Consider the following 56858-nt stretch of genomic DNA (forward strand, 5'->3'; position numbering starts at 1 on the left):
TTGCGCACCGAGGGAACCGGCAAAGCCGGGTCGACGATCAGTATGTGGTCGAGCGCCTTGTTCTGGAAATCGGTGAAATCAGCCTCTTCCGCCGGATGCGAGACCTTCAGGACAAATTCGCCCTCGCCTTCCGTCTGGATGTGAAAATTGTGGTCGCGTTCGCCTGGCAGCGTGCGCGCGCTGCCAGTGAGCCCATAGTGCCGACGCAACAGGGCAAGCGCCTCGGCGATCGAGACGTCGGGCGCATCGTCCGCGAGCGTCTCGCCGAAAGCATCCGATGCGGCCGCGTTCATGGCCTGACCTCGGCATCGATGGGTTCGAGGCCGCACCAGTCGGCGATGAAGAGCGCAATGGTCTGGGTGACCTTGCGCACGGAATCGAGATCGACAGCCTCGTCATAGCCATGCGGCATGCGGCAGATCGGGCCGTAGACGATTGCCGGCGTGTCGGCATAAAGGCCGAAGAAGCGCGCATCGGTGGTGGCCGAGGTGACATGTTCCGTCAACGGCTCACCCCACACGGCGGTGTGGCTGCGGCGCAGCACGGCTTCCATCTCGTCGGCGCCTTCCAGCACATAGCCCTCGGCCATGAAGCCGTTATAGGTCATCCTGGGCGGGCGATTGGCGAGGAACGGATCGGCGCGGGCGGCATCGGCGATGCAGGCCTCGAGTTCGGCCCTGGCGTCCTCGAGCTTCTGGCCGGGATAGGTCGCGACCCGCATCTCGAAGACGCAGCGGGCGGGAACGCTCGATGTCCATTCGCCGCCTTCGATCTTGCCGAGGTTGAATCGGATCGGGTGCGGGTGATTACAGAAATGCCTGTCGTCAACCTTTCTGGCATTCCAGACGATTTCGAGTTGCTTCAGCGCCTGGATGATGAGAAACGCCTTCTCGATGGCATTGGCGCCGGCGGAAAAGGCGCCCGACGCGTGCTGCGGATCGCCGTCGACCTCGACCCTGAACCAGATCGGCCCAACCTGCGCCCGCATCAGTCTTGGTTCCAGCGGTTCGGGAATGAAGGCGGCGTCGGCGCGATAACCGCGCTGCAGGCAAGCAAGCGCGCCATTGCCGGTGCACTCCTCCTCGACCACCGACTGCAGGAACACTTTCGCCGCCGGCTGATAGCCGAGGCCGCGCAAGGCGGCCAGCGCATAGAGACAGGCCGACAGGCCGGCCTTCATGTCGCCGGCGCCGCGGCCATGCATCCAGCCATCCTCGATCGCCGGATCGTAGGGATCTCGCACCCAGCGGTCGAGCGGTCCGGTCGGCACCACATCGATATGGCCGTTGAGGATCAGCGAGCGACCGGTGACGTTTTTCGGCGTGTGGGTGGCGACGACGTTGAACGCGTCATCGTAGGAAACCGCTACGGGCGAGAATCCAGGCAGGTCGCGGATCGCATCGACATCGACACGCCACATATCGACCGCATAGCCATTGGCTTCATAGGCGGCCGCCATGAAGGATTGCGCGGCGTGTTCCTCACCACGCTGCGAGGGAAAGCGTACGAGGTCCGCCAAGAAGGCGAGCTGGCGGTCGAAGCCATCGTCGACCGCCCGCAAGATGGCCTCGTCCGTTATTCGTTCAGGCATGATATTCCGCTTCTCCATGGATGGTGTATCATATCTCATATGCCGTTCTCCGAAAAGGCAAGGCGACAGGCGGGTCAAAATCATGGCCCACCTCTGGAGCCACTTGGCAGGCGGCCGCAGAGTTGGCATCAGCTTCTTGACATGCCGGCCAGGCTGCGCGGCGGAAGACCGAGGACAGATGCAAGTCACTGAAGGCTCATTGCCGGATGAAACCACCGATCTCGTCCCGGGCTACCGGCGCGTGCCGGCAGGCAAAATCATCAATGCGGTGACGTGGATGGAGGCGCGTGCCCCGGTGCCCGGTCTCGCGCATCCGCTAGCTATGACCCGCGTCACCAAGCCCGATCCCGCCGTCTACCGCGCAGTCTTCCTCGAGATCGGCGCTCCCTGGCTCTGGGACCGCGCCGCCGAAATGTCGGACGCCGACATCGCGGCGCATTTCGCCGACCGACGTCAGCATCTCTACTACGGCCATGATGAGAGTGGGCGGCATGTCGGCATGGTCGAATTCTCGGTCGCCGGCAGCAACGAGATCGAGATTACCTATTTCGGCCTGTTTCCCTCCTTGACTGGCCAAGGCTTCGGCAAACGGCTGATGGCGGGCGCGCTCGACCAGGCATGGCGCCTAGGCCCCATCCGCATCTGGCTGCACACCAGCAGCTTCGATCATCACAGCGTTATCGGTTTCTACCGGGCTTGCGGATTTGAACCCTATGCAACCGGTTTCGAAATCACCGATGATCCCAGGATCAAGGGCACCCTGCCGCGCGATTGCGCGCCGCAAATTCCGCTGATCGAAACGGAATGGGTGCCCGGCGCCAGATGAGACCGTCGTCGCAACCCGCCAGCCCGGCATCGCCTCACCATCGCCGGTGGGTACGGCGCGAGAGCATCTTGTCGAGGCTGGAGCGGCATGTCGACACGCGCATCGTGCTGTTCGCCGCGCCCGCCGGCTTCGGCAAATCGACGACGATGGCGCAATGGGCGGCCGAAGTCGCGCGCCACGGCCGGCTGACGGCCTGGCTGTCCTGCGAGGCGACGGACAATGACGAAGGCGCCTTCCTGTCGCATCTGGTGGGGGCGTTGCGCCATCTTGTCCAGAACCCGGCCGAGCTCGACCTCGCCTTCCAGTCGAGCCCCATCCCGCAGCTCGACGTGGTGCTTGCGGCACTCGTGTCGGGTTTGGCGGCACGCCACGCCGACATCACCCTGTTCTTCGACGACTATCACGCCATCGATGCACCGGCGGTGAAGCGGTTCATGGAACGGCTGACCCGGCAGGCACCAACCAATGTCGTCTTCGTCATCGGTTCGCGCAACCTGCCCGAGCTGCAGCTCGGCAAGCTCAGGGTGCTCGGCGATATCTTTGAAATCGGCCCGGACGATCTGCGTTTCGCCTCGTCGGAAGCCGAAGCCTTCTTCAACGACAAGCTTGGCCTCTCTGTCAGCAGCGGCACGGTGGAAACACTGTGCTCGCGCACCGAAGGCTGGGCCGCCGGCCTGCAGCTCGCCTCGCTGTCGCTCGGTGCGGCCCATGCGCCCGAAACAGTCATCGGCAATTTCACCGGCGCCAACCGCAACGTCGCCGACTTCCTGATGGGAGAAGTGTTCCTGGAACTGCCGCCGGCGCTGGCGAAGTTCCTGCTCTATTCCTCGATTTTCGAGCGCTTCAGCGCCGAGGCTTGCCGGGCGGTGATGCGGGCGGCGGACGCCGAGGTTGCCATCACCGAGATCGAGACCCGCAACCTGTTCCTGGTGCCGCTCGACGAGGAACGGCGCTGGTTCCGCTATCATCACCTTTTCCACGACTTCCTCAGCCGTGAAATGGAACGGCGCGAGCCGGAGATGATCGCACCGCTGCACCTGGCGGCTTCGGAATGGTTCGGTGAACGCAAGATGCTGACCGAGGCCATCGGCCATGCGCTCGCCGCCGGCGACGAAGCCCGCGCCGCGGTGTTCATCGAGAACAACGCGCTCGAACTCATCGCCCAATGCCAGCTTCTCTATGTGCGCCAGCTGCTGGCGCTGCTGCCAAGGAAACTGATCGACCAGCGCATCCGGCTGCAACTCGTCGTGCTGTGGCTTGCGGTGCACAGCAGCCAGCCCGAGATTGCCCAGCAGACCCTCGCCAATGCGCGCCAGCTCGTCGAAACCGGGCCGACCGATAGCAAGGATCCGGGCACGCTGACCGGCACGACCATCGAGGCGGAACTCGAGGTCCTTGCAGCGGCCGTGCACAGCACGCTGGAACAGTTCGAGGACGCGCGCGACACCGCACTGGCGGCCCTGCGCATCATAGCCCCCGATGCGTGGTTCATGGAAGGCGCGACGGCAAACGTCATCGGCTACAATCTATACGCGCTGGGCGACCTTGAGGGGGCACGCGCTGCTGTGGATGCGGCGCGCAAGGCCCATGAGCGAAGCGGCAGCCTGCTCGGCGTCACCATCGCCAACTGCTACATGGCCGTCATCGAGCGGTCGGCCGGCCGCCTGCCCGCGGCCGAACGGCTGCTGCGCAACGCGATCATCGAGGCCAGGACGCGGATCGGCGCCAACTCCTATGCCGAGGCCCTCGCCGGAACGCTGCTTGCCGAACTCGCCTATGAGACCAACGCATCCGGCGAAGCACTGGCGCTGGTCGAGAATCTCGGGCCGCTGATCGAGGGCGCAGCGGTCATTGTCTATCCCCTGGCCAGCGTGCCGACCTATGCCCGGGTGCTGCAGCTGACCGGTCGCGGCCAAGCCGCCCTCGACATGCTGGAGCGCGTCTACCAGCGCGTGCGCGGCTCCGTCTACCGCCGCCTCGCTTCGGTGCTGGTGCACGATCGCATCCGGCTGCTTCTTGACCAGAACCGCACCCCGGAAGCCCGCGCGCTGCTCGACGAGCATCGCCGCGAAAGCGCTGAAACCGCCTCTACCGTCGCCAATGAATTCGAGTTCTTCGCCGAAGGCCGGCTGCTTACGGCGGAAAAATCCTACGCGGCGGCGGCGGCGATTTTCGACGCGCTGCTGGAGCGAACGAAAAGCAGCGGGCGCATGCGCCGGCACATACTGGCGCTGATCCTGCGCGCCAAGAGCGCCGGCCATGACCAGCGGGAAGCAGACCGCCATCTGCACGAAGCATTGCGCCTTGCGCAACCCTCGGGCTTCATCCGCTCCTTCGTCGACGAAGGCAAGTCTGTCGTCGAGGGTTTGATGCGGCTCCGGGCGGCCCAGGCAAAGGCCGACCCGTCACTGTCGGCCTATGCGACGCGCATCATCGATGCCGCGCAGACGATGCCCGTGACGACGCGCAAAACAGCCGCCCCGACGGTCGAGAAAGAACAGCTCACCCAGCGCGAGTCCGAGCTGCTGCACTTTCTGTCGGAAGGCATGTCAAATCGCGATATCGCCGTTGCACTGTCGGTAAGCGAAACGACGGTGAAGTGGCATTTGAAAAACATCTTCGGCAAGCTCTCGGTATCGAACCGCGTCCAGGCAGTGCGCGCCGCGCAGGTCGCCGCAAACCTCCGCACCCCTCCGAAAGGAGGGGCATAGATGACTGACATGGCCCCTCTTTAGGGTCGGGCCGGGCGATTGTTAGCCTGCTAGCGTCTGGTTTTTAGAGGATGCCGCGGATGGCGACAGGCTACGTTTTTCACGAACAGCTGATGTGGCATGATACCGGCTCCAGCGCCGACATGATGCCTCCCGGCCGTTTCGTGGAACCTGGACGCCACCTGGAATCGCCTGGATCCAAACGACGGCTCAACAATCTCATCCAGGTCAGTGGCCTGGCACGCCATCTGGTTCCGATCATTGCCGAACCGGTAACGGTGGAAGACCTGCTGCGCGTCCACACGCAACGCCACGTCGATGATATCAGGATGCTGAGCGAAGGCGGATCCGGTTTCGCCGGGCCTCAGGCACCGATCGGCCTCAACAGTTTCGACATCGCGCTGTTGTCCGCCGGCACCACCTATGCCGCGATGCGTGCGGTGCTGACCGGCCGCGTCGACAACGCCTATGCGCTGGCGCGGCCGCCCGGGCACCACGCCGAACCCGACCAGGCCATGGGCAATTGCCTGTTCTCCAACATCGGCGTCGCCGTGCGGCGGCTGCAGCACGAGGGCCTGCTCGGCCGTGCCGCCGTGGTGGACTGGGACGTGCATCACGGCAATGGCACCGAGACGGTGTTTTATTCCGATCCGTCGGTGCTGACGATTTCGCTCCATCAGGACAATCTATACCCGACCGGACGCGGCGCGCTCGTCGACAACGGCAAGGGACCCGGCGAAGGCTATAACATCAACGTCCCGCTGCCGGCCGGCAGCGGCACAGGCGCCTATGAAGCCACGTTCGACCGCGTCATCGGTCCTGCCTTGCGCGCGTTCAAGCCCGACCTCGTCATCGTCGCTTCCGGTTTCGACGCGTCCGGCTTCGATCCGCTCGGCCGCATGATGCTCAACAGCGAATGTTTTCGCCGCCTTGCCGCGCGCATGGTGGCGTTTGCGGCCGAAGTCTCGAACGGACGGCTGATGATGAGCCATGAAGGCGGCTATTCCGAGGGCTATGTGCCATTCTGCGGCCACGCCGTCATCGAGACGCTGGCCAATCACCGCACCGAGGTGGTCGACCCGCTGTCGGACCATATCGACGAGTGGGCGGGGCAGGACCTGCAGCCGCATCAGGCGGCGGTGATCGATGCCGCTGAAGGCCTGCTCGCGGGCTTGCGCCAACGCCTCGCCAGCGCGGCCTGAAGCGATGGATTTCGCCATCACGACATTGCTCAATGCGCTGACGCTGATCAGCATCCTGATGCTGGTCGGGCTCGGGCTCGCCATCAGCTTCGGCCTGATGAACGTGACCAATCTGGCGCATGGCGAGTTCGTCACCGTCGGCGCCTTCGCGGTATACTTCATCCAGAGTATGGGCGGCTCGTTCTGGCTGGGCCTGGCTGCGGCGCCGATCGCCGGCGCCGTGGTCGGCTGCATCCTGGAATTCGCCGTCATTCGCCACCTCTATTCGCGGCCGGTGTCGACGGTGCTTGCCACCTGGGGCGTCAGCCTCATCCTGCAGCAAGGGCTGGAATTGACCTTTGGCCTCGGCGCCAAGCCGGTGACGCCGCCGGTCGAGGGCACGCTCGACCTCTTCTTCACCGTCTATCCGGCCTACCGGCTGATCCTGATTGCCATCGCCATGCTGACCCTGCTCGGCGTCATCCTGCTGATCAGCCGGACGTCGTTCGGGCTCGACATCCGCACCGTCATCCAGAACCGCGAAATGGCGGAGGGCGTCGGTATCAACACGCGCCGCACTTACGCCATTGCCTTCACCTTCGGCGCGGCAATCGCGGGGCTGGCTGGGGGACTGGTCGCGCCCCTGGCGATCGTGCTGCCGCAGATGGGGGTGAACTATCTCGCCAACGCCTTCTTCGTCGTCATCGTCGGCGGGGTCGGCTCGATTGGCGGCCTCGTCGCCGGCAGCGTCTTCGTCGGCGGGCTGACCAGCATCCTCAACTACCAGATCTCGCCATCGCTGGCGCAGGCGGTCGTGCTGCTGGCGGCCATCGTCGCCGTGCGGGTGCGGCCCAACGGCCTGTTCAACGGGGCGTCGCGATGATCGCCCGCGACCGCAACTGGCTGCTGATCTTCGCCGTCTGCGTGGCGCTCGCGATCCTCTATCCCTTCCTCGCCGACGGCTACCAACTGACGGTGATCCGCGACGCGCTGATCTTCGGCCTGTTCGCGGCGAGCCTCGACTTCTTCTGGGGCCGCACCGGAATCCTGTGTTTCGGCCACGCCGCCTTCTTTGGCATCGGCGGCTACATCATGGCATTGGTCACGCTCAATGACGCGATTCCTTTCGGCAGCCTGCTCGGCATCGTGGGCGCCATTGCGGGGGCTGCCTTCGTCGCCGCCATCATCGGTTACTTCCTGTTCTTCGGCGGCATCCGCGGCAGCTACTTCACCATCGTCACGCTGGCCATGGGCGTCATCTGCCAGCAGGCGGCCATCTCCTGGAGTTCGGTCACCGGCGGCGATAGCGGCCTGATCGGGATCCCGCCGATCGAATTCGATTTTGGCGGCCGGCATGTCGATCTCAGCCAGGACCTGTCGAGCTATATGTTCGTCGCAGCCATCGTGGCGGTGGCCGTTTTGTCGCTGTGGTCGATCAGCCGTGGCCGCTGGGGCACGGTGCTGACCGCGATTCAGGACAATGAGGTCCGGGCGGCGGCACTCGGCCACAATGCGCCGTTACGGCTGCTCGTCACCTTCATCCTTTCGGCAGCCATCGCCGGGCTTGCTGGCGCGCTCTATGTCTGCATGGCCGGGCTGGTTGCCCCCGATCTGTCCGGACTGCTTCTGTCGACGGAGGTCATTGTCTGGGTGGCGGTCGGCGGGCGCGGCACGCTGCTTGGCCCAGTGCTGGGCGCAATTTTCATCCAGCGCGCACAGCAGACGATCAGCAGCTTCAATCCGAGCCTGTGGCCGCTGCTGCTGGGCTGCGTCTTCGTCATCATCGTCTTTGTCCTGCCGGACGGCATCCTGTCGATCTATGCGCGGCTGAAGAGCCTGTTCAAAGGCAGGAGCCAGGCCTGATGAGCGACGTTCTGCTCCAAGCCGAAAATGTCGGCATCCGCTTCGGAGGGTTGCAGGCCCTCGAAGGATTGAACCTGACGGTCCGCGACAAGGCGCTCTGCTGCATCATCGGACCGAACGGCGCCGGCAAGAGTACCTTCCTCAACGTGCTGACCGGCACGTTGCGCCCGACCAGCGGCAGCGTCCATTTCCTCGGCCGCGACATTGCCGGCCTGCCGCTGCATCGCATCGCCCGGCTCGGCATTGCCCGCAAGTTCCAGATCCCGTCGGTCTTCCCGAGCCTCTCGGTTGAGGACAACCTCAAGGTCGCACGATGGGGTGCCCCCTCCCCGGCGCGGCCAATCGGTGAATTGATGGAACTGGTCGCGCTGACCAATCGTGCTGCCACATTGGCCGGCGAACTGGCGCACGGCCAGAAGCAATGGCTGGAGATCGGCATGGCGCTGGCCATCGAGCCACGGCTGCTTTTGCTCGACGAGCCAACCGCCGGCATGACGCCGCAGGAGACGCTGGCGACGGCCGAAATGCTGCTGCGGCTGAAGGGCGAGTTCTCGATCGTCGCCGTCGAGCACGACATACGCTTCGTGCGGGCGCTGAATTGCGAAACGCTGGTGCTGCACCAGGGTCGCCGGCTTCGCAGCGGTCCCTTCCACGACATCGAGGCCGACGAGATGGTCCGCGACGTCTATCTGGGGAGGCGCTGACCATGCTGCGGACACTTGCCGTGTCGGCCGGCTACGGCCTGCTCCCGGTGCTGAACGGCATCGACATCAGCGTGGCATCAGGCGAGGTCATCGGCCTGCTTGGTCGCAACGGCGCCGGCAAGACAACGCTGCTGCGCGTCATCGCTGGCGGCGTGAAGGCGAGCGGCGGTGCGGTGGTTCTCGGCGACCAGGATCTCACCAACGCCCCGGCCTTCCGCCGCGCGCGGGCGGGCATCGCCCATGTGCCGCAGGGCCGCGGTATCTTCAACCAGCTGACGGTGCGGCAGAACCTGGAAGTCGGCACGCGCGCCGCCAAGGATCGTGGCGACGGCGACATTCCAGCCGACATCTTTGGCTATTTTCCCATCCTTCGCGAGCGCGAGGCGCAGACCGCCGGTACGCTCTCGGGGGGCCAGCAGCAGATGCTGGCGATAGGCCGCGCACTGTGCGGCCTGCCGTCGGTGCTGCTGCTCGACGAGCCTTCGGAAGGCATCCAGCCGAACATCGTGCAGTCGATCGCCGAGCTGGTGCCGCGCATCGCGCGCGAGCGCGGCATCGCCATCGTCCTGGTCGAGCAGAATCTCGATCTCGTCCTTAAGGCGGCGGACCGCTGCCTGGTGATGGAGAAGGGCAGGATCGTGCATGAGGGCACGCCGGAAGCATTCGCCGACGAGACCCTGCTGAAGGACCTCTTGGCTTTGTAAGGCGTGCATGGGGCGCGCCTGGACTGGAAGGGAACACAACAATGATAAACAGAAGAACTGTTCTGAAATCCGGCGGCGCCGCGGCCGCCTTCGCAATGGTCGGCGCGCCGGGAATCCTGCGCGCCGCAGACACGGTCAAGGTCGGGCTGTCGATCCCGATCACCGGGCTGCAGGCGATCCTCGGCGAGACGCTGCTCAACTGCTACAAGCTCGCCGCCGCCGAACTCAACGCCGCCAACGGCATTGGCGGGCGCCAGGTGGAGCTCTTCATCGAGGACAACCAGACCACGACCAAGGGCTCCATCGACAAGGCGCGCAAGCTCCTCAACGAGGACAAGGTCGACGTGATCATGGGAACGATCATTTCGCCCGAGCGCAGCGCCACGCTTTCCGTCACCTCGAAGGCCAAGAAGCTGTTCTTCTACCCGACCAATTTCGAGGGCGGCGAATGCAATCGCTACTTCGTCGCCACCGGACCTATCCCGATGCAGCAGGTAGACCCGATGATGCCGTGGGTGGCCGAAAACCTCGGCAAGACCATCTACATCATGGCGTCCGACTATGCCTGGCCGCAGAAAATGACCGAGGCGATCACAGCCGCCTATGAAAAGCCCGGCGGCAAGATTGTCGGCGCCGACTATTATCCGTTCGGCACCACGGATTTCGGCCCGGCCTTCCAGAAGATCAAGTCGCTGAAGCCCGACGTCGTGTGGTCGATGGTGGTCGGCAACGACGCCGTCACGCAGCTCAAGCAGTATCGCAGCTTCGACATCAAGCAGCCTCTGATCGCACCGCTCGACGAGGTCTTCAACAAGGACGCGCTGCCGCCTGGCGTCGCCGCCGGCACCTACGCGCCGCAGCCCTACTGGATGGCGCTCGACAACCCGGTCAACAAGAAGTTCATCGCGAACTTCCGCGAAAAATTCGGCCAGGAGAAGATGGTCAATGGCATCGGCGAGGCCGGCTATAACGGCCTGCATCTCTACGCGCTGGCGGCGGAGAAGGCCGGCTCGCTGAAGGACGACGATGTGCTCAAGGCGCTGCCGACGATCGAGTTCGATGCGCCACAAGGCAAGATCCGGGTCGATGCCAGCAACAACCACACGCTCTGCCATTCCTATGTCGGCAAGGCGGCGGCGGACGGCATCGGCTACGAGATCGTCAAGGATTTCGGCACGATCGCGCCGGTAACGCCTTACTGCAAGCTGTAGGCATCAACCGATCCTGACGGCGGCTTTGCCGCTGCCGTCAGGGTGCCTTTGGCGCCGGCAGTCGCTCTCGCAATTCGTCGACGAGCACCCTGGTGTTTTCGGAATAGTCGATGGGCACCACGACGAGATGCACGCCGCCGCCGGCGAAGGCCTGTTCCAACGCCGGTTGCAGGTCGGCTATCGCGCCAACCCTGGTGCCCCTGGCGCCATAGGCTTCGGCGTATTTGACGAAGTCGGGATTGCCGAAGGTCATGCCGAAATCCGGGAATTCGTCGACAGCCTGCTTCCAGCGTATCATGCCATAAGCGTGGTCTTCCAGCAGCAGGATGACGAGGTTGAGCTTGAGCCGAACAGCAGTCTCCAGTTCCTGGCTGTTCATCATGAAACCCCCATCGCCAGCGATAGCCATGACACGACGCTGGGGATAGAGCAGTGCCGCCATCATCGCCGACGGCAGGCCGGCACCCATGGTGGCCAGCGCATTGTCGAGCAGCAGCGTGTTGGCCATGCGCGTGCGGTAGTTGCGCGCGAACCAGATCTTGTACATGCCGTTGTCCAGCGCGAGGATCCCATCCGCCGGCATCACGGCGCGCACATCATGTACGATGCGCTGCGGCGTGAAACGGTCTTCGGTGGCGCGCGCGGCGATGCGGCTCAAAATGCCTTCGCGCAGCGGCAGCAGGGCCTGCGCGTTGGGAATCCTGCCCTCGATGCGGTCCGCCAGCAGCGCCAGCGACGGGCCGAGGTCGCCGACGATCTCGGCTTGCGGGAAATAGACCTGCTCGACATCAGCCGTCTGGTAGCCGACATGAATAACCTTCGGTCCTTTCGCCCCCATGATGAAGGGCGGCTTCTCGACCGTGTCGTGGCCGATGGTGATGATCAGATCGGCCTGTTCGATGGCCTCGTGCACGTAGTCGCGTTCCGAAAGAGCCGCCGTTCCCATGTAGAGCTCGGTGCCGCCGGGCACCGTGCCCTTGCCCATCTGCGTGGTGAAATAGGGAATCTGCGTTCGCAGCACGAACTGGGCGACATCGGGAGTCACGCGCGGCCGTGACGCCGCGGCGCCGAACATCAGCAGCGGACGCTTGGCCTCAATGATCATGCGGGCGGCGCGATCGAGCGCGCCAGCGCTGGCCAGGGGCAATTCGACCGGATGCGTCGGCACCAGCGCGATCGGCTCGCATTCCGCCGCCGCGATGTCTTCCGGCAGTTCGAGGTGCACGGGGCCGGGGCGCTCTTCCTGGGCGACGCGGAAGGCTTCGCGCACCAGCGACGGGATCATCCTAGGCGAGACGATCTGGCGCGACAGCTTGGTCAGCGGCTTCATCGCCGCGACGATGTCGACGATCTGGAAGCGCGCCTGCCGGGACGACAGGATGCCCTTCTGGCCGGTGATCATGATCATCGGCATCGCGCCGAGCAGCGCATAGGCAGAGCCGGTGGTCAAATTGAGCGCGCCGGGGCCAAGTGTTGTGATGCACACACCCGGCTTGCCGGTGAGCCTGCCATAGGTGGCGGCCATGAAGGCCGCCGCCTGCTCGTGGCGCGTCAGGATCAGCTGGATCGACGAGCGGCGGATGGATTCGACGATGTCGAGATTTTCTTCGCCCGGAATGCCGAAAATTCGTTCGACCCCTTCATTTTCGAGGGCCGCCACGAACAGATCCGAACCCTTGGTCATCAACCGTCTCTCCTGCGATGCGCACACCCATCAGCCACCTTCATATGGCACCGGAACGTCACGCCTCAAAGAGCGCAAGCCGTCTGTTGGCGATCACGCCATCATTTTCGGCAAGGCGGCCGCCAATGCGTCGACGGCCAGCCGGACCTTGAGCGACAGATGCGGCGTCCGAAGCCAGAGCGCATGGCAATCGTAGGGATAGCGCGGCTGGTCCGGCAACAGCTCGACCAGCGTGCCGGCCTGGATGCGCTCGCGAGCCAGCCAGTAAGGCAACCACGCCAGCCCCATGCCGTCGACGGCGGCATCGGCGATGGCATCCAGATCGTCGAGCCGCAGCCGGCCGTTTGGGGTTACCTCGAGCGCAGTCTGCCCCTCGCGCGGAAATAGCCACGGCTGAACGATCATGCCGAGCCGGCGGTAGACAATCGCCTGGTGATCGGCGAGGTCCTCGATCCGCCGTGGCTCGCCATGAATTTCAAGATAGGAAGGCGCGGCACAGACGACCATGTCCTGGCGTGCAAGGCGACGCGCGATCACGCCAGCCTTGTCGTTCAGACCGCCGGTCCGGATGGCGAGGTCAAAACCGTCCTCGGCGAGATCGGCGAAGCGGTCGCTGAGCGACAGGTCGAGTTGCAGCATTGGATATTGCCCTGCCAGCTTCAGCAGCACGGGGGTGACGCAATGGCGCCCGAAATGCGCCGGCATGGTGACGCGCAGTTTTCCGCGCGGTTCCGCGAGCTGGTCGGCGGCGAGCGCATCGGCCGCTTCGGCCTCGGCCAGCACCAGGCGGCACCGCTCATAATAGGCGCGGCCAAAATCGGTCAGGCTCTGGCGGCGCGTGGTCCGGTTAATCAGACGCATGCCAAGCCGCTCCTCGAGAAACCGGACATGCTTGCCGACCATCGGTCCGGATAGATCGAGCGCGGTGGCCGCCGCCGCGAACGAGCCAAGATCGACCGCCCTGACGAACACGGCCATGCTCTCGAGCCTATCCATATTCGAAACTCCTGGTTTCTACTGAACAATCCAAACAGCCGTTTATCGCACAAAGCTTTCGCGTCATAGCTCATTCAGTGTCAAATATTTTGGAGTGAGCCAAATGGCCCGTATCATTCGCTTCCACCAGCATGGCGGTCCCGAGGTCCTGCGCATCGAGGAGGTCGACCTTCCGCCACCAGGCCCGGGCGAGGTTCAGATCCGCGTCAAGGCGCTCGGCCTCAACCGCGCCGAGGCGCTGCTGCGCGCGGGCAGCTACATTGAGACACCCGTCCTGCCCTCCGGGCTTGGGCTGGAAGCGGCGGGCGTCATCGAGGCAATTGGCGAAGGCGTGATGGGGCTGGCACATGGTGACGCCGTGAGCGTCATCCCGCCGCAATCGATGGTTCGCTGGCCGGCTTACGGTGAGCTTGTCACCTTTCCCGCGGGGCTCATCGTCAAGCATCCGGCGTCCCTCGACTGGCAAACCGCGGCGGCGGTCTGGATGCCGTACCTCACCGCCTACGGCGCCCTGATCGACATCGCCAGGCTGCGCCGCGAAGAGGTCGTCGTCATCACGGCGGCTTCGAGCAGCGTCGGGCTTGCAGCGATCCAGATCGCCAACAGCGTTGGTGCGATAGCAATCGCGGTGACGCGGACATCGGTGAAGAGGCAGGCTCTGCTCGACGCCGGCGCGGCGCATGTCGTGGTCCTTGAGGAAGAGGAACTTGCCGACAGACTGAGCCAGATCGCCGGGCCGCAAGGCGTGCGCGTGGTGCTGGATGCGATCGGCGGGCCGATCTTCGAGCCGCTGACTGCGGCGATGTCGCGAGGCGGCATTCTGATCGAATATGGCGGCCTCAGCAGCCAGCCGACGCCGTTCCCGTTGCCTGCGGTACTGGGCAAGACACTGACGTTGCGCGGCTATCTCGTGCATGAGATCACCGGCAACCCGGAGAAGTTGGAGCCGGCCAAGGCATTCATCCTCGAAGGCCTCGCGGACGGCGCGCTCAGGCCGATCATCGACAGGATCTTTCCCTTCGACCGGATCGTCGAGGCGCATCGCTATCTCGAATCGAACGGGCAGTTCGGCAAGATCGTGGTGACTGTTTGAGCAGCAAATCGCTCTCACCGGCAACATTGCCCCTTGAAGGCTTCGTCCCGCATTCCTAACTCCCGTGTGCGGGCCGGGCCCCTCTGACTGTCGCTTTGGCGACCGTGATGTCGGACCGCTTCAACGGGCCCGTTTCCATTCCTTTCGGTTAAGTGGGCTCATTACTTTCTGGTTAGGAGCCCCACATGACATCTTCCCTCCTCGGCATGGTTTGCCCCTCCTGCCGCGTCGCCCTCGTGATGAGCGAACGCCAGGGGATCGAGATCGACTACTGTCCGCAGTGCCGCGGCGTCTGGCTCGATCGTGGCGAACTCGACAAGATCATCGAACGGTCCACCAGGGACGCGTCTCCCGCGCCGCAGCCACAGCCGGCGCCATTTGCCCAGCCGCAACACAGCCGGGACCGCGATGGCGACTATTCCCGCTCGCATGGCCACCGCTATCCGAAGCGGAAGAAATCATTTTTCGAAGAGCTGTTCGATTGACCATGAGGCCGGTCTTTCCAAGGCCGGCCCTTTGCCGAAAACGCCCGAAACCACAGCGATAAAGGTCACCCCGATGATTTCCCGCACAAGCCGATTTGTCACCCTCTTTGCCGGCCTGTTCCTTGCATTCTCCATGGTCGCGATCGATCATGCCGAGGCGCGGCGCGGCGGCAGTTTCGGCAGCCGCGGCACACGCACGTTCCAATCGGCACCGCCGACCCGGACCGCGCCGGCGCCGACCGCTCCGGTCGAGCGTTCGATGACACCCAACGCCGGCGTCAACAATGCTGCCCGGCAACCACAGACCGGCCTGCAGAGGCCCGGCTTCATGAGCGGCTTCGGTGGAACGATGATGCGCGGCCTGCTGATCGGCGGCCTGATCGGACTGCTCCTTGGCCAAGGTTTCGGCGGCCTCGCCGGCATGTTCGGATTCCTGCTCCAGGCCCTGCTCATCGGTGGCGCGATCATGCTGGCCATCAGGTTCTTCCGGTCGCAATCCGCGCGTGGCCCCGCGCCCGCGCTCGCCGGCATGGGCGATGCCCAAGCTTCACGGTTCGAGAACCGCGCAACGGCACAGCAGAACACGAGCAGCGCTGGCTCCTTCACAATTCCCGGGTTTGGCGGCGGATCGGGCGGAGGCTACGAGACCACCCGATCCGAAGAGATCACGCTGGCCCAGGCCGACCTTGACGCGTTCCAGCAGCTGTTGACCGATGTCCAGGAAGCGTTCGGGCGCGAAGACCATGCGGCATTGCGCCGGTCGGTCACGCCCGAGATGGTATCCTATCTCTCGGAAGAGCTGGCCGACAATGCCCGGAAAGGTCTCAGGAACGAAGTGTCCGACGTCACCCTGCTGCAGGCCGACATCGCGGAAAGCTGGCGCGAGGATGACCGCGACTACGCCACCGCGGCGTTGCGCTACGAGTCTCGCGACGTGATGCGCGAACGGGCGAGCGGCAAGGTCGTCGAGGGCGACGAAGAACATCCGACAGAGACGACCGAGTTGTGGACGTTCACGCGCCAGAATGGCTCGACCTGGAAGCTCTCGGCCATCCAAGAGGCTTGAGCCCGGCTAGTCTGCTGGCCGGCGGTCACGCGACGATCTTGACACACATCGGCGTGCCGATCTCGATGCTGCGCCCGGTGTCGGTCAGCATGCCGTTGCCGGCGTCGCGGACGAAGATCGAAATGCGGTCGGCACCCGGAGGGAGCGCGGTCTCTGCGATATCATTCGTCTCGGCCAGCTTTCTTGTTTCCAGCGTTTCCTCGTCGAAGCCGTAGACACCAAGGCCGACGCCTCGCGCACCCTGAAAATAAGGCGCTTCGCGGTTCAGGCTGCCGACGAAGACCAGACAGGCTTTGCGCATGTTTTCCCTCCCTGCCCGCCGGTGCTCAGTACCGTGGGACCGCCAAAATTTCGCTTGTCCTCGCTTGCAACGCAACCCCATATGTGAAAATAGTATTTACAAAAGAAGATTGACGGGAGGAGACGTCGTGCACCCAGGCGCTTTGAAGCGTGCTCGAATGGCTGGATGGGCGCTCTCGCGAGCCCGGTGGACTACGCCATGAGCGATTTCGCGCCAACCGTTGGCGTTGTCTCGACGCATCCCAGGAATATGCCCGCCGATCATGCCGCCCTCCCGGTGTGGAACGCCGAGAACTGGTTCTATGAGGACTGGCCGGTCGGCCAGAAAATCCGCTCGCTGCGTCGCACCATGGCCGAGGGCGACAGTCACCTTTTCAACGCACTGGTGCTCGACATCCATCCTTACGTGCAGGACCAGATGTTTGCCGAGAGCGAGGGCATTTTCGGCAAGCGGCTGATTGCCGGCGCGTTCGTCTTCTCGGCGGGCCTCGGGCTGGTCGCCACCAACTGCGTCAACGCTTTTTCCTATGGCTATGACAAGCTACGATTCATAAAGCCTGTCTTCATCGGCGACACGATCTATTCGATCCGTTCCAACCTCGACAAACACTCCCGCTACAAGGAGATGGGGCTGATCCGCGCCAGCTACGAGGTGTTCAAGGGCGAAGGCGAGCTCGTTCTTTATTGCGAGCATCTGCAGACGGTGAAGTACCGCAACCCTGCCGATTTCGTCGGCAAGACGGAGAAGTAGAAATGCCGGCAGCAGCCGAATTGCCGCTTGCCGGTCTCGTCGTCGTCGACATGAGCCAGTTCCTGTCTGGACCCTACTGCTCGCTCAGGCTGCTCGATCTCGGCGCCCGCGTCATCAAGATAGAGCGTCCTGACGGCGGCGACCTGTCGCGCCGGCTCTATCTCAGCGACACCGAGATCGGCGGCGATTCCACCATCTTCCATGCCATCAACCGGGCCAAGGAAAGCCTCGCCATCGATCTGAAGAACGAGGCGGACCTCAATACATTGCGCGGGCTGCTGGCCAAGACCGATGTGCTGATCCAGAATTTCCGACCGGGCGTCATCGAGCGCCTTGGGCTCGACTACGAGACCGTCCGCCAGATCAATCCGCGCCTGGTCTATGCCTCGATCAGCGGCTATGGCGAGGATGGCCCGTGGGTGAAGCGCCCGGGCCAGGATCTGCTGGCGCAGTCGCGCTCCGGCGTGATGTGGCTGAACGGCGACGAAGACCAGGGACCGGTGCCGTTCGGCCTCGCCATCGGCGACATGCTGGCGGGTGCGGCCTGCGCGCAAGGCATCCTGGCCGCACTGGTGCGGCGCGGCATCACTGGCCAGGGCAGCCATATCGAGACCAGCCTTCTGGAAGCGCTGGTCGACTTCCAGTTCGAGGTGCTGACCACGCATCTCAATGACGGGCGCCGCCTGCCCAGGCGCTCGAGCTTCCGCAGCGCGCATGCCTATCTCTCGGCGCCTTATGGCGTCTATCCGGCCAAGGATGGTTACCTCGCCATCGCCATGACGCCGATCCCCAAGCTGGCCGACCTTTTGTCGCTCGATGAACTGGCTCCCTATCGCGACAAGCCGGCATCCTGGTTCACCGCGCGCGACGATATCAAGGCGATCATCGCCCAGAGAATCGCGACCAAGACCATCGACGATTGGCTGGCCATTCTCGAACCCGCCGACATCTGGTGCGCCAAGGTGCTGACCTGGCCGGAGATGCTGGCAAGCGAGGGTTTTCAGGCCCTCGACATGCTGCAGACGGTGACGCGCGAGGACGACGTCTCGATCCTCACCACCAGTTCGCCGCTGAGGGTCGACGGTATCAGGGCCAAGGTCGACCGCGCGGCACCCCGTATCGGCGAGCACAGCGCAAAAATCCGCGAGGAGTTCGACCTGTGAGCCTCAAGCTTAGGGGTATGACCTGGAGCCATCCGCGTGGCTATGATCCCATGGTTGCCTGCTCGGCGCTATGGCGCGAGCGGACGGGAGTTGCCATCGAATGGGACAAGCGTTCGCTGCAGGATTTCGAGTCCTTCCCGGTCGAGGAGTTGGCGCGCGCCTACGACCTCATCGTCATCGACCATCCGCATGTCGGCCAGATCACCGCGGAGCGCTGCCTCGAGCCTCTCGACGTCGCCGGCCGCGAGGCGGAACGCGCCGCGCTTGCGTCGGGGAGCGTTGGCCAGTCCTATCCGAGTTACACATGGCAAGACCGGCAATGGGCGTTTCCGATCGATGCGGCCAGCCAAGTGCAGGCCTGGCGGCCGGACGCGCTCGATGCGCCGGCAGCGACGTGGAGCGAAGTGCTCGATCTCGCCCGGCAAGGCCGCGTGCTGCTGCCGCTGCGACCGCCGCATTGCCTGATGACCTTCTACACGCTGGCCGGTAATCTCGGGCATCCCTGCGCGACCGATCCGTCGGGCGATCTCATCGCTGTCGAGACGGGCTGCGAAGTCTTCGAGACGATGCGTGAGATCGCCGCGCTGGTCGACCCGACGTGCTTCGACATGGACCCGATCGCCGTTTCGGAACGCATGGCCGAGGCTGGTTCCCGCATTGTCTGCGCGCCGCTGATCTATGGCTACGTCTCTTATGCGGCGCCGGGTTTTCGCGCCAACAGGTTGGCTTTTGCCGACATCCCGGTGGTCGGTTCCAATGGTCCGATCGGCTCGGCGCTCGGCGGCACAGGCATAGCGGTATCAGCCTTCTCCAAGGCTAAAGAGGCAGCGATCGATTTTGCCTATTGGGTCGCCAGCGGCGATGTCCAGCGTGGCATCTATGCCGCCGCCGGCGGCCAGCCGGGCCATGCGGCTGCCTGGGAAGACCAGACTATCAATGAAGTGGTCGGCAACTTCTATCGAGGCACGCGCGCGACGCTGGAGGGCGCCTGGGTGCGGCCGCGCCATGACGGCTACATGGCGTTCCAGCAGGCGGCGTCAGACCGCATCAATTCCGGCCTGACCTCCGGCCATCCTGCCGGCCGGGTCGTCGCCGATCTCATCAGCCTGTTCCGGGCCAGTTCCCCCTCGCCTGGCGAGAGCTGAGCGAGGTCGCTATTTCAACCGCCAAAGCTTGCGGGCATTGCCCGACAACAGCCTGTCACGCTCCGAAACGCTGCAACCCGAGAGCAGCGCATGGGTCGCCGCCACCCAGGTCGAGAGACCGCCACCGAGCGTGCAGACCGGCCAGTCGCTGCCCCAGACGACACGGTCCCAGCCGAACGAATTGATGGTGTGTTCGACGTAGGGCCGCAGCGTATCGACGGTCCAATTGGCGGCGTCGGCATAGGCGACCACGCCGGAAATCTTGGCCATCACGTTCGGGCGCCGTGCGATCTCGCTCATGTGTTCGCGCCAGGGATGCTCGGCTCCGCCCTTGATGTCGGGAACGCCGCAATGGTCGAGGACGAACTGGACGTCGGGCGCCAGTTCGGCGAGCGCGATCGCCTTGGGAATCTGATGCGGCAGCACGACGAGGTCGAAGGTCAGGCCGGTGCCGCCAAGCCGCTTGATGTTGTCACGGAACAGTGCGCCCTCCGAAAGATCGTCCGGGACGACGTGAAGGACGCGGCGGAAACCCTTGACGAAGGGGTTTGTCCGCTGGCGCTCGAGATAAGCGGCAAAGTCAGCGTCTTCGGGACGGCAGGATGCTATCGCCCCAGAGAGCATGCTGCCCGCTTGCCGCGAGAGGCCCTCGACACGGGCGGTTTCCGCCTCGATGTCGGCCGGGTCGACATCGACTTCCATGTGCAGCACGCGCCCGACACCGACCCGCCGCGCCTCCGCCGCGTACTCCTCGTAAGAGAAATCGCGGTTCAGTGCCGGTACGCCGGCAAGCCAGGGGTAGCGAAGCGCCGAGCGATCGATGAGATGCAAATGGGTGTCGATGATCATGGCGGGCTCCTCCCCTATATTTTTCACATCATCTCACGGAGGAATTCTTTATTCAAATAAGAATTATGTCGATGAGCCGACGGCCGACCCGGCCAAACGCGAAAGCTTCTCACACGTTGCCAGCAGCAGCTCGATGGTGCGCGTTATGTCCGGCGCGGACGGAGCGTTGACGACGGTGATGTAAGGAATTGAAAGCGCCGCGATGGCCTTGCCGTCGGAACTGCGCACCGGTGCCGACAGATTGTAGACGCCGGCGGTCTGCATCGAGGCCATCATCTCATATCCCCGTTCCCTGATCTGGTCGAGGCGGGCAAAGAACTCGGGCGGCTGCGCCGTATTGTCGGTGCTGCGGACATGTTCGGAGATCATCATCTGGCGCTCCTCCTGCGAACGGAAGGCGAGCAGCACATGTCCCGAACCGGTGTCGAACAGGCTGATATGGGAGCCGACCCGGATCGAAATCCCCCAGTAGTTTGGCGCTTCCTGCTGGCCTATCACCACAGCGGAACCACGATCAAAAACAACGAGTTGATTGGCCTGCTGCGAGGTCTCGGCCAGCTCCCGCATCAGCGGCGTCGCATAGGAAACCAGCCGCCGCACCGGCGCGTGCAATTGTGCCAGGCCAAACAGCTTGAGCGTCAGCGAATAGCGGTCGCCATCGAGCCGCGTGACGTAGCCGCGCCGCACCAGCCGGTCCAGCATGCGGTAGAATTCATTGGGGCTGCGGTCGAGCTTCTTGGCGATTTCCGCCTGGGTCAGGCCACCGTCCACGCCCGCTAGAAGCTCAAGGATGTCGAGCCCCTTGTCGAGCGCCGGCGCGCGATAACGTTCGTCTTCGCTGTCGTCCATGGCTCATCCCTCCAGTGAATTCAACTCTTCATATACGCAGGAACGCGGCCAGGCGGAAACAAATTTCGCCTTGACGTACGGATGAATGTTTTGTTTGTATATGAATGTAGCATTTCTTGTCACGTGACGAGTTGCGGGCGCCACCGAGGCGCACCCAGGGAGGATACCAATGAACAGACTGCTTTCCGGCGTATGCGCCGGCGCATTGATGCTTGCGTCAAGCGCAGGCACCGCCGTTGCCGGCGACCTGCCCGGCAAGTTCGACGGCGTGACCGTCGACGTGAAGCTGATCGGCGGCCAGCAATATGAAAAGCTCTACGAGCGCATTCCCGAATGGGAGAAGGCGACCGGCGCCAAGGTCAACATCCTGACCAAAAAAAACGGCTTCGACATCGACAAGGAATTGAAGTCCGACATCGCCTCGGGCAGCACCAACTGGTGCGTCGGCTGGAATCATTCCTCCTTCGCGCCGCAATACACCGGCCTCTACACCGACCTCAGCAAGCTCCTGCCGAAGTCGGAGATCGACGCCTTCGTGCCGTCGACGATCAAGGCGGCAACCATCGACGGCAAGCTGGAAATGCTGCCGCGTGCGCAGTTCGACGTCTCGGCGCTTTACTACCAGAAGAGCCTGTACGAGAACGCCGACAACAAGACCAAGTTCAAGGCCAAATACGGCTATGATCTGGTGCCGCCGGACACCTGGAAGGAAGTCACCGACCAGGCTGAGTTCTTCGCCAACCCGCCGAATTTCTACGGCACGCAGTTTGCCGGCAAGGAAGAGGCGATCAATGGCCGCTTCTACGAAATGGTCGTCGCCGAGGGCGGCGAATATCTCGACAAGGACGGCAAGCCGGTCTTCAATTCCGAAGCCGGCATCCGGGCGCTCGACTGGTTCGTCAACCTCTACAAGGCCAAGGCCGTGCCGGCCGGAACCACCAACTACCTCTGGGACGATCTCGGCCAGGGCTTTGCCTCGGGCACCGTCGCCATCAATCTGGACTGGCCGGGCTGGGCCGGCTTCTTCAACGATCCGAAATCGTCGAAAGTCGCGGGCAATGTCGGCGTCAAGGTCGCGCCGAAAGGCTCCGCCGGGGTGCGCACCGGCTGGTCGGGCTTCCATGGCTTCTCGGTGACCGAGAACTGCCCGAACAAGGAGGCAGCGGCATCGCTCGTATGGTGGCTGACCAACGAGGACAGCCAGAAGCTCGAGGCCACCGCCGGCCCGCTGCCAACGCGCACCGCGGTCTGGGATTGGGACCTGCAGCAAGCCGCCAACGACCCTTACAAGAAGGAGGTTCTGTCGGCTTTCCAGGAAGAAGCCAAGCACGCCTTCGCCGTGCCGCAGACGCCTGAGTGGATCGAGATCTCGAACGCCGTCTATCCCGAGTTGCAGGCCGCGATCCTCGGCGACAAGACCTCCAAGCAGGCACTGGACGAAGCCGCCGACAAGGCGACGCAGATCCTGCAAGACGCAGGCAAACTGTAAGCATTGCTCACAAGATTGCCTCCCTCATCCTCAATGGGGGAGGTAATCGCCTTTTGCCGGCGTTGTCCGTTTCATCATATCGGGCCTCGGGCCAAAATCTGAATGCCAGACACCAGAGGAGCCCGATGAAGGGCCTCAAGCCACCCGCGCCGTTCCTGTTGCTGCTTCCGGCCATCGTCGTTCTGGCGGCGGTCGTCGTGGTGCCGCTGCTTCTGTCGCTCTATTCAAGCTTCACGCCGTTCCGCCTGACCAAGCCCGAGACGTTCTTCGTCTTCATCGGCCTCAGGAATTACCTGTCGATCCTGGCCAACACCGATTTCTGGTGGGCATTCGGCCGTACCGTTCTGTTGCTGACGATCGCGCTCAATCTTGAAATGCTGCTTGGCCTTGGTCTCGCCATGCTGGTTGAGAAGGCGACGCGCGGCCAGCGCATCCTGCGCACGCTGATGATGTTTCCGATGATGTTCTCGCCGATCCTCGTCGGCTTCCAGTTCAAGTTCATGTTCAACGACAATATCGGCCTGGTGAACAATGCGCTGCAGTCGCTTGGCATCACCAGGGACGCCATCCCGTGGCTGATCGAGGGTCACCTCGCCTTCATCGCCATCTCGGTTGCCGAGATCTGGTCGTCGACGGCGATCTTCGCCATCCTGATCCTCGCCGGGCTGCTCGCCATGCCCAAAGAGCCGATCGAGGCGGCGCGCGTCGATGGCTGCACGCCGTGGCAGACCTTCCGTTATGTGACCTGGCCGTTCGTCATGCCCTTCGCCTACATCGCCATGACCATCCGCTCGCTCGACGTGGCGCGTGCCTATGACATCGTCAAGATCATGACCGATGGCGGTCCGGCCGGCCGCACGGAGCTTTTGTGGACTCTGGTCGCACGCACCGCCTACAGCGACGGGCGCATGGGCATGGCCAACGCCATGGCCTATTTCTCGATCCTGCTGTCGATCGCCTTCACCGTCTATTTCTTCAACAAGCTCGCCGCGGCGCGCACGCAAATCGGCGCGGAGTGGTGAAGATGGACGAGAATTCTTCCGCCCGCCTTAAGCGCAGGCTGCTTGATATCGTCTATCGCATCGGCCTGTTCCTGGCGATGCTGACCATCTGCCTGCCGGGCCTGTGGATCGTGCTGTCGTCGCTGCGGCCGACGGTCGAGATCATGGCCAAGCCGCCGGTGTGGATCCCGCAGGATATTTCGTTCGACGCCTATGTCGCGATGTTCTCAGGCATCGGCAAGGGCGGCATCCCTGTCATCGAATATTTCCGCAACTCGCTGATCATATCGGTGACTTCGACGGTGATCGCGGTCGCCATCGGCATGGCGGGCGGCTATGCCTTCGCGCGCTATCGCTTTCGCGGTAAATCGAGCGTCTTCCTCGGCCTGATGCTGACACGCACGGTGCCCGGTATCGCGCTGTCGCTGCCGCTGTTCTTCCTCTATGTGCGGCTCGGTATCATCGACACGCATTTCGGGCTGATCCTTGCCTATGTCGCGCTCAACGTGCCTTTCACCATCTGGCTGATCGACGGCTTCTTTCGCCAGGTGCCGAAGGATCTCGCCGAGGCAGCACAAATCGACGGCTGCACGCGCTGGCAGGCCTTTTGGCAGGTCGAGTTCCCGCTCGCCGGACCAGGCATCGCATCGGCCGCGATCTTCGCCTTCCTGACCTGCTGGAACGAGTTCGCGCTGGCCTCCCAACTGACCCGCTCGGTCAGCGCCAAGACGCTGCCGGTCGGCCTGCTCGACTACACGGCCGAGTTCACCATCGACTGGCGAGGCATGTGCGCGCTCGCCGTGGTGATGATCATTCCGGCGCTCACCCTCACTTTCATCGTCCAGAAGCACCTTGTCGGCGGCCTGACCTCCGGCGCGGTGAAAGGCTGATCTCATGGCAACGGTTTCCCTCAAAAAGCTGACCAAGCGCTACGGCAATATCGAGATCGTGCATGGCATCGACCTCGACATCACCGACCGCGAATTCATCGCGCTGGTCGGTCCTTCCGGCTGCGGCAAGTCGACGACGCTGCGTATGATCGCCGGGCTGGAAGAGATCAGCGCCGGTTCGATCGAGATTGGCGGGCGCGTCGTCAACGATTTGCCGCCGCGTTCGCGCAACATCTCGATGGTGTTCCAGTCCTATGCGCTCTACCCGCACATGACGGTGCGCGAAAACCTCGGCTTCTCCTTGAAGATCGCCGGCGCCGCCAAGGACGACATGGATCGCCGCGTCGCCGAGGCCTCGGCCATCCTGGGGCTCGATGCTTTGCTCGACCGTCGGCCATCGCAACTGTCCGGCGGCCAGCGCCAGCGCGTCGCCATGGGCCGCGCCATCGTGCGTGACCCCGACGTCTTCCTGTTCGACGAGCCGCTTTCCAATCTCGATGCCAAGCTCAGAACGCAGATGCGCACCGAGATCAAGAAGCTGCACGCCAAGGTGCAATCGACGGTGATCTACGTCACCCACGACCAGGTCGAGGCGATGACGCTTGCCGATCGTATCGTTATCATGCGCGACGGACATATCGAACAGGTTGGCACCCCAGATGAAGTGTTCCGCCGGCCAGCCACGCGCTTCGTTGCCGGCTTCATCGGCTCACCGCCGATGAATTTGCACGAGGCGACGGTCGACGACGGCCAGCTGGTTTTCGCCAGCGGCGCCAAGCTGCCCCTGCCCGGTCAGTTCAAGGCCAACGTCGCTGGCGGCGCCAAGGTCGTGTTCGGGTTGCGGCCAGACGACATCTATCCGACCGGCCATGGTATCAGCTCCGGCGGCGCGGCCGACGTGCATCAGATCGAACTGCCGATCACCGTCACCGAGCCGCTCGGCAACGAGACGTTGGTGTTCGTCGAGTTCAACGGCAGTGACTGGGTGTCTCGCATGCTGAACCCCAGGCCGCTGAAGCCAGGCGAGCGCGTCGCCATGAGCCTCGACCTGTCGCAGGCGCATCTGTTTGCCGCTGAGACCGGAAAGACATTGCGGAGCTGACCGACATGGCCAAGATCGAAAAGATAGAATTGCGCATGGTCGACCTTGTGCCCAAGGTCAAACGCACCGACGCGATCCAGAGCTTCGTCAGCCAAGAGACGCCAATCGTCACCATCACCGATTCCGACGGCGCGGTCGGAACCGGTTACAGCTACACGATCGGCACCGGCGGCTCGTCGGTGATGCGGCTTCTGTCCGACCACCTGGCGCCGCGCCTGATCGGCCGCGATCCTGATATGATCGAAGCGATCTGGCACGATCTCGAATTCGCCACCCACGCCACCACGATCGGCGCCATCACGGCAATCGCCATCGCGGCGATCGACACAGCGCTCTGGGACCTCAGGGCGAAGAAACAGGGCCTGCCGCTATGGAAGCTCGCTGGCGGCGCCAAGGACCGCTGCCCGCTTTACACGACAGAAGGCGGCTGGCTGCACATCGAGACGCAGGCGCTGGTCGACGATGCGGTGGCCGCCAAGGCCAAGGGGTTTCGCGGCTCGAAAGTGAAGATCGGCAGGCCGCATGGCTCCGAGGATCTCGCGCGGCTGTCGGCGGTGCGCAAGGCGGTGGGCGACGGCTACGAGATCATGACCGACGCCAATCAGGGTTTCTCCGTCGACGAGGCGATCCGGCGTGCGGCGAGGCTTCGAGAACTCGATCTCGCCTGGATCGAGGAGCCGCTGCCGGCCGACGACATGGACGGGCATATCAGGCTGTCGAATTCGACGCCGACGCCGATCGCCATCGGCGAGTCGCTCTATTCCGTCAGGCACTTCCGCGAATACATGCAGAAAGGCGCCTGCTCGATCGTGCAGGTCGATGTCGGCCGCATCGGCGGCATCACGCCCTGGCTCAAGATCGCCCATGCGGCGGAGGCCTTCGACATTCCAGTCTGCCCGCATTTCCTGATGGAATTGCATGTCAGCCTGACCTGCGCTGTTCAGAACGGCAGGTATGTCGAGTACATTCCGCAACTCGACCAGTTGACCGGCAAGCACATGCGCATCGAGGATGGGCATGCGCTGGCGCCCGACGAGCCCGGTATCGGCATCGATTGGGACTGGGACGCGGTCAAGGCCATGAGCATCGCCGAATTCACCACGGCGATTACGAGATAAGGAGCTGATATGCAGCGGATGGGATTTGTGCTTGGGCTGAAGCCGGAGAAGGTCGAGGACTATGTTCGCCTCCATGCCGCCGTCTGGCCGGACGTGCTGACCATGATTTCGGCATGCAACATCAAGAACTATTCCATTTACCTGAAGCGGCCGGAGAACCTGCTGTTCAGCACCTTCGAATACCACGGCATCGACTACGAGGCCGACATGGCCAAGATGGCGGCCGATCCGAGGACGCAGGAATGGTGGGCCGTCTGCATACCTTGCCAGGAGCCGCTTGCGACCCGCAAGGAGGGTGAATGGTGGGCTTCGATGGACGAGGTCTTCCACCATGACTGAGGCCGGTTTCGACCCTGCCTCACTCGTCCAGGCCTGGGCCAAACCCTCACGACCCCGACCGATCGTCACTTTTGGTGCAGGGTCGATTGTCGGCGACGCGCATTTCCCGGCCTACCGAAAAGCGGGGTTTCCGATCGCCGGTCTTTACGATCCGGACCAGGCCAAGGCGCAGGCCCTGGCCGATAAATGGGACGTGACGGCGTTCCGTTCGGTGCAAGAAGCCGCTGGAGTTAAGGACGCGATCTTCGATCTGGCAACCCCACCGGGGCGGCACGCCGATATCCTGAAGGCGCTGCCCGGCGGTGCGGTCGCCCTGATCCAGAAGCCGATGGGCAATTACCTCGGGGAGGCAAGCGAAATCCTCGAAATCTGCCGCGCCAAGAAGCTCAAGGCGGCTGTGAATTTCCAGCTCCGCTTCGCGCCGATGATGCTGGCGCTGAAGGACGCCATCGCCAAGGGCTGGCTCGGCGAGGTCGTCGATTTCGACGCCTGGCTGGCGCTGGCGACGCCGTGGCAGTTGTGGGAATTCCTGCTCAAGGCGCCGCGCGTCGAGATCGCCATGCACTCGATCCACTATCTCGACCTGATCCGGCAGTTGCTCGGTGACCCCAAGGGCGTGCATGCCAAGACGCTGGGCCATCCCAATCATTCCGTGGCGCAGACGCGCACCAGCGCCATTCTCGACTATGGCGACACCGTGCGCTGCGCGCTATCGATCAACCACGACCACAAGTTCGGGCGCCGGCATCAAGCCTGCGAATTTCGCGTCTGCGGCACCGAGGGTGCCGCCTATCTCAAGCTCGGTCTCAATCTCGATTATCCCCGGGGCGAGCCGGATATTCTGGAAATCTATCCGAAGGGCGGATCGGACTGGATCGCGGTGCCCTTGGCCGGCGAGTGGTTTCCCGACGCCTTTGTCGGGCGCATGGCAAATGTCCAGCGCTTTGCATCCGGCGAAGACGCCGAACTGATCAGTTCGGTCGAGGACGCATGGAACACAATGGCGCTGGTGGAAGCCGCCTATCGTTCGAGCGCGGCGCCGGCGACGCCGATCGCGGAAAGGCCCTGATGGAACAGATCCAGTATTTCGAGGAGTACGAGATCGGCTCGACGCGGCTGACCAGCGGCCGCACGATTACCGAGACCGACTTCATCGTCCATGCCGGTCACACCGGCGATTTCTTCCCGCACCACGTGGACGCCGAGTTCATGAAGACAACGCCGTTCGGCCAGCGCATCGCGCATGGCACGCTGGTGTTCTCGGTCGGCATCGGGCTGACGGCAACGGTCATCAATCCCGTCGCTTTTTCCTATGGCTACGACCGGCTGCGCTTCATCAAGCCCGTGTTCATCGGCGACACGATCCGCACACGCACCACCATCGCGGCCAAGGAGAACGACCCCAAGCGACCGGGTTCCGGACGCGTGATCGAGCGCTGCGAAGTGATCAACCAGCGCGGCGAGGTGGTGCTGGCGGCCGACCACATCTACATCGTCGAACGCCAGCCGGCCTGAGGCAATGTCCGCTATGCGCCGGTAGCGCGCTTGGTGATGCGCTCCAGACCGAGCAGCAAGACCAGCGTTGCCGCCACCAGGATCATGGTGAGCGCCGCCCCGGCAAAGATGTCGCCGCGATCGGTCAGTGAGAAAATCGACACCGGCAGCGTCACCCAGCCTGGCGGATAGACCATCACGGTCGCGCCAAGCTCGCCCATGGACAGCGCGAAGCTCAGCCCGAAGGCCGCGACCAGATAAGGTGCGAGCAAGGGTAGCGTGACGTGCCGGAGCCGATAGGCAGGGCGTGCGCCAAGGCTCGACGCGACCTGCTCGAAGTCGGGCGACAGCCGCGCAAGCCCGGCCGAGACATTGCCGAAGGTGAAAGCCGAGATCAGCACGAAATGCGCGATCATGACGATTGCGATCGTGCCGTTGAGCAGCAGTGGCGGATGGCTGAAGGCAACCAGCAGGCCAAGACCGACGGACACAGAAGGCACCGCGCTCGGGATGAAGAACAGGAGGCCGAGTGCCCTCGCCAGCGTGGCGCCCTGGATGCGCAGCGCAAGTGCTGCCCAGGTGCCGCTGACCAGCGCCAGCGCGCTTGCCGCGAAGCCGGTGACGAGGCTCGCTTTGACCGCGTTCCAGGCCGCGCCCTTGGCGACATCCGCGTAGTGCTCCGTGGTCAAGCCATTGGGCAGCACGCCGTTCCACTGGTCGGCGAGGCTGGACAGCAGGATCACCGCCAGCGGCGCCAGGAACAGCACGCCGAAGATCAGCGCGAAGATCACCCAGATGACGAAGCGACCGGAACGCGACCAGACCAGCATCGCTAGACTCCCAACCGGCCGGCAGCGAACCGGTAGAGACCGAACAGGCCGAGCGACAGGGCTATGTTGACCACGGCGATGATGCAGGCGACCTGGTAGGCCGATTCCTGGATCGCCTTGCCATAGATCAGCAGCGGCAGCGTGATGACGCCCTTGGCGCCGATGAACAGGACGATGCCGAATTCGTTGACGGTGAGGAGCAGGCAGAGGCTGCCGCCGGCGATGAGCGCGGGCACCGCCGCCGGCAGAATGACCTGGTGGACAATGCGGAACGGTCGCGCGCCAAGCACGCTTGCCGCTTCGATCTGACCGCGATCGACCAGCGAAAAGGCGGCAAGCAGCGGCCGCAGGATGAAGGGCGTGTAGACCGTGACCTCGGCCAGCACGACGCCCCATGTCGAATAAAGGAAGTCGACCGGCGGCAGCGGCAGCGAGAAGGCTTCCATCAGCCCGGAGTTGAGCATGCCGGCGGAGCCGTAAAGGAAGGTGAAGGCCAGCGTCACCAGGAAGGTCGGCAGGGCGATGAAAGTGTCGATCAGCCTGGCGATGAAGCCGCTGCCGGGAAACGGCACGAAGGCGAGGATCAGCGCCAGCACCAGGCCGACGACCAGGCATCCGGCCGTCGCCGTGACCGAGATCGTCACCGTGTTGACCAGCGCGTTGAGGAAGAAGCGCGAATGCAGGACGCGGACGATCTCCGCGACATTGGCGACGCCGCTGTCGTCGAGGAAGGCCTGGCGTACAATCAACGCCAGCGGATAAAAGAACAGCAGTGCCAGCAGGGCCGCCGGCGGCACGATCCACAGCCGGCCCGGCTCTCGCTTTCTGGCCGTCGGCATACCAATGGCGAGCGCTTCAGACACCGGCGTCTTCCGGGAGAAGCGACGTATCGGCCGGCGCAAAGAACAGCGGCACCTCTGTGCCGGGTTCCGGCAAGGCCATCGGCAGTTTCGTTGCCGAGACGCGCACCGGCGTGCCGTCGACATCGAGCACCAGATGCGTGAGTTCACCCTGCCAGTGCACTTCCCTGAGCGTGCCGACAATGCGGTTGGTGTGCTCGCTGTCGGCCGTCAGGCTCAGATGCTGCGGCCTGATGCAAAGCAGGCTCTTGTCGCCAACCTTCTCGCCGCGACCGGCACCGGCGAGCACGGCATCGCCATGCCTGGCCATGGCAAAGCCTTTCGGGCCGGCAGCATCGGCAACCGTCACCGGCAGAAGGTTGGCACGACCGAGAAACTCGGCGGTGAAGCGGTTTGGCGGACGGCGATAGAGTTCGGTCGTCGGTCCATGCGAACAGACCCTGCCGTCGCGCATGATGGCGATCTTGTCGGCAAGCGTCAGCGCCTCGGTCTGGTCGTGGGTGACGTAGAGGATGGTCAGGCCCGGCAGGCTGCGGTGCAGACGGGCGATCTCCTCGACCATGTTGCGGCGGATCTGCGCGTCGAGCGCCGAAAGCGGTTCGTCAAGCAGCAGCACGCGCGGCCGCACGGCAAGCGCCCGCGCAATCGCGACGCGCTGCTGCTGGCCGCCCGAAAGCTCGCGCGGATAACGCCGGGCAAACGTCGCCATGCCGACGGTGGCGAGCGCATCCTTCACCCGCTCGCCGATCAGCGCCTTGTCGGCGCCTTGTGCCCTGAGGCCAAAGGCGACGTTGTCCTCGACCCGCATATGCGGGAACAGCGCGTAGTTCTGCACCACCATACCGAGCCCACGCTCATAGGGCGGCAGATCGGTGACGTCGGTGGCGCCGATGCGGATGCGGCCGCTTGCCGGCCGCACGAAGCCGGCAACGGCGCGCAGAGCGGTCGTCTTGCCGGAGCCGGACGGGCCTATCATCGCCAGGATTTCGCCAGGCGCGATATCGAGGGTCAGCGGATGCAGGACGACATGGGCGCCATAGGCGACAACGACCTTGTCGAAGTGGACGTTCGAGCCGGCGCCGCGAACCTTCGCGGCGTCGATGTCCGTGACACTAGGGCCCGTGAAGGCGGCGGCCGACATGGCATTGTTCTCCGGATTGCTTCCCGTGCGGATCAACTTCCGGTCGCTTCGTTCCACTTCTTGACGTAGTCGGGAAGCTTGCTCAGCGCCTCGTCCCAGTTCGGCGACCAGATGGTCAGGCCTTTCATCGCCTCCTGCAGCTTGGCGAAATTGGCGTCGGACGGCGTCACGTCCTTGCGGGCCGGCATGCCGAGGGCAACGGAACTTACAGTCGCCTGTGCCTCCTTGGACAGCAGGAAGTCGATCAACTTCTTGCCGTTGTCGCTATTTGGCGCACCGGTGACCAGGCCGATTTCATAGGGCAGCGCAAAGGTGGAGCGGGTGCCATCGGGGCCAGCGGGCCAGAACACCTTGATGTTGGGATTGTCTGCCATCTGCGACATGTTCATCTGCAGGTCGCCATTGGCCACATGCAGCTCGCCCTTGTTGACCAGCGCGGTCAGCTTGCCGGTCGAGGCGGACGGGCCGACATTGTTGTCCTGCAGCTTCTTCATGAATTCGAAGCCGGCATCCTCGCCGCCAAAGGCATGGATGATCTGCAGCATGACGGCCGTCCCGTCGCCAGCCTGGCCGGGGGTCGAGTACTGGATCTTGCCCTTGAACTTCGGATCGAGCAGATCGTTATAGCTCTTCGGCGCTTCGGACAGCACGGCGCTGTTGTAGATGAAATTCATGTAGTTATTGACCAGCGGCCGATACTTGTCGGTGCCGCCGTCGATCTGGGATGCGGCTTCGGGTTTGTAATCCTGCAGCAGACCGTCCGCGGCGGCGCGCTGGATGAAGGGCGGCAAGGTCACCAGCACGTCGGCCTGCGGGTTCGACTTTTCCTTGGCGACGCGCTCGACGACGCCGCCCGAGCCCGCCTCGATATACTGAACGGTGATGCCGGTGGCCTTGGTGAAGGCTGCGAATTCGGTCTCGTACCAGCTGCCATTGCCATCATGCAGCCCATCGGCGGAGTAGACGGTGACGACGCCGTCGGCAAGTGCCGGCCCAATGAGAGCCGCCGACGCGAGCAATGCGGCGAAGGCCCCGACCATGGTTGCGTTTCTTGATTTCATAACCAGTTCCCCTTTGATTGAAGGCACATTCTGCGATGCACTAGGACCAACCGGCCTTTGGGTCTCTGGCGGACGTTGAGCCGGTTGGATGTCTTCGTTGTGACAATTCTGGGGATTGGGCATCGATAAGTAAAATCTATTTATTTTATGAGAGCCAAACTTTCTCTGATATTTTTCATGGAACTGTCGCATCGATGTCGTGGATACAAATATGCTGCGCCGATGGCGGCTATCCGTTTGAAAATATAGGTTATCGGCCGAACACAATGCCTGCGGTCTGCGCCCGCAATCGCGGATCATGCGAGCGGATGGTCACTGGCCGGCCTTCGAGAACTTCGAAACAACGCGCGAGCGTGTCGTCTTCCAGCCGGCGCATCGCCTCGTAGGTGAAGAAGGTAAGATGCGGAAACAGGATCACATTGTCGCGACCGAACAATGCGCTCATCGGATGGCCAGACCTCGCCAGCGGCTCGACCGAATAGACATCGAGCCCGGCACCACCGATGCGACCGGCAACGATCGCCTCGACGAGCGCCGCCTCATCGATCAGCGCACCGCGCGAGACATTGATGATGATGGCCGACGGTTTGAGGCAGGCGAGCTCATGCTTGCTGATCAGGCCGCGTGTCTCGTCGTTCAGCACGCAATGCAACGAAACGAAATCACAGGCACGCAACATGGCGTGCAGGTCGTCGGCCTTCTCGATGCCCGCGGCGCGCATCGTCGCGGCATCGACACCGGGATCAAAACCAACGACGCGCACGCGAAACCCCTGGCCGGCCATGCGCGCCATGCTGCGGCCGATCTTGCCGCAGCCGACCAGCCCAAGCGTGGCGCCTGATATATCGCGTCCCAGCCAGCGCTGTTCGGGCCAGATCCAGCCGTCTCGCGTCATCGCCGCGGCAATGGCGGGTAGCCGCTTGGCCAGCGCGATCATCAGCGCAAAAGCGCCTTCGGCGACGGTTTCCTCGGCATATTCGGGCACGTTCACGACGGGGATACCGCGCCGCATGGCGGCAGGGATATCGATGGCGTCGATGCCGACGCCATATTTGACGATGCCCTTCAACCTGGGCGCCGCGTCGATCACCCCCGCAGTGATTGGCGTGTAGCACATCAAGAGCAGATCGGTGTCGGCGATCGCGGCTTTGAGCTCCGCCTCGGGGATGCCATCCGGCAGCGTTACCAGCTCGACGCCCCTTGCCCGCAAGCCGGCATCGATGCCTGGGCATTCGAGCTCGCGGTCGGTGCGGACCGCTTTCACGGTCAGGCCGTCAACACGGCGCGTTCGACGATGTCGAGCGCACGGTCGAGATCGGCTTTCGAAATCACCAGCGGCGGCGACAGCGTCAGCACGTTGCCGTGGCTGACCTTGAAGCTCAGCCCCTGTTCGAGGCAGGCATAGAAGACGCGTTCGGCAAGATCGCGCGCGGGCTGGCGCGAGGCCCGGTCCTCGACGAGTTCGACGCCAACCATCAATCCCCTGCCCCTGACGTCGCCGACATGGGGCGAGCGCCCCATCAGATCCTGCATGCGTCCCAGCATATGCCGGCCAAGCTCGGCCGCACGTTCGACCAGTCCTTCTTCCAGGATGATGTCGATGGTCGTCAGCGCCGCACGCGTCGTCACGGGGTTTTTCTCATGGGTGTAGTGACCGATGGCAAAGCCGCCGGTGACGTCGAGGTCGCGGCGGGCGATGACGGCGGCGATCGGCAGGATGCCGCCGCCGAGTGATTTGCCGAGGACAACGATGTCGGGCGTTACGCCGTCATGCTCATGGGCGAAAAATTTTCCGGTCTTGCCGAGGCCGGTCGGAATCTCGTCGAAGATCAGCAGCGTGCCGTGCCTGTCGCAGGCCTCGCGCACGCGCTTCCAGAAGCCAGGCGGAGGTGGATTGGGCGTCGCGCGCATCGGCTCGGCAACGACAGCCGCCACGTCCTGCTCGCGGCCGAGAACGTAGGCGATCATGTTGGCGCAAGCGAGCCCGGACGCTTCCAGCGTGTCGTGGCCATAGGGGCAACGATAGCCATCCCAGGGCGCGACATGCTCGGTGCCGGTCATCATTGGGCCTGATATATGCGAGCGGAACGTCGCCTCGCCGCCGACGCTGGCCGCGCCGAAGCCGGCGCCATGGAAAGCATCCCAGAACGACACCGTCTTGAAACGGCCGGTGGCCGCCCGCGCGATCTTCAACGCGACCTCGATGGCATCGGAGCCGCCGGTGGTGAACAACACCTTGCCGAGATCGCCGGGAGCCAGCGCGGCCAGTTTTTCGGCCAGCTCGACGGCGGGCTCGCAGGTGAAACGGCGCGGCGCGAAGCAGAGGTCGTCGAGCTGCTTCTTGATCGCCGCCACCAGTTTTGGGTGGCCGTAGCCGAGGTGATGCACGCTGTTGCCGTGGAAATCCATGAAGCGGCGGCCGGCGGTATCCTCGATCCAGATGCCTTCCGCCCTAGCGATCGTCGAAAGACAGGGGCTGGACAGGCTCTGGTGCATGAAGGCGGCGGCGTCGCGATCGAGCAGGCCGCGAATGCGGGGATCGTCCTGGCCGGTATCCCAGCGGCCGCGCGCCGCCGTCGTGTTGGAATCGCCTTCGGTATGCACAAGCTCTGATATCGCGGCCATCATTGTCTCCGAAATGCGAATGAGGGAGCGTGGGACGCTCCCTCGGTTTGTTCCGCCAGCTTATGTGATCCGGTCAGGACCAAGGCAGCGAAAATGTCTTCACATTGGTGTAGCTCTTCATCGCCTCGATGACGCCTTCCTTGTAGCCATTGCCGCTGTCCTTGATGCCGCCGAAGGGCGACATCTCGATGCGGTAGCCCGGCACTTCCCAGATGTTCACCGTGCCGACCTGCAGGCCGGCGATGTATTTTTGCATGCGGGGAAACGAATTGGTGCAGACGCCCGACGACAGGCCGAAGGCGGTCGAGTTGGACAACGCGATCAGTGCTTCATCGTCATCCGGCGCGCGCACGATCGGGATGATCGGCCCGAACGTTTCTTCCATCACCAGTTCGGATGTGTGCGGCACGCGGTCGACGACGATTGGCGGCAGCAGCGCACCCTGACGACCCGGGTTGTAGAGGATCTCTGCCCCCTGCTCGGCCGCCATGTGGACGCGCGCTTCGAACAACGCCGCCGCCTTCTCATGCACGACGGTGCCGAGATCGGTCGAGCGGTCCATCGGATCGCCGAAGCGGATCTTCTTGGCCCGCTCCAGCACCAGCGGCACGAAGCGGTCGGCGACGCTTTCCTGGACGAGGATGCGCTTGACCGCCGTGCAGCGCTGGCCGGAGTTTTTGGTCGCACCGGCGACCGCGAGATCGGCGGCCTTGGCCAGATCGTCATCGGAGAGATCGTTGAGGATGATCAGCGGATCGTTGCCGCCGAGTTCCAGCACCTGGCGCCTGTAACCGGCGCTGCGGGCGATCATCTTGCCGACCGGCACGCCGCCGGTGAAGGTGATCAAGTCGATATTCTCGTTGGTGATCATCTCGTTGCCGATGTCGACCGGCCAGCCGGTCACCACCGAAAGCATTTCCGGCGGCAGGCCGGCTTCATAAAGAATGTCGGCCAGCACCAACGCCGTCATCGGCGTCAGTTCGGTCGGCTTCACCACCACGCAATTGTTGGTGGCGATGGCCGGCGCCACCTTGTGCGAGACCATGTTGAGCGGATGGTTGAATGGCGTGATCGCCGAGATAGCCTTCAGCGGCTCGCGCGTGGTGAAGATCTTGCGCGCCTTGCCGTGCGGGGTGAGGTCGCAGGAGAAGATCTGGCCATCGTCCTGGATGCACATCTGCGCCGACAGCGTGAACACATCATAGGCGCGGCCGACTTCGTAGAGCGAGTCGGCCTTGGAGATACCGAGCTCGAGCGTGATCAGATCGGATATTTCTTCCCGGCGCGACGCCAGTGCTTCCGCCGTGCGGAACAGGATCTGCTGGCGCTCGTAGCGCGTCAGCTTCGACTTGTAGCCTGCAGCGATCTCGAACGCCTGGCGGGCGTGTTCGGCGCGGCCGGCGGGGACGGTGCCGATGACGGTGTCGTTCCAGGGGTAACGCACCTCGACAACACCACCGGCATCGACCTTCTTGCCGGCAATGCGCATCGGCTCGTGGCGAACTTTGATGGCAGGGTCAAGCTTGGTCATGTGCTCTGCTCCGGCAGATTCTTGGGTACGTCGCGGCGAGGGGTCGACCAGCGCCATCATGGAGGCGACACCTACCGGCACCCGACCCATCCGTCACGCGAGCGCCGCGGCAAGCGTGGCGTAGTAGAAGGCGTCGAAGTTCCTCAGCGCCGGCTCATTGGGCATATCCGGCAGCACGCGGTTGACGATGAACGGCACTTCCTGCTCGGTCAGCCCGCCATGCGAGCGCAGCGGCTCGTTCAGCGCCGCCAGATCATGGCGATGTTCCGATGTGCCGATCGTCTTGTTCTCGGTCGAGACCAGCACGATGTCGCCGATGCGGTCAGCCGGCAGTTCGAAGCGCTCACAGGCCGTCCTGCTATCGACGACCAGCATGATGCCGTCAACCTTGGCCAGCCGCGCCATGATGCCCGCCTGGTCCGCGCCATCAGGCAAATAGGCGGTGGCGAAAGAGCCCAGCGCGCCATGGTGCACGACATAGGGGTCGGTGATCGGCAGGATGACGCGGGCGGCATCCTTGCCCAGCCATTCGTCAAGCAGGTCCTGGACGTAGACGACGTCGGGCGCACCGCCGGCCTTGTGCTTGGGCTTCATGCCATGGTCGGCGGTGACAACGATCGCGGCGCCCAGCGCATCAAGTTCGGTCAGGTACTTGTCGAACATCTCGTAGAAGGCGTTGGCCTGCGGCACGCCCGGTGCGTATTTGTGCTGCACGTAGTCCGTCGTCGTCAGGTACATGATGTCGGGGCGGAATTCCCGCAGCAACTGGACGCCGGCGGCGAAGACGAATTCCGACAGTTCGGCCGAATAGACTTCCGGCACAGGCAGGCCGAAATGCTTCGAGGCATTGTCGATGCCGTGCTCGCCAACCGTGGTTGTATCGGACTTCTCCGCCGAAAAGCACAGCGCGCGCCCTTCGTCGAAAGACAGACCCTTGCCGAGCAGCGCACGCAGTTTGTCTTTGGCGGTGACAACGGCAACCTTGGCGCCCGCATCATAGAAGGCCTGAAAAATGGTCGGCGCGCGCAGGAAGCGCGGGTCGTTCATCATCACTTCCTTGCCGGTCTCGCGCTCGTAGAGATAGTTGCCGCAAATACCGTGCACCGAGGGCGGGCGACCGGTGGCGATCGACAAATTGTTGGGATTGGTAAAGCTCGGAATGACCGAGTGTGCGAAACGCACCGTGCCCTTCTCCTTGATCCTGACCAGGGCCGGCATCAGCCCGGCCTTGATCGCTTCATCGAGATAGGCCGGCTCGCAGCCGTCGAGGCAGATGGCGATCGCCGGCACGCGCGGCCAGGCGTAGGTGCGGCCGTTGACCGCGACGTTGATGGGAGACATCTGGTTCATCAAAAATCCTCGAAATCGGCCGCTTCAGGCGGCGAGTTTGGCGCGCTCGGCGATTGCCGCGGCGGGTGGAGCGGCGGTGTCGACGCCCATTTCATCAAGCGACTGCGCCGCCGCCTCGACGACGCGACGCATGACATATTCGTCCATCTGGCCGATGCAGCCGACACGGAAGGAGTCCACGACCGTCAGCTTGCCGGGGTAAATGATAAAGCCCTTGTCCTTCATCAGTTCGTAGAAGCGATCGAAGGCGAAGTTGGCGTGGGCCGGGTTGAAGAAGGTGACGATGATCGGCGACAGCCAGCGGTCCTTGAGCAATGTCTCGAAGCCGAGTTCGCGCATGCCCGACACCATGACGTCGCGGTTCCTGGTGTAGCGGGCACCACGGCCGGCGACGCCGCCTTCAGCCTCATGCTGGCGCAGCGCCTCCAGGAAAGCGGCGACGACATGCGTCGGCGGCGTGTAGCGCCACTGGCCGGTCTTGTTCATGTGCGCCCACTGCGCGTGGACGTCGAGCGACAGGGAATGGCTGCGCCCCTTGGCTGCCTCGAGTTCGCTCTTGCGGGCGATGATGAAGCCGAAGCCGGGCACGCCCTCGATGCACTTGTTGGCCGACGAGACCATCGCCTCATAGCGGATCTCGTTGACGTCGAGCGCGACGGCGCCGAACGCGCTCATGGAATCGACCAGCAGCTTGCGGCCCTTGGTGTGCACCGCCTCGGCGATCTCGGCGACCGGGTTCAAAATGCCGGAGCTGGTCTCGCAATGAATGGCTATGACGTGGGTGATGGCGTGGTCGGCTTCGAGCGCTGCCGCCACCTCGTCGCCGCGCGGCGGCAGGTAATCGCCCTTGTCGATCAGCGTATAGGCCCGGCCGAGATACTGCATGGTCTGTGCGGCGCGAAGGCCGTAGGCACCATTGGCCAGCACCAGAACCTTGCCATCCCTAGGCACGAACGACCCCAGCATCGCCTCGACGCAGAACGAGCCTGAGCCCTGCATCGGCACGCAGTCGAACTCGCCGTTGGTGTCGCCGGTCAGCGCCAGCAGGCGGCGGCGCATGTCTGATGTCATGGCGCGGAAGTCGCCGTCCCACGATCCCCAGTCGCGCAGCATCGCCTGCTTGACCGAATAGGCCGTGGTGAGCGGCCCGGGGGTCAACAGATAGGGCTCGCCCAGCGCCGGCCTGGCCAGCGGCTCCGCGGCAAATTTCGTTTCGGCGAGCATGATGTCCTCCGACAGGTCGCTGCTTTTTTGATCTGGCGCCATTGTTGGCTGACGGCATATATTTGTAAAATCGTTATTTTGTATCGATGTATCGATTTCAGTGATGATCTGATACAGACAGCAGAAGCTGCACGGCGCTCGTGACAGCTTCGTGAAACCGGCAGGCCATTCCAAGACATAAACCGAATCGTTTGCCTCCGGCTTTTGCATAGCAGGGCTTATGATAGGCTGCTGGTAACCAGAGAGGCTCGGGAGCGAAGAAGATGCGCTATGTTCAGTTGCGGGCCTTTCATCAAGTGGCGATCTCCGGCGGCTTTTCGCGGGCGGCCGAAGCACTGTTCCTGACCCAGCCGGCGATATCGGACCAGGTGCGCAAGCTTGAGGAAGAGTATGATGTCCTGCTGTTCAATCGTAACAAGAAGCAGGTCACGCTGACCCATTCCGGCCAGAAACTGCTCGAAATAACCCACCGCATGTTCGACACCGAGCAGCAGGCGCTTGAGCTTCTGACCGAGTCGCGCGCGCTGCGCTCCGGCACGCTGCGCATCGTCGCCGACGCCGCGCATCATCTGCTTCACATTCTCGGCAGCTTCCGGGCCCGCTATCCCGGAGTGCAGGTCTCGGTGCGTGCCGGAAACACCGAGACGGTGATCAGCAGCCTCTACAGCTACGATGCCGATATCGGCGTGCTGGGCGAGGTGCCCGCCGGACGCGACTTCGAGGTGCTGAAACTGAACTCGACGCCGATCATAGCCTTCACCTCGATCGATCATCCGCTGTCGGGGAAGAAATCGCTGACGCTCGCGCAGCTCGCACAGGAATCCCTGGTCATGCGCGAGCGCGGCTCGAAGACGCGCCAGAAGCTCGAAGACCTGGCCGCCGCGTCGAAGGTCGAACTCAGGCCTGTGATCGAGGCAGAAGGCCGCGAAGCCGTGCGCGAAATCGTCGCCTCGGGCGCCGGTATCGGCTTTGTCTCGGCGGCCGAATTCGGCCAGGATTCGCGGCTCGTCCCAATCACCATCGACGCGCCCGAGACCTTGATGGACGAGGCGCTGATCTGCCTGCGCGAGCGCAGCGGCGGCAAACTGGTGCGCGCCTTTCTCGACATGGCGCGCTCTATGTCGACGGATTAAGCCGCGGCACGAACCTCCACCACATCGGCTTTCACCCGCTCCGATTTCGGATCGTAGGGGCTGCGCAGATGCACGGTAGCCGCATGGCGTACGCCGGCTAGATCGATCTCGAAATGGCCGCCGCTCAGGAACACAGCATCCACGCCGGTTTCGTTTTCGATCAAGCCGAGCGCCACTGACCGGCCAAGCGTATGGCCGTAGGCGGCCGAGCGGACCTCGCCGACCGGCCTGCCGTCGCGCAGGACCAACTCACCGCCCCACAGCATCGGCTCGGTGTCGTCGAGCGTAAGGAGCACGATACGCTTTGCCGGTGCCGACGACGAGGGTTTCGCGACGGCAAGCGCATCGCGGCCGATGAAGCCACCTGGCTTGTCCATCGCCACGGCGAAGCCAAGCCCCGCCTGCCAGGGATTGATATCAGGCGTCAGTTCCCGACCCCAGGCCCGAAAACCCTTTTCAATGCGCAAGGCATCGAGCGCGTAGTAGCCGGCGTCGGCCAAGCCGAATTCACGGCCGGCCTCGTGCAACGCCTCGTAGACGCCGACGGCGAATTCGGCCGGCACGATCAGTTCCCAGCCGAGTTCGCCGACATAGGTCATGCGGTTGGCATAGGCAGTGGCGTAGCCGATATCGATTTCGCGAATGCTGGCGAAGGGGAAGCCGGCGTTGGAAAGATCGGCCGACGACAGTTTGCAGAGGAGATCGCGCGAACGCGGCCCCATCAACGCCAGCACCGCGTAAGCAGAGGTAACGTCGGTCAGGACGGCGTGGGCATGGGCCGGAATGTTCTTGACGATCCAGTCGGCATCGTGGACCGCCTGGGCGGAGCCGGTAACGATGAGGAATCTTTCCGCGCCAAGCCGCATCACGGTGAGATCGCTTTCGTAACCGCCGCGCGCATTGAGCACGCCGGTGTAGACCGACGTGCCGACCGGCACATTGATGTCGCCGGCGCAGATGCGGTTCAACACGGCACAGGCATCGCGGCCCTGGACAAGAAGCTTGGCGAAGGAGGTCTGGTCGAAGATGGCGACGGCTTCGCGCGTCGCCTTCATCTCGCGCCGCACGGCCTCGTGCCAGTTCTGGCGACCGAAGGCATAGTCGTTCCCGGCTTTCTCTCCCGGCGCCGCGAACCAGTTGGCACGCTCCCAGCCCATCTTGGAACCGAAGCAGGCGCCCTTGGCGGCGAGCCGATCATAGAGCGGCGAGCGGCGGAACGGCCGCGCGGTATCCAATTCGCGGTTCGGCCACGGCATGGCGTAATGCAGGCCGAGCGTCTCCTTGACGCGGTCATGCAGCCAGCGCGGATTGTTGTTGAAAGCGGCGAAGCGCCTGATGTCGACCGGCCACAAATCCATGGTCGGCGCGCCGTTGACGATCCATTCGGCCAGTGCCTTGCCGGCGCCACCGGCACTGGCAATGCCCATCGAATTGAAGCCGGCGCCGACATAGAAATTCTTCAACTCCGGCGCCTCGCCGAGGAGGAAATTGTTGTCCGGCGTGAAGCTTTCGGGTCCGTTGTAGAATTTCTTGACTTCGGCCTGCGCCAGCTGCGGCACGCGCACCAGCGCGTTTTCCATCAGGATCTCGAACTGGTCCCAGTCGTCGGGCAGCAGCGCGAATTCGAAATTTTCGGGAATGCCGTTCATGCCCCACGGCTTGGCGTGCGGCTCGAAGCCACCCATCACCAGACCGCCGACCTCCTCCTTGAAGTAGATGAAGCCATCGGGGTCGCGCATGACAGGCAGGTCCGGATGCACACCCTCGATCCGGCCGGTGACGATGTACATGTGCTCGGCCGAATGCAGCGGCACCGAGACGCCGCACATCAGCCCGACCTTGCGCGCCCATTGGCCTGCGCAGTTGACGACGATCTCGGCGGCGATGTCGCCGCGGTCCGTCTCGACGCCGCAGGCGACGCCGTTTTTCACCGTGATGCCGGTGACCTGCACCCGCTCGAAGATTTTGACGCCACCATTGCGCGCGCCCTTGGCCAGCGATTGCGTGAGATCGGTGGGATTGGCCTTGCCGTCTCCGGGCAGCCAGACGGCGCCGACCAGATCGTCTGTTGCCATCACCGGCCAGAGCTCGGCTGCCTCGCGAGGCGAGATGACGTCGATCTCGACCCCTTGGGCACGCGCCGACGCGGCCGTGCGCTTCAACACCGCCATGCGGTCGGTGGTGCGCGCGACGGACAACGAACCGCAGTTCTTCCAGCCGGTGGCGAGGCCGGTCTCGGCCTCCAGTTCGCTGTAGAGCTGCGTGGAGTACCGGATCAGGCTGGTCATGTTGGAATGGCTGCGCAGCTGACCGACAAGACCGGCCGCGTGCCAGGTGGTGCCGCCGCTGAGCTGTCCCTGCTCAAGCAGCACCACATCGCTCCAGCCCAGCTTGGTCAGATGATAGGCCACCGAGCAGCCGATGATGCCGCCGCCGACAATGACAATTCGAGCCTGGGTGGGAAATTCATGTGCCATGAGCGTTCCGCCATTTGAGGGATGGCCGAGACATTACCATGGGAAAACCAAATATCAACTCATAATATCACAAAATATCACATCAAGCTGCAACGATGAGTTCAGGCCCCCTGTGCGAAAGCGCCTCGGCAAGCGCGAATTCGGGGTCGGTGTCGACGATTACCCCAGCGGCACGTTCGAAATTCGGAATTCTGAGCGGCGTCAGCTTGCCGAATTTGCTGCTGTCGAGCACGAAATAGGCCTTGCCGGCGAGGCTGATCATCCGGCCCCGCTGTTCGGCCCCGGCGCGGGTGAAATCGGTCACCTCGCCGACCGGAGACAGCGCTCCGCCACCCAGAAAGGCCATATCGACGCGAAAGCGCGCCATCGCATCGAGCGTGTCGATGCCGGAAGCCGCCTCCTCGCCCGGGTCGACTTCGCCGCCCAGCATGTGCACGCGCATGCCGGGAACATGGCATAGGTGCAGCGCTATCTTCAGGCTGGCCGTGCAGATCGTCAGATCGCGCAGTTCCGTCATTGCATGCGCGATGGCCAAAGTGGTGGTGCCGGAATCGAGAAAGACCACCATGCCATCCCGGACCAGCCCGGCGGCCGCCCTGCCGATCGCGGCCTTGCCTTGGGCATTTTCCTGGCTGCGCTGGCTCATCGCGGGTTCGCTCGGTTCGAAGCGGGCGGCCCCGCCATGCACGATGCCGAGCCTGCCCTGGTCGGAAAGCAGCTTCAAATCGCGGCGGATGGTTTCGCGCGAGACGTCGAAGAACCCAGCCAGTTCGGCGACGCTAACGGAACCCTGGGCGCCCAGCCGCCGCAGGATCTCGTCATGGCGGCGCGGGGCAAGGGCACGTGCCGGCAGGCGGCTGACGGGAGACATGGCATCCTCGTGTCGAGCATTGATGTTGCAATATGTGGCAGCGAACCGGCGCGGTGGCAACCACGCGCCACGCTTGCGGGCGGCCCCCTGCCCTTCGGGCTTAGAATTTTCGCGACAACCGCCGCCATCCGTCGCGTTGACCAGCGTGTCGCTTCCCTCGCGAAGATGCTGTCTCAGAACGCTCACCGCCTTCTTGCCATCGCGCCGGCGGCAGGCGGTCAGCAGATCGCGGTGTTCGCTCTGCGAGCGGGTGCGATAATCCGGATTCGACAGCTCGAGCAGAAGAGTGGGTCCGCCCGGCATGGTCCGGGCGGAGAAATCAGTCAATCGACCTTTACGGCGACCACCGCGGCGCAGTCGCCGGCCTTGACCAGGCCAGGGAAATGCCGCGCCGCCAGCATGCCCGACATTTTGGCCCGGATTTCCCGCGGCGCGACGCCGGTGCGGCCGGTGGAATGAATGCGGGCCACCACCGCGCCTTCTTCGACAGGTTCGCCGAGATCGACCATGGTTTCGATCATGCCGTCATCCTCGGCGAAGCAGAAGCAATCGCCCGAGGGCATGTCCAGCCACTGCGTTCTGCCCGTCTCGACCGCCCCGGCGACGATACCAGCATGACGCAGCACGTTGAGGATGCCGCGGCGCGCGATCCGCACCGTCTCGGCTCGCGACGTACCGCCACCGCCGAGCTCGGTGGTGACGAAGACCTTGCCCATCTCTTCGGCCGCCGTGTCATACATGCCGATCGCATCGATCTCGGTCATGCGCATCGAGAATGGTGCCGAGAATGCCGCCACCGCGGCAAAGGCTTTCTGCTCCAGCGCCTTGTCGGGCAAAGTGTGGGCGGCACAGAACGGTACGAAATCCAGCGTCCTGCCGCCGGAATGGAAGTCGAAGACGATGTCGGCGTGGGGAAGCAGCTCGCGTTGGAAATAATCGGCGATCTTCTGCGTCACCGTGCCGTCGGGCCGGCCGGGGAAACTGCGGTTCATGTTGCCCTTGTCGATCGGCGAGGTGCGCGTGCCGGCCCGAAAAGCAGGATAGTTCATCGCCGGCACGACTATGACGGTGCCGCTGACCTGGCTGGGATCGAGCGTGCGGGCGAGTTCGTAGAGCGCCAGCGGCCCTTCATACTCGTCGCCATGATTGCCGCCGGTCAGCAGCGCCGCCGGCCCCTTGCCGTTGCGGATGACGCAGATCGGGATCATCACCGAGCCCCAGGCCGAGTCGTCGCGGCTATAGGGCAGGCGCAGGAAACCATGCTGGACGCCGTCACGATCGAAATCGACGGTCGGCGTGACCGGCGACGGGCGAAGACTGGACATCGGGCTCAATCCTTCACCACCAGCTTGCGCGGCACGTTGGCCAGGCACTCCACACCGGTTTCGGTGATCAGGATGGATTCAGTGATCTCCAGCCCCATCGTCTCCAGCCACAGGCCGGTCATGAAATGGAAGGTCATGCCGGGCTTGAGTTCGGTGCGATCTCCGGGGCGCAGGCTCATCGTGCGCTCGCCCCAGTCCGGTGGATAGGAAAGCCCGATCGAATAGCCGGTGCGGTTGTCCTTGACGATGCCGTATTTCTTCAACACGGCGAAGAAGGCATTGGCGATGTCCTCGCAGGCATTACCCGGCTTTGCGGCGGCAAGGCCAGCTTCCATGCCTTCCAGCGTTGCCTTCTCGGCATCGAGGAATTCCTGCGTCGGCTTGCCGAGGAAGACGGTGCGCGACAGCGGGCAATGGTACCTGTTGTAGCAGCCGGCGATCTCGAAGAAAGTGCCCTCGCCCGACTTCATCGGCTTATCGTCCCAGGTCAGGTGCGGCGCCGAGGCGTCGGCGCCCGAGGGCAGCAGCGGCACGATCGCGGGATAGTCACCGCCAATGCCGCCGACGCCGCGCGTGCCGGCATCGTAGATCTCGGCGACGAGATCGTTCTTACGCATGCCGACTTCGATCTTGTCGACGATGCGCTGGTGCATCGCCTCGACGATACGGGCGGCCTTGCGCATATAGTCGATCTCGGTTGGGCTCTTCACCGCGCGCTGCCAGTTGACCAGCGCGGTGGCATCGACGAAACGGGCGTTGGGCAGATGCTTCTGCAGCGAGGCGAAGGCGGCGGCGGAGAACCAGTAATTGTCCATCTCAACGCCGACGGTGAGCTTGCCCCAGCCGCGATCGGTCAGCACACTCGACAGGAAATCCATCGGGTGGCGCTCGGTCGACTGCACATAGTGGTCGGCATAGCCGACGATGTTGTCATGGGCGAGGTAGGCGGTGCGCTTGGCGCCGTTCGCGTCCTGGCCACGGCCGTACCAGACCGGCTCGCCCGATGGCGGCACGATGACCGCCTGGTGGACGTAGAAGGACCAGCCGTCGTAGCCGGTGAGCCAGGCCATGTTGGAGGGATCGCTGACGATCAAAAGATCGACGCCTTTCGCCTCCATGGCTTTCCGCGTCTTGGCGAGGCGTTCCGCATATTCGCTTCGCGAGAATTTCAGGTTTGGCAGCATTTTGTTGGTCCTCGTTTGTTGGGGCTGGAGCCCGTTTCAACTCGTTGAATCCGGCTCCAGGGAATTTTTTGATTGAGCATGATGCTGGGGAAACCGGTTGCCATTTTCCGGATCATGCTCCTGCGGCCGGCGTCAGCTTTCAAAGATCGTTCCGGCTTTCGCGGCCAGCGCACGGTCGCGGGCGAGCGTGGCGATCGCCGTATCCTGCACGCCCGTGCCGGTCAGATCGGCGATGGTGATGTCGCCAGCCGAGCGCCGGCCATGCCTCGCGCCGGCGATGATCTGGCCGAGCTCGGTCACCTCCGCGTCTCCAGCCATCAAGCCCGCCGCGATGGCATGGTGCAATTCGCCCAGGCGCCGCGTCTGTTTCGCGCTGTCGGCGACATAGAGATCGGCCATGCGCAGGATCGCCGGCGCTATCTCGTTCTTGTGCTCGGCGTCCGAACCCATGGCGGTGATGTGCTGGCCGGCCGAGACAAACCCTGCCTTGATCAGTGGTTCGGTCGACGGGGTGGTCGTGACGATGATGTCGGCACCGGCAACAGCGTTGGCTGCGTCAGTCTCGGCGCGCACGTCGATGCCGAGCCTTTCGCGTAAGGTGGCCGCGGTCACTTCGGCCTTGGCGGCATCGCGCGCCCAGATGCGGGCCTGCGTGATCGGCCGCACCAGCATCAGCGCTTGCAGTTGCAGCCCAGCCTGCACGCCGGCGCCGAAGATCGAGGCGACCGACGAGTCCGGCCGCGACAGATGCTTGGCCGCGACGGCTCCCGCAGCAGCGGTGCGGACATCGGTGAGATAGCCGTTGTCGAGCAGCAAAGCCTCGACCAACCCTGTCTTCGACGACAGCAGCACCATCATGCCGTTGACGCTGGGCAGGCCAAGTTTGGGATTGTCGAAGAAGCCGGGGCTGATCTTGATGGCGAAGCCATCGATACCAGGCACATAGGCGGTCTTGACGTCAACCTCGCCGCGATGCTGCGGGATATCGAGCCGCAGGATCGGCGGCATCGCCACCGGCAGCGTGGCGAGCGCACGAAAAGCGTTCTCGACACAGGCGACGGCGTCGAGATCGAGCGTCACGATTGCGCGCAGTTCAGCTTCGGTGAGGATGGTCATCCTGCTCATGCGGCGCGCTCCGAAATCGATGGCATTTCCCCGCAGACAATCTTCCTGTGCAGTTGCATGTCGATGTTGCGGCCGGAAAGCAGAACCACAACCGGCCCCTCCGCCTTGACCTTGCCGGCGAGCAGCGCCGCGATGCCTACCGCACCGGCTCCCTCGACGATCTCGCGTTCCTGTTCATAGGCGTGGCGAATGCCGGCAGCGATTTCATCCTCGCTGAGCAGGACGACATCGTCGAGCAGGTCGCGGCACATGGCGAAGGTCAGCCGGTTGTCGAGGCCGATGCCGCCGCCGAGCGAATCCGCCAGCGTCGGCAGTTCCTCGACCAGCACAGGGCGGCCCGCATCGAGGCTGGCCTTCATCGCGGCGCCCCGCGCCATCGACACGCCGACGACTCTTGTTCCGGGACGGACACTTTTGACGGCCGCCGCTACACCCGAGGCCAACCCACCTCCGGACAGTTGCACCAGCACCAGAGCTGCATCCGGGACCTGGTCCATCACCTCCAGCCCGAGCGTGCCTTGACCGGCTATGATGGCCGGATGGTCGAAGGGCGGCAGCATGACAAGCCCCTCCTCCGTCACCAGCCGCTCGACCTCGTGCTGGGCATCGTCCTGGCTGTTGCCGACGATACGGATTTCCGCGCCGAGGCGGCGAATTTCGTCCAGTTTATTCCTGGGTACCAGTCGAGACATGCAGATCACAGCACGCATGCCCTCGAGCTTTGCCGCATGCGCAAGCGCACGGCCATGATTGCCGGTCGATGCCGCGACGACGCCGCGCGCCTTCTCCCTTGCGCTGAGCGAAGCGACGGCGTTGGAAGCGCCCCGCAATTTGAAGCTGCCGGTGGTCTGGCGGTGCTCGAGCTTGAGTTGAACCGGGACGCCCAGCCTTTCGGAGAGACTTGCCGAAAGCACGATCGACGTGCGCTCGATCTTGCCGGCAATTCGCTCGCCCGCGGCACGGATATCGCCAAGGGTGACGGTCGCCATGGTCGTCAACCGCGCGGCAAGGGCAGCGTCATCAGACGGCCGAATTCGGGATGGGCTGTCTCATCACCGCAAAGGCGCAGACAATTCCAGGCGGTCGCCTGGTTGCTGGTCACCACCGGGCGGCCGATCGCCTCTTCCATGCCGGTGACCGCCAGCGCGCCGCGCAGTGCCGTGCACGACACGAACAGCGCATCGGCTTGCGGATGCGTCGCCTGGCGCGCGAGATCGATGAGGGCTGCCGGGGCAATGCGCGCCATCTCGCGGTCGTCCTCGAAGCCGAGACAGCTGAAGCTTAGGACTTCGAAGCCACGTTCGGCGAAATAGGTCGCCATCGGTCTGGAGGTTTCCACGGTATAGGGCGTGAGGATGCTGATCCGGCGCACGCCGAAGGCGTTCAGCCCGCGCACGCCAGCCATCGGAGGAGTGACAACGGGTATACCTGACTTGGCGGCCTGGATCGCCGTCTCGATCTCGGCATCGCCAATCACCACCGAGGCCGACGTGCAGGAGTAGCAGATGGCGTCGAGCGGCTCGTCGGGCAGGATCAAGGCAGCGCCCGCCGTCAGCGCCGGCTGCATCTTGCGCAGGTTCTCAGGCGTCGTCGGGTTGGCGTAGGGAATGCGCGCGACATAGACGCCGATCCGTTCGCTCGCCACCATGCGGCGAAAATCCGGCTCGGTCGTGTGGTCGGTGGCCAGGATGATCAGCCCGACACGGCGTTCCAGCGGACGCTCATCGAGCGCTGGCCGGTCGGGCACAAGCTTGATCTCGGACAAGAGCTTCATCTTTTATCTTTCGATCTTGCCGTAGCGGCGTTCCAGCCAGCGCAGCAGCACGACCGAAATCAGGCTGATGGCGAGGAAGAAGGCGCCGACCAGCGTGATCGGCTCAAGGTAGCGATAATAGGTGTTGGCGACGCTTTTCGCCTGGTTCATCAGCTCCAGCACTGTGATCGCCGAGAGCAGCGGCGTCTCCTTGAACATGGCGATGAAATAGTTGGCCAGCGCCGGGATCATCGGCGGAATAGCCTGCGGGATGATGATGTGGGACCAGGTCTGCCGCGCGCTGAGATTGCACGCCTTGGCGGCTTCCCACTGACCACGCGGCACATTGTCGATGCCGGCGCGGTAGACCTCCGCCGTGTAGGTGCCGTAGTGCAGGCCAAGTCCGATGACGCCGGCGACCAGCGGCGGCAAGAGAATGCCGATGTCGGGCAAGACGTAGAAGATGAAATAGAGCTGCACCAGGAGCGGTGTGCCGCGGATGAATTCGGCCACCCAACCGACGGTGCGCGACAGCGCCTTGTTGGGCGAGCGGCGCGCCAGCGCGATGCCCAGACCGACGATCGCGGCCAGCACCGAGCCGAGCAGCGTCGCCAGGATGGTGATCTTCACCCCCTGGATCAGCGTCGGCAGGATCTGCCGGACAAAGTCCCAGTCCCAATCCATCAGCGGACCCAATTCATCAGGAATGCTCTGGCCATCAGACGCGCACTCCGTCGAGGCCGCGCGCCATGCGGCGTTCCAGCGAGCGCACACCCCACGAGATGAGCAGCGCCAGGATGAAATAGATGATGAGGATGGTGGTGAACGGCACCATGGTGTTGCCGGTCTGGGCGCGCACCACCTGTGCCTGGAACGTCAGGTCGGCGAGCGAGATCAGCGAGACCACCGATGTCGCCTTGAGCAGTTCGATGGCGTTGTTGCCGAAGGTCGGCAGCATCACCAGAAACGCCTGCGGCAGGATGACGTGTCGCATGCCTTGCCAACGGCCGAGATTGAGCGCGACGCAGGCCTCATGCTGTTCGCGGCCGATCGACTGCACGGCGCCGCGCACCACCTCGGCTGCATAGGCGCCCACATTCAAGCCCAGCGCCAACACACCGGCCTGCAGCGGGGTCAGTTCGAAACCCACCAGCGGCAACACGAAATAGGCGAAGAACAGCTGCACGAAGATCGAGGTGCCGCGGAAGAACTCGATATAGGCCGTGGCCAGGGCCCGCAGCACGAAGAAGCGCGACAGGCGCCCCATGCCGGCGAGAAAGGCCATGATCAGGGCGAGCACCGACCCCATCAGCGTCAGCTCGATGGTGACAAGCGCTCCCTGCAATATCAGGCCGAAATAGCCGGACCACTGGGTCATAGAGTTGAAGTTTCCAACGTTGGTTTCAGCTTCCTTCTCCCCGTTTATGGGGAGAAGATGCCGGCAGGCAGATGAGGGGCAGCGCTAGCTTGTCCAAATATGGCGCCGCCCCTCATCCGTCACTTCGTGACACCTTCTCCCCGTGAACGGGGAGAAGGCAAGAAAGACGCCCTTATTTCGCCGCGCAGAGCTTGTCGCGCGTGGTCGACATAGCCGCCGCCGCCGAGAAACCGTAGGGCTCGATGATCTTTGCGAACTCACCCGACTTCTTCATCTTGGCGAGTTCGACATCGAAGGCGTCGCGCAACGCCTCGTCACCCTTCTTGAAGGCGGCGCCGTCGCAATAGACCGGCGCGCCCTGCACCGGGGCGATGACTTCGAGGTTCGGATCGGCGGCCTTCTTCATCAGGTCGTTGATCGAAAGGACAGGCAGCGAATAGGCGTCGATGCGGCCGTCCTGCACCATCTTCAGGCCACTCTGGCCGTCCGGCACGACGATGACGCGTTCGCGTGGCACGCCGGCGTTGAGCGCAAGCTTCTCCTCGGTGCCGCCGCCCGGCGCGCCGATGGTGGCTGACGTGTCCTTGGCGACATCCTCGTAGCTCTTGAAGCCTTTCGGATTGCCCTTCTTCACCAGCATCGCTTCGGCGTCGCACAGAACCGGCTCGGAATAGGCAACCGCGGCGCAACGCTCCGGCTTCATGAACAGGCCGGCGGTGACGACGTCGAAGCGGCCGGCCTGCAGGCCGGGAATCATGGCGCCATATTCCGAGATCGAGGCGGCGACATCGGCAACGCCCAGCCGCTTGAATATCTCGCGCGCGACGTCGGGCGCGGCACCCGAAACCTTGCCGTCGGCGGCGACAGCCGTATAGGGCGGCTCATTGGCGATGGCCAAGCGAGCGAAGCCTTGCGACTTCAGCTGTTCAAGCTTGCTGTCGTCGGCCGAACCCGTGATCGAGGCGGCCAGAACCGCCGAAAGCGCGAGACCGGCGACGCCGGCCAGAGTTCCAAGTTTCTTCATTGTTCCCAACTCCTTGTTCTTGTCTTGGTTTGCGTGATCTTAGGACGGCTCAACCGCCCATGGGGACGGCATCGCCGCCTTTGGCATGCGGTCAGACACGATGTCCGGCCGCGATGATCTTCTTCAGGAACCCTTGCGTGCGCTCCTGCTTGGGATTGCGGAAAATCTCGTCGGGCTTGCCTTCCTCGACTATCCTGCCGCGATCGAAGAACAGCACCCGGTCGGCGAAGTCGTGGGCGAAACCCATCTCGTGGGTGACCAGCAGCATGGTCATGTCGGTCTCGGCGCAGAGCCGCCACAAGACACTGAGCACCTCCTCGACCAGTTCCGGGTCGAGCGCCGACGTCACCTCATCGAACAGCATGATCTTCGGCTGCAAAGCAAGCGCACGGGCGATCGCCACGCGCTGCTTCTGACCGCCTGACAACTGCGCCGGCATCGCCTTCGCCTTGTCGGCCATGCCGACCATCTCGAGCAGTTCCATCGCCCGCTTCTGCGCCGCGGCGCGCGGCGTGCCCTTGGTCAGCATCGGCGCTAGGGTCACATTATCGATGACGCTCTTGTGCGGAAACAGGTTGAACAGCTGGAAGACCATGCCGGTTTTCTGGCGCATTCGCGCCAGGTGGCGCTCGTCAGCCGGCAGCAGCTGACCGTTGCGCTCCATGTGGTAGAGTTGCTCGCCGTCGATCTGGATGTGACCGCCGTCGATGCGCTCCAGCGTCATCAGGATGCGCAAGATCGTCGTCTTGCCCGAGCCGGAGGGGCCGATCAGCGCCAGCTTCTCACGCGGCATGACCTGCATCGACAGGCCGTCCAGAACCTTGAAGCTGCCAAAGCTCTTCGAGATGCTGTCGATCTTGATGATGGGCGCGGTTGCGGACAAATGAATTTCCCCGTGCTGGAGAAGCCTGGTGCCCTAACGATGCGGAACGCGCCAAATCATGTCAATTGGGAAAATAATATCATGACAATTATTCTGATTGCGCACATTTTCCGGTCAATCCCAGCCGGCTTTTTGGACATGCCTTTGTCAGAACGCCTTGGTGTATTGGGCGGCATGCTCAGATTGCAAGCAGCAGATGCTCCGGATCGCCAAGCAAGAGCTTGGTGACAACGCCGAGACCCGCGCGCAGTTCCCCCTCGGTGGTCGAACCCAGCGAAATGCGCACCGCCGGATGCCAGGGCGTATCCGAAATACGGAAGGAGGTGCCCGGCGCAATGGCCACGCCTTGCAGCCGAGCCTGGGCGACAAAGCTTTCCTCGGAACGGTCGGCCGGCAGTTGCAGCCAGATATGCAACCCGTCGCGACGGGCACGGTAGTCGACGCCGGCCAGCACCTCGCCCGCGATGTCCTGTCGCCGCCGCAACGCCGCGCGCTGCCAGCGCACCAGCTCCATCGCGGTGCCGTCGGTCACCCATTTGGTGGCGATCTCGGCCACCAGCGGTGTCGCCATCCAGTTCGAGACTAGATGCCGGTTGGCGACAGCGGCAACGTAGCGATCGGGCGCGGCGAGATAGCCGATGCGCAGGCCGGGCACGGTGATCTTGGTGAAGGAGGTGACGTAGAGCGTCCGTTCCGGCGCGAAAGCGGCGACCGGCGGCGGTCGATCCTCGACCAAGGGACCCAGCACGTCGTTCTCGATGATGGCGATGTCGTGCTTGCGCGCCACCGCCGCGATCTGCTCGCGACGCTCCGCATCCATGAGCGTTGCCGTGGGATTGATTACCGAAGGCTGCACGAAGACGGCGCGGATGTCGGACAGCCGGCAGGCTTCGTCCAGCGCTTCCGGAATCAGGCCATTGCCGTCGATCGGCAGGCCTTGAAGATTGAAGCCGAGATAGCGCGCCAGCGGCACCAGCGTATGATGACCGATCGCCTCGGTGGCAACGGTGGAGCCGGGCGGCGCCACGCTCATCAGCGCCACCGTCATGCCGGCCGTGGCGCCATTGGTGAGGCTGATATTCTGCGCGGAGGCGTCCAGCCCGCACAACTTCAGCCATTCGACCGCTACGGCACGGTGGCGCGGGAACACCATGTTTGGCCGGAACGACAGTGCCGAACTGGAAGGCAGGTTTTCGGCGAGCCAGCCCAGCGCCTGCTTCATCCGCTCCAGGTGCATCGGCTCGCAGACCGGCTTCAGGATCGACAGGTCGATGACTTCACCCAGGCGCTCCGGCAGATAAGGCGGCTCCGGTTCGCGGCGCTGCGTCTGCACAAAGCTGCCGCGGCCGATCTCGCCCGAAATCAGGCCGCGCCGGATCAGTTCCTCATAGGCACGGCTGACCGTCTGCACTGAAAGCTTGAGGTCGTCGGCCAGGCGGCGATGGGTCGGCAACCGCGTGCCGTTGGCGAGGCGGCCGTCGTGGATGGCGCGCGCGAACTGGTCGGCCAACGATTGATAGGCCGGCCGCCGGATGAGCGCGGGATCAGGGTGCCACAATGTCATGACTTATTAGAGATCGAAATCAGTGCAATTGACAATCGAAATAATGCGCCGTCATGGTACGATCGACGAGAAAGTGAGCGCTGATGACTGCTGCGAAACTCGACGCGATCGACCTCAAAATCCTCGACGCCATCCAGCGTGATGGACGCATCACCAAGCTGGCGTTGGCCGAGCAGGTCGGGCTGTCGCCGACGCCGTGCTGGATGCGGCTGCGCAAGCTGGAAAAGGCCGGCATCGTCTCGGGTTATCATGCCCGGATCGCCATGCGCGTTGTGGCGCCAGTCGCCACCGTGCTGATGGAGGTGACGCTGGCCAGCCACCGCCAGGCCGATTTCGACCGCTTCGAGCGCGTCATCCGCGACATCCCCGAGATCGTCGCCTGCTGGTCGGTAGGCGGCGGCGTCGACTATGTGCTGAAGGTGATGGCGCGCGACATCGACGCCTATCAGCGGCTGGTCGACGGCTTGCTCGATCGCGAGATCGGCATCGACCGTTACTTCACCTACATCGTCATCAAGACGGTGAAGGATGACATCGCGCTGCCGATAGCGGACCTGCTGCCGGCGTCGACCTAGACCGGATCGACTGCCCCCTCGCCGCAATAGAGAGACTCTCTCTACGGCCAGGCGTCCAAACAGCCTCTCTGTCTGCCGGTGATGGGTAGTCTCCCCGCATCAAACCGAACCGGGAGGCTTCGACCATGTCCGCGCATTTCGCCCGCTCGCATCGCCACGAAGCGCTCGACCGGCTCGCCGACCGCCGGCTGCTGCGCGAACTCGCCTATATCGACGGCCACTGGACGGCAAGCGGGGCGGCCGAGAGTTTCGAGGTCACCGATCCCGCGACCGGCACCACCGTGGCCTTCGTCGCAGCGCTCGATGCCGGCCAGACGACAAAAGCCATCGACGCCGCCGCGCGCGCCTTTCCGGCCTGGCGGGCGCTGCTGCCGCAGGAGCGCTCCAAAATTCTGCGAAAATGGTTCGAGCTGATCATCGCAGCGAAAGACGACCTCGCTCTGCTGATGACGCTTGAGCAAGGCAAACCGCTCAAGGAGTCGCTTGGCGAAATCGACTACGCCGCCTCTTTCGCCGAGTGGTATGCCGAGGAAGCAAAGCGCCTCAACGCCGAGAGCGTCACCAGCCATCTGCCGAACGCGGAAATGATGGTGCGGCGCGAACCGCTCGGTGTCGTCGGCGTGGTCACGCCGTGGAATTTTCCTTCGGCGATGCTGACCCGCAAGGCAGCCGCCGCACTTGCCGCCGGCTGCACCATCGTTGCGCACCCGTCTTCCGAGACGCCACTTTCGGCGCTGGCGCTGGCCGAACTCGGCGAACGCGCCGGACTGCCGGCCGGCGTTTTCAACATCGTCACCGGCAAGGCCGCGACGATCGTTGGGCGCATGTGCGAAGATGCGCGCGTGCGCGCCATGAGTTTTACCGGCTCGACCGAGATCGGCCGGCTGATCGCCGCCCAAAGCGCGCCGACGATGAAGCGGCTGGTGATGGAGCTTGGTGGTCACGCGCCGCTGATCGTCTTTGCCGATGCCGATCTCGACAAAGCGGTGACCATTGCCATCGACGCCAAATTCGCCACATCAGGCCAGGACTGCCTTGCGGCCAACCGCATCTATGTCCAGCGTCCGCTCTATGACCGCTTCTGCGCTGCTTTCGCCAAGCGCGTCGAGGCGCTGCGGGCCGGCAATGGCTTGGCCGATGACGTCGACATCGGGCCGCTGATGCATGAGCGCGCCGTCAAGAAGGTCGAGGAACAGGTCGCCGACGCCGTGGTCCTCGGCGCGCATTGCCTCGCCGGCGGCAAGCGCCATCAGGCCGGACCGCTCTTCTACCAGCCGACGCTGCTGGCCGATGTCGCCGACGACGCGCTGATCATGCGCGAAGAGACCTTTGGTCCGGTCGCCGCCGTCACGCCTTTCGACAGCGAGGACGAAGTCATCGCACGCGCCAATGCGACCGAATATGGCCTGGTCGCCTATGTGGTGACCGAGAACGGCGCGCGCCAGCAGCGCATGGGCCGCGCGCTCGACTACGGCATGGTCGCCATCAACCGTGTGAAGATCACCGGCGCGCCGATCCCGTTCGGTGGCGTCAAGCAGTCCGGCATCGGCCGCGAAGGTTCGCGCCACGGGCTAGAAGCTTTCACCGACCTCAAATACCTTTGCCTGGATGTGGCGTAGGCTCGCACCCGGATCTCTTTCAAGGAGTTAAAAATGCTCGACCAATCCAACGAACTCGCCGCATGGGATCGCGACCATTTCTTCCATCCCTCAACGCATATGGGCACCCACGCACGCGGTGAATCGCCGACGCGGATCATGGCCGGCGGTGAAGGCGTCACCGTCTGGGACAACAATGGCAGGAAGAGCATCGATGCCTTCGCCGGCCTCTATTGCGTCAATGTCGGCTATGGCCGCCAGAAGATATCAGATGCCATCGCGACCCAGGCGAAGAACCTGGCCTATTACCACGCCTATGTCGGGCACGGCACCGAGGCGTCGATCACGCTCGCCAAGATGATCATCGACCGCGCGCCGAAGGGCATGTCGAGGGTCTATTTCGGCCTCTCCGGTTCGGATGCCAACGAAACCAACATCAAGCTGATCTGGTACTACAACAATGTGCTGGGGCGGCCGGAGAAGAAGAAGATCATCTCGCGCTGGCGCGGCTATCACGGCTCGGGTGTCATGACGGGCTCGCTGACCGGGCTGGACCTCTTCCACAACGCCTTCGACCTGCCGCGCGCACCAATCCTGCATACCGAGGCGCCGTACTATTTCCGCCGCGTCGACCGCTCGATGAGCGAGGAGCAGTTCTCGCAGCATTGCGCCGACAAGCTCGAGGAGATGATCCTCGCCGAAGGGCCCGAAACCGTCGCCGCCTTCATCGGCGAGCCGATC

General features: G+C 63.8%; 54 protein-coding genes and 1 pseudogene (2 of these 55 only partly in view). 26 read left to right on the top strand and 29 right to left on the bottom strand.

The window, feature by feature from the left end:
* Window positions 1–293, bottom strand: partial view of a phosphotransferase gene (locus LB555_RS17610; protein ID WP_224582732.1) — the 5' end (the start) only. The gene continues 766 nt to the left of window position 1, outside the view; the window shows 293 of its 1059 coding nt (coding positions 1–293); it begins with the start codon at window positions 291–293; its stop codon lies beyond the left edge, outside the window.
* Complete coding sequence (locus LB555_RS17615) at window positions 290–1591, bottom strand: ArgE/DapE family deacylase (RefSeq protein ID WP_224683369.1); 1302 nt, start codon at window positions 1589–1591, stop codon at window positions 290–292. Before LB555_RS17615 ends, LB555_RS17610 begins: the two co-directional genes overlap by 4 nt.
* Before the next feature lie 178 nt (window positions 1592–1769).
* Here LB555_RS17615 and LB555_RS17620 point away from each other — a divergent pair, with 178 nt between their 5' ends.
* The 8 genes from LB555_RS17620 (at window position 1770) to LB555_RS17655 (ending at window position 10791) form a co-directional block, all read left to right on the top strand.
* Window positions 1770–2417 (top strand): GNAT family N-acetyltransferase, encoded by a 648-nt coding sequence (locus LB555_RS17620; protein WP_224595500.1) that lies wholly within the window; start codon window positions 1770–1772, stop codon window positions 2415–2417.
* 68 nt (window positions 2418–2485) lie between these two features.
* Entirely contained in the window at window positions 2486–5128 is a 2643-nt protein-coding gene (locus tag LB555_RS17625; RefSeq protein WP_224523776.1) for a LuxR C-terminal-related transcriptional regulator, read from the top strand.
* Window positions 5129–5208: 80 nt separating this feature from the next.
* Window positions 5209–6330 (top strand): class II histone deacetylase, encoded by a 1122-nt coding sequence (locus LB555_RS17630; RefSeq protein WP_140661556.1) that lies wholly within the window; start codon window positions 5209–5211, stop codon window positions 6328–6330.
* Between the two features lie 4 nt (window positions 6331–6334).
* Window positions 6335–7192 carry an urea ABC transporter permease subunit UrtB gene (gene urtB / locus LB555_RS17635; RefSeq protein ID WP_140617460.1) on the top strand — a complete coding sequence of 286 codons (858 nt, stop codon included), beginning with the start codon at window positions 6335–6337 and terminating at the stop codon, window positions 7190–7192.
* A complete protein-coding gene (locus LB555_RS17640) occupies window positions 7189–8172 on the top strand; it encodes a branched-chain amino acid ABC transporter permease (RefSeq protein ID WP_224683370.1) in 984 nt (327 codons plus the stop codon). The genes urtB and LB555_RS17640 overlap by 4 nt, the downstream gene beginning before the upstream one ends.
* Entirely contained in the window at window positions 8172–8876 is a 705-nt protein-coding gene (locus LB555_RS17645; protein ID WP_140617462.1) for an ATP-binding cassette domain-containing protein, read from the top strand. The genes LB555_RS17640 and LB555_RS17645 overlap by 1 nt, the downstream gene beginning before the upstream one ends.
* 2 nt (window positions 8877–8878) lie before the next feature.
* Window positions 8879–9580 carry an ABC transporter ATP-binding protein gene (locus LB555_RS17650; protein WP_140715258.1) on the top strand — a complete coding sequence of 234 codons (702 nt, stop codon included), beginning with the start codon at window positions 8879–8881 and terminating at the stop codon, window positions 9578–9580.
* A gap of 41 nt (window positions 9581–9621) precedes the next feature.
* On the top strand, window positions 9622–10791 hold the full coding sequence (locus LB555_RS17655) for a substrate-binding protein (RefSeq protein ID WP_224683371.1): 1170 nt from the start codon (window positions 9622–9624) through the stop codon (window positions 10789–10791).
* A 37-nt stretch (window positions 10792–10828) separates the two neighbouring features.
* Here the strand turns inward: LB555_RS17655 and LB555_RS17660 are convergent, their stop codons facing one another.
* Both LB555_RS17660 and LB555_RS17665 read right to left on the bottom strand, forming a co-directional pair.
* Window positions 10829–12475 (bottom strand): acetolactate synthase large subunit, encoded by a 1647-nt coding sequence (locus LB555_RS17660; protein WP_015319041.1) that lies wholly within the window; start codon window positions 12473–12475, stop codon window positions 10829–10831.
* A gap of 93 nt (window positions 12476–12568) precedes the next feature.
* Window positions 12569–13471 carry a LysR family transcriptional regulator gene (locus LB555_RS17665; protein WP_224683372.1) on the bottom strand — a complete coding sequence of 301 codons (903 nt, stop codon included), beginning with the start codon at window positions 13469–13471 and terminating at the stop codon, window positions 12569–12571.
* 103 nt (window positions 13472–13574) lie between these two features.
* Here LB555_RS17665 and LB555_RS17670 point away from each other — a divergent pair, with 103 nt between their 5' ends.
* From LB555_RS17670 to LB555_RS17680, 3 genes are all read left to right on the top strand, one after another.
* Entirely contained in the window at window positions 13575–14564 is a 990-nt protein-coding gene (locus LB555_RS17670) for a zinc-dependent alcohol dehydrogenase family protein (protein WP_140877936.1), read from the top strand.
* Between the two features lie 185 nt (window positions 14565–14749).
* Entirely contained in the window at window positions 14750–15049 is a 300-nt protein-coding gene (locus tag LB555_RS17675; protein WP_140617465.1) for a zf-TFIIB domain-containing protein, read from the top strand.
* A 73-nt stretch (window positions 15050–15122) separates the two neighbouring features.
* The gene (locus tag LB555_RS17680; RefSeq protein WP_224582720.1) at window positions 15123–16115 is read left to right on the top strand and encodes a Tim44 domain-containing protein; all 993 of its coding nucleotides are present in this window, start codon (window positions 15123–15125) and stop codon (window positions 16113–16115) included.
* A 25-nt stretch (window positions 16116–16140) separates the two neighbouring features.
* Here LB555_RS17680 and LB555_RS17685 read toward each other — a convergent pair whose 3' ends face one another.
* Window positions 16141–16416 (bottom strand): hypothetical protein, encoded by a 276-nt coding sequence (locus LB555_RS17685; RefSeq protein ID WP_224683373.1) that lies wholly within the window; start codon window positions 16414–16416, stop codon window positions 16141–16143.
* A 198-nt stretch (window positions 16417–16614) separates the two neighbouring features.
* Here LB555_RS17685 and LB555_RS17690 point away from each other — a divergent pair, with 198 nt between their 5' ends.
* The 3 genes from LB555_RS17690 to LB555_RS17700 are packed head-to-tail and all read left to right on the top strand — an operon-like array spanning window position 16615 to window position 19474.
* On the top strand, window positions 16615–17166 hold the full coding sequence (locus LB555_RS17690; RefSeq protein ID WP_224683374.1) for a MaoC family dehydratase: 552 nt from the start codon (window positions 16615–16617) through the stop codon (window positions 17164–17166).
* Between the two features lie 2 nt (window positions 17167–17168).
* On the top strand, window positions 17169–18329 hold the full coding sequence (locus LB555_RS17695; protein ID WP_140661565.1) for a CaiB/BaiF CoA transferase family protein: 1161 nt from the start codon (window positions 17169–17171) through the stop codon (window positions 18327–18329).
* Between the two features lie 17 nt (window positions 18330–18346).
* Entirely contained in the window at window positions 18347–19474 is a 1128-nt protein-coding gene (locus LB555_RS17700; RefSeq protein ID WP_263489169.1) for an extracellular solute-binding protein, read from the top strand.
* A gap of 9 nt (window positions 19475–19483) precedes the next feature.
* Here LB555_RS17700 and LB555_RS17705 read toward each other — a convergent pair whose 3' ends face one another.
* Together LB555_RS17705 and LB555_RS17710 are read right to left on the bottom strand one after the other, a co-directional pair.
* Window positions 19484–20323, bottom strand: coding sequence for an amidohydrolase family protein (locus tag LB555_RS17705; RefSeq protein ID WP_224683376.1), 840 nt, complete (start codon window positions 20321–20323; stop codon window positions 19484–19486).
* Window positions 20324–20386: 63 nt separating this feature from the next.
* Window positions 20387–21172: an IclR family transcriptional regulator gene (locus tag LB555_RS17710; RefSeq protein ID WP_015319051.1), complete on the bottom strand. Its 786-nt coding sequence runs from the start codon at window positions 21170–21172 to the stop codon at window positions 20387–20389.
* A gap of 169 nt (window positions 21173–21341) precedes the next feature.
* On the opposite strand from LB555_RS17710, the gene LB555_RS17715 reads away from it, so the two are divergent.
* From LB555_RS17715 to LB555_RS17750, 8 genes are all read left to right on the top strand, one after another.
* Window positions 21342–22661, top strand: coding sequence for an ABC transporter substrate-binding protein (locus LB555_RS17715; protein WP_224595447.1), 1320 nt, complete (start codon window positions 21342–21344; stop codon window positions 22659–22661).
* A gap of 125 nt (window positions 22662–22786) precedes the next feature.
* On the top strand, window positions 22787–23683 hold the full coding sequence (locus tag LB555_RS17720) for a carbohydrate ABC transporter permease (protein WP_224595444.1): 897 nt from the start codon (window positions 22787–22789) through the stop codon (window positions 23681–23683).
* A 2-nt stretch (window positions 23684–23685) separates the two neighbouring features.
* Window positions 23686–24552, top strand: a complete 867-nt coding sequence (locus LB555_RS17725; RefSeq protein WP_140617472.1) for a carbohydrate ABC transporter permease — start codon at window positions 23686–23688, stop codon at window positions 24550–24552.
* A gap of 4 nt (window positions 24553–24556) precedes the next feature.
* On the top strand, window positions 24557–25654 hold the full coding sequence (locus tag LB555_RS17730) for an ABC transporter ATP-binding protein (protein WP_140715273.1): 1098 nt from the start codon (window positions 24557–24559) through the stop codon (window positions 25652–25654).
* Window positions 25655–25659: 5 nt separating this feature from the next.
* On the top strand, window positions 25660–26772 hold the full coding sequence (locus LB555_RS17735) for a mandelate racemase/muconate lactonizing enzyme family protein (RefSeq protein WP_224683377.1): 1113 nt from the start codon (window positions 25660–25662) through the stop codon (window positions 26770–26772).
* Between the two features lie 9 nt (window positions 26773–26781).
* Entirely contained in the window at window positions 26782–27111 is a 330-nt protein-coding gene (locus LB555_RS17740) for an L-rhamnose mutarotase (protein ID WP_140661572.1), read from the top strand.
* Window positions 27104–28180: a Gfo/Idh/MocA family protein gene (locus LB555_RS17745; protein ID WP_224683378.1), complete on the top strand. Its 1077-nt coding sequence runs from the start codon at window positions 27104–27106 to the stop codon at window positions 28178–28180. The genes LB555_RS17740 and LB555_RS17745 overlap by 8 nt, the downstream gene beginning before the upstream one ends.
* The gene (locus LB555_RS17750; RefSeq protein ID WP_224683451.1) at window positions 28177–28626 is read left to right on the top strand and encodes a MaoC/PaaZ C-terminal domain-containing protein; all 450 of its coding nucleotides are present in this window, start codon (window positions 28177–28179) and stop codon (window positions 28624–28626) included. Before LB555_RS17745 ends, LB555_RS17750 begins: the two co-directional genes overlap by 4 nt.
* An 11-nt stretch (window positions 28627–28637) precedes the next feature.
* Here LB555_RS17750 and LB555_RS17755 read toward each other — a convergent pair whose 3' ends face one another.
* The 9 genes from LB555_RS17755 to LB555_RS17795 all read right to left on the bottom strand — a co-directional run bounded on the left by LB555_RS17755 (window position 28638) and on the right by LB555_RS17795 (window position 39227).
* Window positions 28638–29435, bottom strand: coding sequence for an ABC transporter permease subunit (locus LB555_RS17755; RefSeq protein ID WP_224683379.1), 798 nt, complete (start codon window positions 29433–29435; stop codon window positions 28638–28640).
* Window positions 29436–29437: 2 nt separating this feature from the next.
* A complete protein-coding gene (locus LB555_RS17760; protein WP_224683380.1) occupies window positions 29438–30298 on the bottom strand; it encodes a 2-aminoethylphosphonate ABC transporter permease subunit in 861 nt (286 codons plus the stop codon).
* A complete protein-coding gene (locus LB555_RS17765; RefSeq protein WP_140617479.1) occupies window positions 30291–31436 on the bottom strand; it encodes an ABC transporter ATP-binding protein in 1146 nt (381 codons plus the stop codon). Before LB555_RS17765 ends, LB555_RS17760 begins: the two co-directional genes overlap by 8 nt.
* A gap of 32 nt (window positions 31437–31468) precedes the next feature.
* Window positions 31469–32497: a 2-aminoethylphosphonate ABC transporter substrate-binding protein gene (locus LB555_RS17770; protein ID WP_140823461.1), complete on the bottom strand. Its 1029-nt coding sequence runs from the start codon at window positions 32495–32497 to the stop codon at window positions 31469–31471.
* A gap of 250 nt (window positions 32498–32747) precedes the next feature.
* Window positions 32748–33761, bottom strand: coding sequence for an NAD(P)-dependent oxidoreductase (locus LB555_RS17775; RefSeq protein ID WP_224683381.1), 1014 nt, complete (start codon window positions 33759–33761; stop codon window positions 32748–32750).
* Window positions 33762–33763: 2 nt separating this feature from the next.
* Entirely contained in the window at window positions 33764–35122 is a 1359-nt protein-coding gene (locus LB555_RS17780) for an aspartate aminotransferase family protein (protein WP_224683382.1), read from the bottom strand.
* A gap of 73 nt (window positions 35123–35195) precedes the next feature.
* Window positions 35196–36653: a phosphonoacetaldehyde dehydrogenase gene (phnY, locus tag LB555_RS17785; RefSeq protein WP_140823464.1), complete on the bottom strand. Its 1458-nt coding sequence runs from the start codon at window positions 36651–36653 to the stop codon at window positions 35196–35198.
* Window positions 36654–36746: 93 nt separating this feature from the next.
* Window positions 36747–38003, bottom strand: coding sequence for a phosphonoacetate hydrolase (gene phnA / locus LB555_RS17790; RefSeq protein WP_224683383.1), 1257 nt, complete (start codon window positions 38001–38003; stop codon window positions 36747–36749).
* A 24-nt stretch (window positions 38004–38027) separates the two neighbouring features.
* The gene (locus LB555_RS17795) at window positions 38028–39227 is read right to left on the bottom strand and encodes a 2-aminoethylphosphonate--pyruvate transaminase (RefSeq protein ID WP_224683384.1); all 1200 of its coding nucleotides are present in this window, start codon (window positions 39225–39227) and stop codon (window positions 38028–38030) included.
* Between the two features lie 263 nt (window positions 39228–39490).
* Between LB555_RS17795 and LB555_RS17800 the strand changes: the two genes are divergently transcribed.
* A complete protein-coding gene (locus LB555_RS17800) occupies window positions 39491–40360 on the top strand; it encodes a LysR substrate-binding domain-containing protein (RefSeq protein ID WP_015319069.1) in 870 nt (289 codons plus the stop codon).
* On the opposite strand, the gene LB555_RS17805 is transcribed toward LB555_RS17800, so the two are convergent.
* From LB555_RS17805 to LB555_RS17865, 13 genes and pseudogenes are all read right to left on the bottom strand, one after another.
* Complete coding sequence (locus tag LB555_RS17805) at window positions 40357–42837, bottom strand: FAD-dependent oxidoreductase (RefSeq protein WP_224683385.1); 2481 nt, start codon at window positions 42835–42837, stop codon at window positions 40357–40359. The two genes, LB555_RS17800 and LB555_RS17805, sit on opposite strands and share 4 nt — an antisense overlap.
* A gap of 82 nt (window positions 42838–42919) precedes the next feature.
* Window positions 42920–43708 (bottom strand): DeoR/GlpR family DNA-binding transcription regulator, encoded by a 789-nt coding sequence (locus LB555_RS17810; protein ID WP_041163907.1) that lies wholly within the window; start codon window positions 43706–43708, stop codon window positions 42920–42922.
* Between the two features lie 171 nt (window positions 43709–43879).
* Window positions 43880–44011 (bottom strand): annotated as a pseudogene (locus LB555_RS29490) (FCD domain-containing protein); the annotation flags it as partial.
* Between the two features lie 20 nt (window positions 44012–44031).
* Entirely contained in the window at window positions 44032–45033 is a 1002-nt protein-coding gene (gene doeB / locus LB555_RS17820) for a N(2)-acetyl-L-2,4-diaminobutanoate deacetylase DoeB (protein WP_224683386.1), read from the bottom strand.
* Between the two features lie 5 nt (window positions 45034–45038).
* Window positions 45039–46217, bottom strand: coding sequence for an ectoine hydrolase DoeA (doeA, locus tag LB555_RS17825; RefSeq protein ID WP_015319073.1), 1179 nt, complete (start codon window positions 46215–46217; stop codon window positions 45039–45041).
* 132 nt (window positions 46218–46349) lie between these two features.
* Window positions 46350–47342 (bottom strand): ectoine utilization protein EutC, encoded by a 993-nt coding sequence (gene eutC / locus LB555_RS17830; RefSeq protein WP_015319074.1) that lies wholly within the window; start codon window positions 47340–47342, stop codon window positions 46350–46352.
* Window positions 47339–48331: a hydroxyectoine utilization dehydratase EutB gene (eutB, locus tag LB555_RS17835; protein WP_015319075.1), complete on the bottom strand. Its 993-nt coding sequence runs from the start codon at window positions 48329–48331 to the stop codon at window positions 47339–47341. The genes eutC and eutB overlap by 4 nt, the downstream gene beginning before the upstream one ends.
* Before the next feature lie 5 nt (window positions 48332–48336).
* Complete coding sequence (gene eutA / locus LB555_RS17840; RefSeq protein WP_224683387.1) at window positions 48337–49116, bottom strand: ectoine utilization protein EutA; 780 nt, start codon at window positions 49114–49116, stop codon at window positions 48337–48339.
* Window positions 49117–49119: 3 nt separating this feature from the next.
* Window positions 49120–49779: an ectoine/hydroxyectoine ABC transporter permease subunit EhuD gene (gene ehuD, locus LB555_RS17845; protein ID WP_015319077.1), complete on the bottom strand. Its 660-nt coding sequence runs from the start codon at window positions 49777–49779 to the stop codon at window positions 49120–49122.
* Between the two features lie 34 nt (window positions 49780–49813).
* Window positions 49814–50473 carry an ectoine/hydroxyectoine ABC transporter permease subunit EhuC gene (gene ehuC, locus LB555_RS17850; RefSeq protein ID WP_015319078.1) on the bottom strand — a complete coding sequence of 220 codons (660 nt, stop codon included), beginning with the start codon at window positions 50471–50473 and terminating at the stop codon, window positions 49814–49816.
* 172 nt (window positions 50474–50645) lie between these two features.
* On the bottom strand, window positions 50646–51497 hold the full coding sequence (gene ehuB / locus LB555_RS17855) for an ectoine/hydroxyectoine ABC transporter substrate-binding protein EhuB (protein ID WP_015319079.1): 852 nt from the start codon (window positions 51495–51497) through the stop codon (window positions 50646–50648).
* A 91-nt stretch (window positions 51498–51588) separates the two neighbouring features.
* Entirely contained in the window at window positions 51589–52380 is a 792-nt protein-coding gene (gene ehuA / locus LB555_RS17860; protein WP_015319080.1) for an ectoine/hydroxyectoine ABC transporter ATP-binding protein EhuA, read from the bottom strand.
* A 178-nt stretch (window positions 52381–52558) separates the two neighbouring features.
* Window positions 52559–53944, bottom strand: a complete 1386-nt coding sequence (locus LB555_RS17865; RefSeq protein WP_015319081.1) for a PLP-dependent aminotransferase family protein — start codon at window positions 53942–53944, stop codon at window positions 52559–52561.
* Window positions 53945–54027: 83 nt separating this feature from the next.
* Here LB555_RS17865 and LB555_RS17870 point away from each other — a divergent pair, with 83 nt between their 5' ends.
* The 3 genes from LB555_RS17870 to LB555_RS17880 form a co-directional block, all read left to right on the top strand.
* Window positions 54028–54519: an Lrp/AsnC family transcriptional regulator gene (locus LB555_RS17870; protein WP_015319082.1), complete on the top strand. Its 492-nt coding sequence runs from the start codon at window positions 54028–54030 to the stop codon at window positions 54517–54519.
* 125 nt (window positions 54520–54644) lie between these two features.
* Window positions 54645–56138, top strand: coding sequence for an NAD-dependent succinate-semialdehyde dehydrogenase (locus tag LB555_RS17875; protein WP_015319083.1), 1494 nt, complete (start codon window positions 54645–54647; stop codon window positions 56136–56138).
* 33 nt (window positions 56139–56171) lie between these two features.
* Window positions 56172–56858, top strand: partial view of an aspartate aminotransferase family protein gene (locus LB555_RS17880; RefSeq protein WP_015319084.1) — the start only. The gene runs 693 nt beyond the window's last position; only the first 687 of its 1380 coding nucleotides appear in the window; its start codon is at window positions 56172–56174; the stop codon falls past the right edge of the window.

It is taken from the genome of Mesorhizobium sp. BR-1-1-10, from assembly GCF_020165595.1.
In the GTDB taxonomy this organism is placed as follows: Bacteria; Pseudomonadota; Alphaproteobacteria; order Rhizobiales; family Rhizobiaceae; genus Mesorhizobium; species Mesorhizobium australicum.

Coding starts and splice junctions, on each gene's coding strand:
- LB555_RS17665 (WP_224683372.1), bottom strand. CDS start 13,471: ATGGATAGGCTCGAGAGCATGGCCGTGTTCGTCAGGGCGGTCGATCTT.
- LB555_RS17630 (WP_140661556.1), top strand. CDS start 5,209: ATGGCGACAGGCTACGTTTTTCACGAACAGCTGATGTGGCATGATACC.
- LB555_RS17695 (WP_140661565.1), top strand. CDS start 17,169: ATGCCGGCAGCAGCCGAATTGCCGCTTGCCGGTCTCGTCGTCGTCGAC.
- LB555_RS17660 (WP_015319041.1), bottom strand. CDS start 12,475: ATGACCAAGGGTTCGGATCTGTTCGTGGCGGCCCTCGAAAATGAAGGG.
- LB555_RS17805 (WP_224683385.1), bottom strand. CDS start 42,837: ATGGCACATGAATTTCCCACCCAGGCTCGAATTGTCATTGTCGGCGGC.
- eutA (WP_224683387.1), bottom strand. CDS start 49,116: ATGAAGCTCTTGTCCGAGATCAAGCTTGTGCCCGACCGGCCAGCGCTC.
- LB555_RS17640 (WP_224683370.1), top strand. CDS start 7,189: ATGATCGCCCGCGACCGCAACTGGCTGCTGATCTTCGCCGTCTGCGTG.
- LB555_RS17645 (WP_140617462.1), top strand. CDS start 8,172: ATGAGCGACGTTCTGCTCCAAGCCGAAAATGTCGGCATCCGCTTCGGA.
- LB555_RS17685 (WP_224683373.1), bottom strand. CDS start 16,416: ATGCGCAAAGCCTGTCTGGTCTTCGTCGGCAGCCTGAACCGCGAAGCG.
- ehuC (WP_015319078.1), bottom strand. CDS start 50,473: ATGACCCAGTGGTCCGGCTATTTCGGCCTGATATTGCAGGGAGCGCTT.
- LB555_RS17615 (WP_224683369.1), bottom strand. CDS start 1,591: ATGCCTGAACGAATAACGGACGAGGCCATCTTGCGGGCGGTCGACGAT.
- LB555_RS17875 (WP_015319083.1), top strand. CDS start 54,645: ATGTCCGCGCATTTCGCCCGCTCGCATCGCCACGAAGCGCTCGACCGG.
- LB555_RS17745 (WP_224683378.1), top strand. CDS start 27,104: ATGACTGAGGCCGGTTTCGACCCTGCCTCACTCGTCCAGGCCTGGGCC.
- LB555_RS17865 (WP_015319081.1), bottom strand. CDS start 53,944: ATGACATTGTGGCACCCTGATCCCGCGCTCATCCGGCGGCCGGCCTAT.
- eutB (WP_015319075.1), bottom strand. CDS start 48,331: ATGGCGACCGTCACCCTTGGCGATATCCGTGCCGCGGGCGAGCGAATT.
- ehuB (WP_015319079.1), bottom strand. CDS start 51,497: ATGAAGAAACTTGGAACTCTGGCCGGCGTCGCCGGTCTCGCGCTTTCG.
- eutC (WP_015319074.1), bottom strand. CDS start 47,342: ATGAGCAGGATGACCATCCTCACCGAAGCTGAACTGCGCGCAATCGTG.
- LB555_RS17780 (WP_224683382.1), bottom strand. CDS start 35,122: ATGGCCGCGATATCAGAGCTTGTGCATACCGAAGGCGATTCCAACACG.
- LB555_RS17770 (WP_140823461.1), bottom strand. CDS start 32,497: ATGAAATCAAGAAACGCAACCATGGTCGGGGCCTTCGCCGCATTGCTC.
- doeB (WP_224683386.1), bottom strand. CDS start 45,033: ATGTCCAGTCTTCGCCCGTCGCCGGTCACGCCGACCGTCGATTTCGAT.
- LB555_RS17725 (WP_140617472.1), top strand. CDS start 23,686: ATGGACGAGAATTCTTCCGCCCGCCTTAAGCGCAGGCTGCTTGATATC.
- LB555_RS17795 (WP_224683384.1), bottom strand. CDS start 39,227: ATGCTCGCCGAAACGAAATTTGCCGCGGAGCCGCTGGCCAGGCCGGCG.
- ehuD (WP_015319077.1), bottom strand. CDS start 49,779: ATGGATTGGGACTGGGACTTTGTCCGGCAGATCCTGCCGACGCTGATC.
- LB555_RS17800 (WP_015319069.1), top strand. CDS start 39,491: ATGCGCTATGTTCAGTTGCGGGCCTTTCATCAAGTGGCGATCTCCGGC.
- LB555_RS17670 (WP_140877936.1), top strand. CDS start 13,575: ATGGCCCGTATCATTCGCTTCCACCAGCATGGCGGTCCCGAGGTCCTG.
- LB555_RS17710 (WP_015319051.1), bottom strand. CDS start 21,172: ATGGACGACAGCGAAGACGAACGTTATCGCGCGCCGGCGCTCGACAAG.
- LB555_RS17655 (WP_224683371.1), top strand. CDS start 9,622: ATGATAAACAGAAGAACTGTTCTGAAATCCGGCGGCGCCGCGGCCGCC.
- LB555_RS17715 (WP_224595447.1), top strand. CDS start 21,342: ATGAACAGACTGCTTTCCGGCGTATGCGCCGGCGCATTGATGCTTGCG.
- LB555_RS17650 (WP_140715258.1), top strand. CDS start 8,879: ATGCTGCGGACACTTGCCGTGTCGGCCGGCTACGGCCTGCTCCCGGTG.
- LB555_RS17870 (WP_015319082.1), top strand. CDS start 54,028: ATGACTGCTGCGAAACTCGACGCGATCGACCTCAAAATCCTCGACGCC.
- phnA (WP_224683383.1), bottom strand. CDS start 38,003: ATGAACCAGATGTCTCCCATCAACGTCGCGGTCAACGGCCGCACCTAC.
- LB555_RS17730 (WP_140715273.1), top strand. CDS start 24,557: ATGGCAACGGTTTCCCTCAAAAAGCTGACCAAGCGCTACGGCAATATC.
- urtB (WP_140617460.1), top strand. CDS start 6,335: ATGGATTTCGCCATCACGACATTGCTCAATGCGCTGACGCTGATCAGC.
- LB555_RS17690 (WP_224683374.1), top strand. CDS start 16,615: ATGAGCGATTTCGCGCCAACCGTTGGCGTTGTCTCGACGCATCCCAGG.
- LB555_RS17705 (WP_224683376.1), bottom strand. CDS start 20,323: ATGATCATCGACACCCATTTGCATCTCATCGATCGCTCGGCGCTTCGC.
- LB555_RS17700 (WP_263489169.1), top strand. CDS start 18,347: ATGACCTGGAGCCATCCGCGTGGCTATGATCCCATGGTTGCCTGCTCG.
- LB555_RS17740 (WP_140661572.1), top strand. CDS start 26,782: ATGCAGCGGATGGGATTTGTGCTTGGGCTGAAGCCGGAGAAGGTCGAG.
- doeA (WP_015319073.1), bottom strand. CDS start 46,217: ATGCTGCCAAACCTGAAATTCTCGCGAAGCGAATATGCGGAACGCCTC.
- LB555_RS17755 (WP_224683379.1), bottom strand. CDS start 29,435: ATGCTGGTCTGGTCGCGTTCCGGTCGCTTCGTCATCTGGGTGATCTTC.
- LB555_RS17765 (WP_140617479.1), bottom strand. CDS start 31,436: ATGTCGGCCGCCGCCTTCACGGGCCCTAGTGTCACGGACATCGACGCC.
- LB555_RS17720 (WP_224595444.1), top strand. CDS start 22,787: ATGAAGGGCCTCAAGCCACCCGCGCCGTTCCTGTTGCTGCTTCCGGCC.
- LB555_RS17680 (WP_224582720.1), top strand. CDS start 15,123: ATGATTTCCCGCACAAGCCGATTTGTCACCCTCTTTGCCGGCCTGTTC.
- phnY (WP_140823464.1), bottom strand. CDS start 36,653: ATGACCAAGCTTGACCCTGCCATCAAAGTTCGCCACGAGCCGATGCGC.
- LB555_RS17675 (WP_140617465.1), top strand. CDS start 14,750: ATGACATCTTCCCTCCTCGGCATGGTTTGCCCCTCCTGCCGCGTCGCC.
- LB555_RS17810 (WP_041163907.1), bottom strand. CDS start 43,708: ATGTCTCCCGTCAGCCGCCTGCCGGCACGTGCCCTTGCCCCGCGCCGC.
- LB555_RS17735 (WP_224683377.1), top strand. CDS start 25,660: ATGGCCAAGATCGAAAAGATAGAATTGCGCATGGTCGACCTTGTGCCC.
- LB555_RS17620 (WP_224595500.1), top strand. CDS start 1,770: ATGCAAGTCACTGAAGGCTCATTGCCGGATGAAACCACCGATCTCGTC.